Below are 51,101 nucleotides of genomic sequence, written 5' to 3' on the forward strand. Positions count from 1 at the left end.
AACAGGCAAGATGCCTGTTCCACAAAAGATAAATTTTCTTGTGGAACAGGCATCTTGCCTGTTCCTAAAAAGCTAATGGAGAATGGTGCAATATCTCAGGTTAAATAAAAAAAAATCCCACCAAAAAACCGCAATCTACATATTATCCCATGCCCAATCCCCAATCCAACCTGCTCATCAACCTCTCCTTCCTAATTTCCAAACCAACCGGCTTAGCCATCTACGCCAAAAACCTATTTCCCCACCTAAAATCCCTCAACCCAACCTTACTAACAGCCGAAAAATTTGCCAATAACAACTGCTACCAAATCCCCGGCAACCTAACACCAGAACAAGGAACCAAAGGACACATCAACCGATTGGTGTGGACACAAACCCAACTCCCAAAAATTTACAAACAGCTAAAATCTAACCTATTATTTTCCCCAATTCCAGAAGCTCCTCTATTTGCAGGTTGCCGCTATATTATTACAGTACATGACTTGATAGCGCTGCGATTCCCCCGCCGCTTCGATCCTCTGACACCTTACCACCGCTATTACATTCCCCAAGTGCTGCGGCAGGCTCAACACGTCATCTGCGACTCAGAATCCACTGCCAAAGATATCGCTAATTTTTGCAAGATTCCTACTAATTTAATTACGCCAATTTTCCCCGGATACGACACCAGTTTTTTCCGTTTTTTAGACTTACCAACAAGCAATTATTTTCTTTATATCGGCCGCCACAATCCTTATAAAAACGTGCAGCGAGTTGTAGCAGCCTTTGCTGCTTTGCATCATAATTCCGAATACGAATTGTGGATAGCAGGTTCGGAAGACAAACGCTATACACCGCTGCTGAAGGCGCAGGTTCAAGAATTGGGATTGGTCGATCGAGTAAAATTCCTAGATTACCTCCCCGCAGCCGACTTGCCCAAAGTTATCAACCAAGCGATCGCCCTGGTTTTCCCCAGTCTTTGGGAAGGCTTCGGCCTCCCCGTGCTCGAAGCAATGGGCTGCGGCACTCCTGTCATCACATCTAACCTGTCTTCAATGCCCGAAGTGGCAGGGGGTGCAGCCTTATTAGTCAACCCCTACAGCGTCGAGGAAATTGCCTCTGCTATGCACCAGCTTGCAGTCGATGCCAAAGTTCGATCGCACTTACGGGAGCTCGGTTTGGCTAGGGCAAAACAATTTAGCTGGGAAAAAACAGGCTTGGAAACTGCTGCTATTCTCGATCGATATCTTTAACGAAGGAAGTTCGGCAACGGATTCGGTAACGGATGTAACGGATGTAACGGATGTCGAGAAGAAGGAAGAGGGAAGTTCGGCAACGGATTCGGTAACGGATGTAACGGAAGGAAGAAGGAAGAGGGAAGAGGGAAGAGGGAAGAAGTAAGTAGGCCGATTTAATGACCCATGCCCCATGCCCCATGCCCCATGCCCAATTCCCCATTCCCCCTCCCCCTGACAGGCTGAGTTAGGGACTGTAGACCCCTTTTACTTATTGATACCCAACTGATCGCCGCGCTTGTACTGCTGATAAGCAGCAAAAAACAGCCCCGCCAGAGTAACAAAGATTAGGCCCAGAACAATACCTGAAAGCAGCGGTTCTACCATGAGATCTCCTTAACGTTAAGATTTAACAACCTATTTTTAATATTACCAGCACTTACCCAGATGAATTTTCCAAAAAGCGCCCTTCCTGGAGTATTAGATCTTGCTCTCCCCGCTGCGAACGATTAAGCTATGTTATGAGAAATAAATTTTCTTGTAGATACTATTTTTAATTGAACTCCTTTGAATAACCAACTTGCCAGGAATGAAATTAAAAACCCGATCGAGCGACTTGCTATATTTGCGCTAGCGGTGTTGCTTGCCATCATCTTGGCTACGCTCACAATACGTCAATTTCAAGTCGCCGATCCTTACGTCAAAAGCGTCCTATCCCTCACGGGCAACCCGTTTCAGGGTTCCGCCATCTTTCAAATGAACTGTGCGGGTTGTCACATATCCGTTTCAGACAGTCAAGTCGGGCCCAACTTGCACGGAGTTTCCGATCGCAAATCCGAATTCGATCTGATCCGGCAAGTCACCAGCGGGCAAACCCCACCAATGCCGCAGTTTCAACCGAGTCCGCAAGAAATGGCCGACTTGCTGAAGTATCTCGAACAAATTTGACAAAAGAAGGGGAACGGAATTCATTCCCCTTCTTTGGCAGATCCTCCAAACCCATGCTTAGAGGTTGTGCTTCCCGCTAGTCCCTCTGTGTTGGGACAGCAGGCAAGTGTATGCTCGGTTCTAACTGCCGAGTTTGATCTGCGGGCTAAACCAGCAAGCTAAAACTCTGAGCCGATAACTGGCTCGGCTGCACGCCCCTGAGTATAGCCAAAATCTGGTCGCTGTTGGCGATCGCGATCGCCGTCGAGCCGTTAGTTTCGGTTAATGACAGTTGATTGAAGTCCAAGCCTCCCACCAACTTGATCGAATCAACTCCTGCGGTGAAGTTGAAAATCGTGTCAATTCCTCCCCCCGCTGACAAGACAAAGCCATTGCTGCCAATGCCGCCGACGAGGGTATCGCTGCCACTGCCGCCAAAGAGCAAATCATCGCCGGTGTCAGCAAAGAGCAAATCATCGCCGCTGCCGCCAATTAAGGTATTGTTACCCTGGCCACCGCAGAGAGTGTCATTGCCTTGATCGCCAATTAGCACGTCGTCGCCAGCGCCGCCCAACATTACGTCATCGGCTTTGCCCCCGTACAATACGTCATTGCCTTCGTCGCCAGAAAGAGAGTCGTTGCCACGATTGCCATAAATCGTATCGTTACCGCGATCGCCAAAAATCAGGTCAAACCCTTTGCCACCGAAGAGAGTATCGCTATCGATGCCTCCGTAGAGAGTATCGTTGGCTATATTGCCATTGATGTAGTCGCCGCCCCCTCGACCAAAGATCAAATCGTTGCCGATCAACCCGAAGATAGAGTCACTGCCGGCACTACCCACGATCGTATCGTCGCCGTTAGGGCCATTGATCACATTACCCGCTGAAGGAGTGCCGGCCTCATTGGGAGTAGCGATCCTGGGGAAGTTCTCAGGGCAAACCAAATCTGTCGTTACAGGTGCAGGCGTCGGCGTCGTTACAGGTGCAGGCGTCGGCGTCGTTACAGGTGCAGGTGTCGGCGTCGTTACAGGTGCAGGTGTCGGCGTCGTTACAGGTGCAGGCGTCGGCGTCGTTACAGGTGCAGGCGTCGGCGTCGGTGCAGGCGTCGGCGTCGGTACAGGTGGCAGTGGCACTGGCGGCGGAGTCGGAGTCGGCGTCGGAGTCGGCGTCGGCGCTGGGAAGTTGCCGAAGTTGATGCCGGTGACAATAGCGCCTGAAGTTAGGGCGATGTCGGCGGGTTCGGGGGTGCTTTGGGTAAACCCAGTTTGGTTGACTTCCCTGACGCGGTAGGTTCCCGGCGTTAGGTTGGCGAACAGGTAGTTGCCAGTGTTGTCTGTGGTAGTAGTAACAGGAGCAGGAGCAGTTCCAGCTACGACATTGGTTAACTGAATTTGGAAATTGGGTAAACCCGGTTCTCCAGCATCCTGAGTGCCATTGTTGTTGGTGTCTTGGAACTTCAGACCTCGGATCGCCCCCGGTTGGGGCAGGAAGTTACCGAAGTCAATGCCTGTGATGTTATCTCCACTCTTAACCGCAAAGGGGGCGGGGTTGGGGGTCGTCTGCGTCCAGCCGTTTTGCTGGACTTCCCTTACCTGGAAAGTACCTGCGGGTATGTCCTTAAGAGTGTAGTTGCCCGTGGCATCGGTGATGGTAGTGGGTTCGCCCTGCTGAAACAATCCATCCGGAGTGATACTGTCGAGGAATATTTGCCAGTTAGCTAGCCCCAATTCTCCGGCATCCTTAATGCCGTTGTTGTTGAGGTCATTGAATTTTTGACCGCTGATAGTGGCCGGCTGGAAGTTGCCGAAGTTGATATTAGCGATGTCTTGACCGCTGGTGACAGTGATGTCCGCCGGGTCGGGGGTAGTTTGCGTCCAAGTAGGCTGCAAGACTTCCCGCACCTTGTAGGTACCTGCTGGCAAGTCGAGGAATTTGTAGTTGCCTGCGGGATCGGTGTCAGTGTTCGCTTCTCCCGTGTCGAGAGTGCCGTTGTTGTTTGTATCGAGGAAGAATTTCCAATTGGGAAGTCCTAGTTCCCCGGTATCTTGTACCCCGTTGTTGTTGAGGTCATTGAACTTCAGACCACTAATCGAGTTGGGTCTGAAGTTGCCGAAATTGTTGTTTTGGGAATCTGTGCCGCTGGTGACGGCGATCGTAAACGCGCCGGGAAGAGTAGGCCTAGCTGGATTGACAGGGGGTAGAGTTTGCGTCCAGCCTGTTTGTGGCACTTCCCGCACTGTATAAGTGCCGACTGGCAAGTTGGTGAACTGGTACTTGCCGGCGACATCGGTGACGGTGGCGTTGGTGCCTGTTTCGGCTGGTACTGCATCTTGGCTGCCGCTGTCGTTGGCATCCAGGTAGATTGTCCAGCCTCCTAGGGGTTGTTCTGCTGGCGCATCTTGGATGCCATTTTTGTTGAGGTCGTTAAATTTGATCCCGCTGATTTTGCCTAGTTGGAAGTTGCCGAAGTTGGTGGGAGTGGCTGCGGTGTTGGTGATGTTGACGCCACTGTTGGTAGTGATGCTGCCAGTGGGGGCAAGAGTTGGTTGCCAATCAGGCTTTGGCACTTCCCGCAGGGTGTAGGTGCCGGGTCCAACGTCGGTAAAGGTGTAGTTGCCGGTGGGATCTGTAGTTTTGGTTTGTGCCACTGTACCGGTGGCGGCGTTAACTAACTGAATATCAAAAGGAGTTGGCGGTGCTACCTCTCCCGCGTCTAGGGCACCGTTGCCGTTTTTGTCCTCGAATTTGGTACCGCTAATGGTGATGTTTTTGAAGATACCGAAGTTGGTGGGAGTCGCTGCGGTGTTGATGACCGGAGTACCGCTTAGGGCGGTAACGGGAATTGCGGCAGCGGGAAAAGAGATCCTAGAGCCGGCTGGGGCCGTGGCTTGTATTAAATATTTGCCCGGGCCGATATCGGAGAATGTGTAATCTCCGGCTCCGGCAGTCGGTACCGGCGCACCCACGATCGTATCTGTGGCTGCTTGGAATATGCCGTCGCCGTTGGTGTCTTTGTATAAAGTGACCGTGACCTCGTTTTGTGTGGTGTCATCGGACGTGAAGCCGTCGCCTTTGAGGTCTGTGTAGGTTTTGCCCGCGATCGAGGTTTTTTTGAAATTGCCGAAGTTAGCACCGGTAACATCAGCAGTACCAGTCGTCACCGTTGGTGCCAAAGTCTGCACCCAATCGGTTTGTAACGTTTCTTCGATCGCTGTATTTGCCTTAGTATCCGTGAGAGTGTATTGGCCGAGAGTGGCAGCAACGGCAGATGTTACATTAGTCTTCGTACCTGCGGTAATAGTCCAGCCGCCTAGACCTGGTTCAGTTGCCGCGGCACCTTGCAGGCTATCCCCGTTAAGGTCGTTGAATTTCTGACCCACGACCACGGGCCCGTACTCGTAAGCACCGATGTCAATATTCGGTTTGCTGACAAGAGTATTGTCAATTTTTCGAGGAAAGCCAGTACCTCGTTGGTCAAAAGCTGTAGCGCCCACTGCCGTTATTGTCGGGTCGCCCCCACCAATTGCAGGGTTGCTGCTGGTAGTGACGGGGCTGTTGTCAACTAGGGCCAGGGTGAACGGGCCGGTAGTTGCACCGTTGAGTCCGGCAGAGGCTGCTGGAGCTAATACATTTGCCAAAGGAACCGCTAATGCCTGAGCTGTGAAACCCGTGCTAGTGCCGAGAACCCCAATCAGGTTGTTATTTCCTGTGAATGCCCCTGTAACATCTGTGTCGGTAGTAGCAACGTTGCCAGCAACGATCGTGTTTTTGACTGTAACTGTACCGCCGTTGTTGTAAATTCCTCCGGCACTAGCAATCAGACTAGCCGGTATGCCAACTGTGGCTGCTGTGGAAGTGTTATAGGCGATCGTATTATTGGTCAGAGTAGCGGTAGCACCTAAGTTGACAAAAATTGCGCCACCTGCTGCTGTACCCGCACCTGCGGCCACATTACCAGCATTGCCACCAGTAACTGTGTTGCTATATAAGGTGCTGTTGGTCATGGTCAAAGTGCCACCGCCAACAAAAATCGCGCCGCCTAAACCTGCACCGCCGCCACCAAAGCCAATAGCACCTGCACCGCCAAAAGTGCCTCCAGCGCTTGCACCATTGCCACTACCGCCACCGCCGCCGAAGCCGCCAATACCGCCAGCGCCGATAGTGCCATTGATGTTGCCAGTGCCGAGTAGACCGCCAGCACCACCGCCGCCACCAAAGGCGCCAGCACCGCCAGCACCGCCATTGCCACCATTACCCTGGGTCCCACTACCAGCAGGACCGCCAAGGCCACCGGCACCTCCACCACCGCCGCCACTACCGACAACGCTACCAGCACCACCAGTGCCGCCAATGCCACCAGCCCCACCGTTTGTCCCGCCAGCAGTAGCACCAGTACCACCAGTACCACCTTTACCGCCTGTACCGCCTGCATTTCCAGAAGTGCCTGCTTCGCCGTTTTCACCTATTCCACCTGCCAGGCCAGTGCTATCTAGACCGGTGCGACCATCTCTGCCATTTGTCCCTGCCGTACCTCCGAATAAAGTACCCAGATCGGCGCTACCACCCTTGCCACCATTCCCAGCCACACCTGCACCGCCAACGGCAGAGTTATTAGAAAAAGTAACTCTGTCAACTGTGACTGTACCGTTGTTGATAAAAAGTGCGCCACCTAAGCCCGCAGCGCCACCACCACCGGTGGTTCCCGCGTTGCCTACTGCTTTTGCGGCATCAATGGTGAGGTTTGAGATGTTAAATGTTGTGTTATCAACTACGAAGGCACGGTTGTTATTGCCGCTGATCTTGAAACCACCGCCAACAATAGTGGTGGTGTCGGTAATTCTCGGCAATTGCCCTGCGAGGGTAATATCGGCAGTGAGAGTAATCGTGTCAGTGCCGCTGTTGATGTTGGCAACATTGATGGCATTTACCAGTCCGTTAAAGTCGCCAGTCGTTTGGTTCAAGTCAGCCAGTACGCCACTGTAAGCTTCCCTCGCCTCTGCTGAAAATGCTAAAGGTGTTTCTATGTTGCCCGTAGTTACTTCTAGTTCCCAGTCTCCACCCAGTGCCGCATTCCCGGTCAAGTTATCGGACGCGGCAATATTTGCCCCGGTGAGCTGGCTCAGCCTTTCCACGAAAGCCACACCTGCTTCTGTGGCGGCGACGTTGCAACCGTAAAGTAGAATTTCGGGTTTAGCTGTAATTGAAGAGTTCGAGTTTGTTTCGGCTGCTGGCAAAGCAAACCATGTTTCTAAATAATTGCGGTAGCTTTCAATGTTGCACAGATTTAGTTCTGTTGCTCCCAGTTGCAAGCTGGCTGCTGCACCGTGAGACAAAATGTGGACGGCTGCAATGTTTTTCCGCTGTTTAAGTGTTTCGGCGATTTGCTCGATGCCGTCGCGATCGGCTTTGAGAATAACAATTTCTGTATCGGGATTGAGCGTTTCTGTTAAACTTTCACAATCTTTAACTTGTGAATCAGCAAAAACTATCTGGTGTTTCCGTTCTTTATAGATTTCCACGTTCAAATTCTCCTGGTACACGCACACATCAAATTCATATCACAAACCAACCGCAGCAACGATCGAGCTTTTTCCAGCGCGGATGAGAGTCGTTGGCGAAGCCCGCCCCTACGGGGGCTACGCCAACGAAGAGGATCGCCCCTAATTTCACCTAACCTAACTTTCACCTAAATGGAATATTGACAAAAACTTTTTTATATGCTCCCCTGCCCTAACTGAGTTAGTTTGATTGTTTAGAAGTCTTAAAGGGGGATATTGTTCCGGCTGGTACAACAATAATGTTGGAGAAGACTTGCGCGCTGTTTATTGATATGTCAGAGATGGAGAAAAAACCAGATTTTATAAAAATTGTCAATCGAATAGTTAACTGATGGCTATCTATAACCTTTCTCAGAAAGATGAGGTACTCATGGGCATAGGGCATAGGGCATAGGGCATAGGGCATAGGGTATAGGGCATACCTCACCACGCTTGAGAACCGCTATATATTTGTTAGTCAAGAGTCATCAGTCACGGTTATTAGCTGTAAGCTGGTGTTATTTGGTAGTTGTTAGCTGCTGAATTATCGGTATGTGCGATCCTCTTCGAGGGCTTCGCTAACGACCAACCGCCCTCAAATTTGTTTGTAGTGAGGAATGCAAGTCCTCTGAGTTTTATGAAGACTTGCATTCCTCACTACAAAAGTTAAAAAAGTTCTTTTACAGGAATAGATAGGACTGATTAATCCTCACCTAAAGCATCTAGGATACAAGCCCCCGGATTCATCCGTCCAGAAATAAAAAACGTGCATCCGATGAAACTTGCCCCCCGAATTTATCCGTGGGGCCAATGCTAAAATCTAAAATCTAAAATCTAAAATCTAAAATCGATTGACTCATGACTAATATTTATGGAGACTATTATACTCAAGAGACCGGGAAGAGGAAAGAAAATTTGGCGTCACCGTCCAGAATATTAACTCCTCTTCCATTTGGGGAATCCAAAACTCACTAATTACCAAGTTTCTTCATCGGGATTATTGGAATTGCTCCAGATTTCTACATCTAAATCATTGAGATACATCAGAGCCGTTTCAATCTGTTTACTTGTACCGTTCAGTTCCAAGTCAAACCAACCGTCATCTAAAGTTTTGACACCCAACAAAGCGGCATTAAAATTCACCGTCAAACCGTATTCAGAAATCAGGTTAGAAATCACAGGTTCCTGATGGTATTCTTTAGGAACACGAATGCGAATGCGGGTTTGAGTTGGTCTGCTGTCACCACTATCAGAGTGGGGAATATCTGATTCTTGGGTTCTGTGAAAATTGTCGATCGCCTCAAATTCAGATTCGCTAGTGTTGTTAGCTAACATTTGGGACTCCTAATTTTTGTTTCAGTTTACACTTTGCACCAATATCTTGTAGGATATGCCGCTGTGAGATTTTCGAGCTTCCAACCAGATTGTCGATAGCGCCGCACCTTACTAATGAATCGTTTGAGGGATGAGGTTCACAGCGCGCACCCTAAATCCCTAATGACTAATGACTAATGACTAATGACTAATGACTATTCTTCAACTTCTTTTATCCTAGTTTTGCGTTCTAAAATCTCCTTAAGCACGAGAGTAACAACTGCTAAAAGACCGAGAACTACCGCCGCCGAAAATGCCGCTTGCGTCGCGTACTGCTTGTAAGCATCCTCTACAAACAAAGGCAAAGTTTGCGTTTTCTTAGCAATATTTCCCGACACCACAGAAACAGCTCCAAATTCTCCCATTGCTCTAGCATTGGTCAAAATTACTCCGTAAAGCAATCCCCAGCGAATACTGGGAAGCGTGACATTCCAGAAAATTTGCCAGTCATTTGCTCCTAAAGTTTTTGCCGCCTCTTCTTGATCTGTTCCCACTTCTTCCAAAACAGGAATTACTTCGCGGGCCACAAAAGGCAAGGTAACAAAAGCAGTAGCTAGCACCATCCCAGGGAAGGCAAAAATAACCTTAATATTGGCCCCCTCCAGCCACGGTCCGAACCATCCCAGCCGACCGTAAAGCAGTACAATCATTAAACCTGCAACTACGGGAGAGATGGCAAAAGGCACATCTAAAAGGCTGATTAATAGCGTCCGACCCGGAAATTTGTTGCGACCAATTACCCAGGCTGCACACAAACCGAATACTGTATTTACAGGTACAACTATCAGAGAAATTACCAGGGTTAGTTGCGCTGCGTGCAGAAAATCTGGGGAGGTTAAGTTAGAAAAAAATGGCTCAAATCCCTTTCGGAAAGCTTGGTAAAAAACGTTGAGAGTAGGGATAAATAAGACAAGAGCGAGATAGCCGATCGCAATTCCGATTAAAGTTGGTTTTACCCAAGCTTTTTCCTGACTCCGACTAGAACCTGCGGGAGGAAATGTGTAACCAGCGGGTGAATTGATATTAGCCGTCATAGCGTCTTCTCCATGCTTGTAAGAGATTAATGGCGAACAGCATTGCCAGGGAAATACCTAACATGACAGTGCCGATAACTGTTGCTCCTGCATAGTCGTACTGTTCCAATCTTTGAAAAATTAATACGGGCGCGATTAAATCTTTGAACGGTATGTTAGAAGCTACAATTACAGTAGATCCGTACTCGCCAACCGCTCGCGAAAAGCCGAGTGCTACTCCGGTTAAAATAGACGGAAATAGCGGTGGCAAAACTACGCGCCAGAAAGTTTCAAATTGAGAAGCACCTAAGCACCAAGCTGCTTCTTCAATCTCTTTTTCCATCTCGTTTAAAACTGGCTGTACGGTTCTAACTATAAATGGCAAGGAAATAAATATCATCGCTATACCTACGCCCAAGCGAGTAAAGGATATCTTGATTCCCAAAGGTGCAAAAAGCGAACCAATCCAGCCGTTATCGCTGTAAACTGTGGCGAGAGTTAAACCGGCGACGGAGGTAGGCAGTGCAAAGGGCAAATCGACGACTGCATCGACAATCCGTTTTAAGGGAAAGTCGTAGCGGACTAATACCCAGGCAATTAATGTGCCGAAGACTCCGTTAATTAAGGCCGCAATTAATGCCGTAAAGAAGGTGACATCGTAGGCGGAAAGGGCGATCGGACTGGTGGCAATTTTCCAAAACTCGACCGGGTTTGCTGTGCTGGCTTTCAGCAGCATAGCTGTAACTGGGAGGAATAGCATTAAGCTGAGGTAGCCTAGGGTGATTCCCCAAGGTAATGTTATTTTGCCCAGCCCCTTTTTGATATTTTCGATCGGAGATTGAGGGTTACTGATTGCAGATGATCCAGCCATAAGTCAATAGTTTTGAGTTGGAAAGAATAATTGCTGTAGGGGCGGGTTTTACCAAAAATAATTGCCTAAAACCAATCATCTGGTAAACCCGCCCCGGCTCATTAGATAGATGTAGGGTGCGTCGCCATCCTACAATCTGCAAGGCGCGATCGCATATCTAGCAGCGAGGCGCCATACCAGATACGGGTTTTACCGATCGTATTTGACTAAAACCAATCAACTCGTAAACCCGCCCCGGCCACTACTGTTTAATTGAACCTTGGATTTTGTCAAAAACAGCTCCGTCATCGAAGAATTTTTTCTGAATATCTCCCCAACCTCCTAAGTCTTGAGCTGTAAATAGGGTTTTGATGGGGGCATATTTTTGGACAAATTCTGGTTCCGCCGCTACTGTCGCATCTACTGGGCGGAAGCCTACTTTGGCAAATTCTCGCTGAGCTTCTGGGGAGTAGAGAAACTTGACAAATGCTTCGGCGACTTCGCGAGTACCGTGTTTATCAACGTTTTTATCGACAATGGCAATGGGATTGTCGATCGAAACATTGACTTCTGGAATAGTATAAGTTGGTTTTTCGCCTTTCTCACCAGCCAGAATAATCTCGTTTTCGTAGTTAATTAAGGCGTCGCCTTGGCCTTGTTTGAAAAATACGTCGGTGGCTTCGCGGGCATCTTTAGTCAGAATCGGGACGTTTTTGTAGACTTTAGTAGTCAAGTCTAATGCTTTGGTTTCGTCTCCTCCGGTTTTAACAACAGAGCCCCAAAGTGCGAGGAAATTCCAACGGGCAACGCCTGATGTTTTGGGATCGGCAGTAATCACTTTTACTCCGTCTTTGCTTAAATCTTCCCAGGTTTTGATGCCTTTGGGATTGCCTTCGCGGGTAACTATTGCTCCTACGGATTTACTGACTATGCCTTCATTGGGAACTTCTTTTTCCCACCCAGGTTGAATTAGTCCGGCTTTTTCGATTTTTGCGGTGTCGAGGGCGAGGGCTAGGTGTACGATGTCTGCTTCTAAACCGTCAATTACGGCGCGAGTTTGGGAACCGGAACCGCCGTAGCTTTGGTTGAAGGTGACGGTTTGGCCTTTTTCTTTTTGCCATTGTTCTACGAATTTGGGAATTATCGCTTCGTGGGCGGCTTTGGTGACGGCGAAGGATACTAGGGTTAATTCTACGTTGCCTTTGTTGGCTGCTGGGCTAGCACCGCCTGGACTGCTGCCGGGACTGGCTGCGGGGTTGTTGGTGGTTCCCTGGCCGCAGGATGCAACGGCTAGACTTAAAGTTATTCCCACTAAAAATAGTGACACAAATCTTTTCAGCCCAGTCAATGATTTATTTGTACCGGCTGGTGGCTGTTGCGGCCAGTGAAGGTGTTGAGTTAGGCGTTGCCACGGGCTCATTATATTTGTTCCTCTAGATAAAGTACGGTTTTTAGGTAGGAATACCGTAATTATGGTTGTGAAGTACGATTATAGACAAGAGCGAGTGAAATGGCAACAAAAAAAACAAATTGGGGGAACTCAGGGTCGATCGCATATCCTGAAGTCTTTTCCGTCGGTGTTTTCTAGTCAGATTCGGGGTAAAATGTAAAGTGTATAAATAAATATTATTATTAAGTTAAGGTGCTAAGCTGGCGCGGCTGCACGATTCGCCTGCACGATACGCCTTACATATAGCATCGGCCGATCGCCCAAATCTAATAGCCCTGCCAAGAGTCCCCGCCCCAGGGGGATATGTCTGACTCGCGCGATCGCCCTTAAGTAAGAAAAAGTTTTAACTGGTATGTCCTTACCCCGCCCAGTCTCAGACACCCTAATTGAACTGTTGAAGCCTGTAGCCTCGGAATTGGGAGAAAGATTGGGAGCAAGCGCTGTCAACGAACGCTATGCAGAAATTGAGCCCTCTGGTTCTTCAGCTTTGAACCAGCAAATCAAAAAAGACCCCCGCTGGATTAAAGCACAAGTGAGATATTTGCAGCGGCAGCAGGCCAGAGAACAAGAATTAATCGCGATCGCCGACGCAGAAGAAAGGGTAAAGGAAGAACGGGCTAATCGAATTAAGGCACAAGAAGTAAGAGATAAGCGGGCAATTAGTCGGCTTTGCCGCGACTTAATGCGGGAGTTTCAATCCGAAGCAATTCGAGTTAAGCTGAACGAAATTCAAACAATTTGGGACAGGGACAACTGGTTTTCTAATTTGAGCAGGCAGGAAACTGAACAGATTTTGCAGCAGCAACAGCACCGATTGCTGCTGTTAGTTGCTCCCGCAAAAATTAGCCAAGATTGCCCCGATTCGTTTCGCCACAATCTGAATATCGAGCTGCCGGCTAAGTTAAGAGCTTTTTTGAACCAGCACTACCCCCCGCACGGAGAGTTGTGCCCGGTTCAGTTTTACGGAGACTATTTCAAAAAATCCATTTCTGATATTGATGTGGAGCGGTTGCAGACTGTGTTGTCTCCCGTACCGACAGCTATACTGTACAGCGATATCAGCGATTATGAAGTTAATTTTCATGTGGGTTTTTGGGGAGTCATCAATCAGAGCGTTTCTCTAGTGGCGATGCAGCCTTGGAATTGGGAAGAGGTTTATCACCAGTTGGAGGCGGAGGGAAAAGATAGAAAGCTGAGCTTGCGGATTATTAGGCAAATAATTGTGACAATTCACAAATTATTGGCGGCTTTTTTAGCGGATTTGTATTATTTAAATATCGATTTTACTCACGAACCTCAGCTATTTACATTAGAGGCGGAATTTGCTCAGGAATGGTTTTCTAAAGATTGGGCAAAACCGTATATTGAAACTCTTAAAGAAATTCAGGAGCAGCAGCGAATAGTCTATAAGGGAGAGATGCGGCGGCTGGCGCTGCGAGAGGCGAAAGCTAGGGCGGAACGCCAGCGTTTGGAGGAGGCTGAACTCAAACGCAGAGAGGAAGCTGAGGCTGCAGCTAAGCGCGTGAAGGAATTAGCTCACAAATTAAAACATCAGAAATGGCGGTGTGTATATACGCTGCCGGGACATTCATCGTTTGTGAATTCTCTGGCGATTAGCCCTGACGGCAAAATTTTGGCTAGCGGTAGTTGGGATAAAACTATTAAGATTTGGGATTTAGAAACCACGGAATTAATTGGCACTCTGACGGGACATTCCGATCGCGTAAATTCAGTTGCTATTAGCTATGACGGAAAAATGTTGGTCAGCGGCAGTTCGGACGAAACAATTAAGTTTTGGAATTTGCACAACGGCGATTTGCTGTGTACTTTTCCGGGACATTCTATGGAGGTGAATTCGGTGGCGATTAACCCGAAGGGCCTGGTAATTGCTAGCTGCGGCGGGGCTGATAATACGATTAAGCTGTGGAATTTGCGGAGTGGTGAGTTGCTGCGGACTTTGAGGGGCCATTCTGACAATGTGAATGCGGTGGTTTTTAGCCCGGACGGTAAAATATTGGCCAGTGGTAGTTCGGATGCGACGAGTAAGGTTTGGGAGGTGGAAAGTGGCAAGTTGCTGCGGACTCTTTCGGGGTTGAATGTTGGGGTGAATTCTGTGGCGATCGCGCCCGATGGTCAGATTCTTGCTAGCGTCAGCAATGATTATACGATTAAGCTGCGAAATTTACACACGGGCAGTTTGTTGCGGATTTTAAATACTAATTCTGGGAGGGGAAACGGTGTAACGAATTTAGGAACGAATGAGGCGCTGCATATTTTGCAGAATTATGTGAGTCGGGGCGAGTCGGTTGCTATCAGTCGGGACGGTTTGACTTTGGCTAGCGGGTGCGATGATAATACGATTAATATTTGGAATTTGCAGACGGGGGAGTTGTTGACCAGTCTTAAGGGACATTCGGGTACGGTGTACTCGGTGGCGATCGCACCTTCGGGCAATTTGCTCGCCAGTGGCAGTGCGGATCAGACGATTAAGATTTGGCGCTGCGATTAGTTAATTGGCAGTGGGCAGTGGGCAGCGGGCAGACAATTCCGGTTTTGCCCTTACGGGGAGGGGTTTTGAGCGAATTTGAAAAAAAAGTTGGCTGGGGGGGTTGCGCTAATGACTATAAGTTTGCTATATTAAGTTTCACTGCTGGTGTAACTCAGTTGGTAGAGTAGCTGATTTGTAATCAGCCTGTCGCAGGTTCAAATCCTGTCACCAGCTTTACTCTAAATGCTCTAAATGTTTGTATCTTAAATCCCCGACTTCTTGGAGAAGTCGGGGATTTTGGTATTCTGTTTTTTAAGAAATCAGGAGACTGCACGTGCTGTTTCCCTACAATACTACAATATTATTTTGGCGTAGGGACACCGCACTGTGCCCATTGGTGTCAACTTAAGCTGTCAGCCAGCCCAGCCCGTTAGTCAGCCCGCGAGTCCGCCAGGGAATGAATTCCCTGTCTAATAGCAAAAGTCCTCTTAAGAGGACTAAGCTGTTCTGCATTTAAATTGTCTGTCAAAAAACAATCTAACTCTTGTGGGGTGGGCGTCCCGCCCGCCCTGAATATGCAATTTAAAGGCGCGGCGCGACAGCTTAATGAGTTCTTCAGTCCTCTTAAGAGGACTTTCGCTTTGAGACAGGGGTTTCAACCCCTGTCGGACTTTCGGTTTGACCTTAAGTTGACATCTATGAGCATTGCAGTGTCCTCGGTATCATTCCGGTGCAACCGGAATTGATATCACAAAGGGTGCGGCTGCTTTTTTCAACCATTCAATTGTTGCTGCATCAAGTACGGGTTCCAGTTTCTCGACTACAGCAGCATGATAATTATTCAACCATGCTAGTTGAGTCTTTGACAGCCGATCGACATTTATTAATTTGCGCTCAAACGGAATATACGTCAGCGATTCAAATCCGTACCAAACCGTACCGTTTTTGGATGGCATTTCCCTGACAACATAGAGATTTTCGATGCGAATTCCGCCCCATCCCGGTTCGTAATATCCCGGTTCGATGCTCGTTACCATTCCGGCTTCCAGGGGATACTGCACAGATTTGCTGATGCCGTTTGGCCCTTCGTGGCCTGCTAAAAACGCGCCGACTCCGTGCCCTGTACCGTGTCCGTAGTCTAGCTGTTCTTGCCATAATACCGCACGGGCGATCGCATCTAATTGCGCTCCCGTTGTTCCTTTGGGGAATTGCTGCATTGCACAGTTGATGTGCGCGATTAAGACTGTTGTGTAGTGTTCTATTTGTAGCGCCGTCGGTTCTCCGATACTTACTGTTCTCGTATCGTCGGTTGTACCTGCTAAATATTGCGCTCCTGAGTCCAATAACAGCAGTTCCCCCGGTTTTAACGTTATTTCAGGGCTGGGGGTTCCGTAATGTACGATCGAGCTATTGGCTCCCGCACCGGCGATCGTTCTAAAAGTTAAAGTCTGAAAATCTGTTTCTTGCTGGTAAAAATTTTCGATGCTTTCTTTGACATCAAACTCGGTAACTACCTTACCATTTTCTAGCTGTTCTGTCAACCACTTTAAAGTCAAAGTTTTCGCTCGACTTGCTTTGAAATTGGCTGATTTCATCTGCTCAATTTCTACGGGATTTTTGCGAGCTTTCATCCCTTCTACCGGATGTGCCTTAAAAACTATTTCGATGTTGTAAAACTGCGCTTCTTGATGGTTTAATATTAACTGGTACGTGCCTGCTGTGCTGTGTTTCGGGTCTAAAAGTACCCGAACTTTATGTGGCAAATTTACGCAAGTCTCTAATGTATGCGGATAGTCGGCGTAGGGAAGCAAAGTTACATCCTCCCGCAATTCTTGCTTGATTTCTAGCGAAATTCGTTCGGGATTTGTAAACAAAAACGCTGAATCTGTGGTGACAATGGCATAGGATATGAAAATGGGGATGTGGGGAATATCCGAGCCTCGGAGATTGAACAGCCACGCTATTTGATTCAGGTTGGTAATCGGAAGCACATCGATATTGGCTTTTTGCATCGCTTCCCTGACTCTGGCTAATTTTTCGGCGGCGGTTTCTCCTGTCAGGGATACAGGTAAGCTAAATATGGGATCTGCATCAATCGCGGGTAAAGTCTCTGCTGTTTGCCAAGGAGTTTGCGATCGCACTTTGTCGGTCAAATTCTCCCGGATTGGTATGAGTTCAATCTCCGCAGTTGCAAATTTTTTCACCCAATTTTGATATTGCTCTGTCGCTACGGTAAACGGGTCAAAACCCATGCGAATTTTCCTTGATTTTTCTGCCGATTCTACAGCCAGTTTTTCTAAAGTTTCAATTAAGGTTAAATTTCCTTCTAAGCCGAGTTTCGATATTTGAATAATTCCAGTATCGACTTGCAATTCGGCTTGTTCGTAATAGCGGGAATCCACAAACAACCAAGCGGAATCTTTGCCAACCAACAAATCGCCGGCGGAACCCGTAAAACCGCACATCCAAGCTCGCCGCTGCTTGGCTGCTGGAACTGATAAATTTAAGTGTTCGTCAACCGCTGGGATGTAATAGCAATCTAATTCGTAATCTGCCATCAAATCGCGCAAGTCTGCCAATTTAGCAGCGGAGGTATCTTGAATATTTGTATTGGCTTTTAAGTTCGTGGCAACCATGTTTAATTTTCCTATTTTACTTGTTTAAAATTGTCTTCAAACCTTTAACTAATCTCCTAATACCTGCGGTGGCGGTTGCTTTCTCCAAAGCACCGTAAGCAACCCGCAAATAGCACCCGTTATCCATGCCGAAGGTTGTACCGGGAAGCACTGCTACGTGATATTCGCGAATTAATTGTTCTACTAATTCCATTGTATCGAGTTCAGTATCAACTTTCAAGAAAAAGTAGAAAGCTCCGCAGGCTGGGGAAATCGTACACAAATTTTGGATAGTATTGAGTTCGTCTAATACGAGTTGGCGCACGGATGCGATCGCCCTTACATAATTATCGCAGTAACCTCTACCAACTTGCAAGGCTCCCAGGGCTGCATACTGAGAAATTACGGGCGGACAAATTAAGATGGTATCTTGAATCTTTCTCACTGAAACCAGCAAGTGTTCTGGTATTACCATATACCCGATCCGCCAACTCGCAAAACCGTAGGCTTTGGAGAGGCTAAACAGAGAAATTGTATGTTCGCTGCTGTTGGGAAAAGCGGCGGGCGAACAGTGTTGGACGCCGTTATAAGTAAAATATTCGTAGGCTTCATCGCTGATGTGATAGATGTTGTGCTGGCGACAAATTTCGTTAACTTCCCGGAGTGCTTCGCCAGGATAAACGACGCCAGTTGGGTTGTTGGGTGAAACGGTGACTATGGCTCGCGTTTTGTCAGTAATTGCTTTTTTTATAGCATCGATATTAAGTTGATATTTGGCGTCGGTTTCTACTATCACTGGTCGGCAATTTGCCATGATAGCCGCCATTTCGTGATTGAAGTAATAAGGTGATTGGATAATAACTTCGTCCCCCGCAGAAGTGATGGCGAGAATAGCGTTGGTAAATCCCATGTTGCTGCCTGCGGTAACAACAATGCAGTTTTTGCTATTAATTTCTATGCCGTTATCGGTTTTTAGTTTGGCGGCGATTGCATCCTGTAACAGTGGAATTCCTTCCACGGCTTTGTATTTGTGATTGTCGGGATTTGCGAAGAATTCGGGAATTTTATCAAATGATTCTTGTGGCGGATTATAGTAAACTACGCCTTGTCCTAATGATATCGTTCCCGGATTTTGGCGAATCAGTTCGCCAACTACTGGAATTATGGGCGACTGTACCGATTGCATTCTAGTCGCGTGATTTTTCATCATATATTATAGGGAATTCTAGGGGCAGGTTTACTTATAATGTACGTCCTTAAGCAAGTTTACTATTTCATGCACGCGCCTCTCCACTTCAGGATCTATGTACTTCTATTTTAGAACCTTGGGGGGATTTGGAAACTTTAACTTGTGCGGGCAATCTTTCGCCCAATTCTCGAACGTGGGTAATCACTCCAATCAGCCTGTCTCGCTGGCGCAAAGATTCTAAAATTTGAGTAACGCTTTCGAGAGTTTCGGTATCTAAAGTGCCAAATCCTTCATCGAGAAACAAGCTGCCCAAGTGAGCCCCTTGAGACAGTTTCTCTGACAAAGCTAAAGCCATTGATAAGGAAGTTGCAAAGGTTTCGCCGCCGGAAAGGGTTCGCACTCGTCTAGCTTCCCCGCCGTTCCAATTATCTGCTACCCAGTATTCGCCGTCTTGGTTTTTTAGTTTGTAGCGATTTTCGGTTAATTCTTGCAAAATCAATGTGGCGCTGCCGACTAATTCTGCTTCTAAATGTTCTAAAATGTAGGATTGAAATTCGTTGGATTTGAGATTCTGCGCTAAGGTGTGATAAGTTTGCTCTTGTTCTGTGAAATTTGTGATTTGCTGTGACAGTCTTTCGGCTTGTTCGAGATTTTGCGCTGCTACTTGAATCCAAGCTAAAAGTTCGGCGCGGTTGTTGTTGGCTTGTTTGAGGTTTTCTTGGGCGGTATGTTTTGCCGATCGCACTTGTGCTAAAGTATTTTCATCGGTAGTTCTGCCTGCGATCGCCTCGCTCAAATCTTTCGCCCGCGTCTCTAACTGAATTTTTGATTCGCGGTGAGAGCGAATAGCATTTTCCCATTCTGATTGTTCCTTAACTGTCGCAACCGCTGCTAAAAATGTCTCTTCTGTGAAATCAGCCGCCGTTAATTTTGCTGACCAATCCAGGTTTAGCTGCTGTTTCTGGGCTTGGGCTTGCCCAAAAGCCTCTCCAGCTTGTTGCTCTCTCTCTGCGGCTTGAATAACCTTATTTTGAGCAGTTTGATAGGATTTTTCGGCAACTTTTAGCAGATTTGCCAAGTCTTGCTTGTCTTGTTCTAAGACTTTTGCTAAATTAGCATAAGGTTGATATTCGGTAATTTGATAAAGCGCATTTACACAACTTTGGAACTGCTGCTGGCGGCGGTCTGATTCGGCGATCGCATCTTGATATTCCTGCTGTTTAGCTGCTTGAGTCGCCACCGCCAAATTAAATCTTTCCTGAAAATTATCATATTCCAATGATGCCAGTTGGAACTGCTGTTCGGTTTCGCGGTATTGGCGATCGCTCTCTTTAAGGATTGCCAACTCCTGCTGCAACCCCAAGCTTTCCCACTGAGGATTTTCCAGAACTTGAGTGATTTGCTGCTGCAATTCGGCAACTCTATTCGCAGTTAATTCGAGCATTTGAGCAATTTCCGACTCTTTTTGCTGGCAAGCTGAAGCTGTACTTTTCGCCTCAGCCGCCAACCTTTGAGCATCTTGAAAAAGCTGATTTGCCGCCGCCAATTTACGCCGCAAATCAGCGACATCGACAATATTAGAATCTGGCAAAGGAGGCAGGCTCTCGCTCTCAGGATGCACCCCCCCGCACACCGGGCAAGTATCGCCAGAATTCAGTGACATTCTGATAGCAGCAACACTCTCTAAACGTGCCGCTTCCGCATTAGCGGTTTCCGCCACTTCTAACTCGCGGGCGCACTCTTTTAGCCTGAGTTCAACGGCTTCTAAATTAGTGGTAGCCTTCACATAATTTTGTTGAGCTTTTTCCTTATCTGCCAGAGATTTATCCAACTGTTCTTGCTGAGTCTTTTGCTGCTTGGTAATTAGCTGAAGTTCCATCAATAAGGGTGAAATTTGCTGCAATTGCTCTAAACGCTTTCCTCCCCGCGCATACTGTTCGAGCTGTGCCGCTGCTTGAGTAACTCGAAAACCCGCACCTTGAATTTTAGTGTTAGCAGCTTGCAGGTCTTTATCTGCTGCCATAAAAAAGCGGAGTTTTTCCTGTTGAATTTTTTGGGCAAGCGCCACTTCTTTTTCTAATTGAGCGCGCTGTTCTTCATATACTTTAGCAGCCGCCAGAGCATCTTCGCGAGCCTTAATTTGTGGCGCTAGCACCTCTTCTTTCGCTTTTGCCGCGTCAAGTTGCTGCTGCTCTACTGCCAGCTCAGAGCGAGCTTTAATTAACTGCTTTCTCGCTGCCACCGAGGCACTTTCGGCAGTTTCATACTGACTGCGAGCCGATCGCACTAAAGCCCAATCTCCCTGTAAATGATTGGCAGCTTGCGCTCTTTCTAAACGCTGTGCTAAAATTTCCATTTCAGCGGAATTAGCATTTAATTGGGCCAATTGTTGTTGTAACTCTTGCCAGCGAGCGATTTGCGAAAATAGCTGTTCCTCTTCATCTAGAGCCTTCTGAGCTTTCATCACAGCGCGATCGAACTGGGGCAACTGCTGCTCTAAAATCAAAAGTTGCGATCGTCTTTGATCCACCTCATCCGCCGTCGGCGCACTCAAATCCCCTAGCTGCCTTTCCACCATTTCCCGTTCCTGTTTCAGCAACTTTGCCAGCTCATTTGTTTCCTTCCGCATCTGCTCAAAAATCTCAAATCCTGCTAGCTGTCGCAAAATTTCCCGGCGTTTTGAAGTATCCCCTTTAATAAACTCATCAAACTTGCCTTGAGGCAGAACAATTGCTCGCGTAAAAGTATCAAAATCCATTCCTAAAATCTGTTCAATGGTATTTTGAACAGCAACAATACTCGTTCCCAAAGTTTCCCATTGGCCATTTTGCCAGTTGTCCAAAATCACCTTATTTTCAGGAGATTTCGGACGGAAACGCCACCTTCGCGTCACCCGGTACTGTGCCGAACCCACAGCAAAACGCAACTGCACTTTTAAATTTTCGCTGCCTTGGCTCGCCAAATCACTTACTTGTTTGCCACTGCGAGTAGTAGTGCCAAAAAGAGCGTAAGTCATGGCATCTAGCAGTGAAGATTTGCCCGCACCTGTAGCACCAGTAATGGCAAACAAATCGAGTTGAGAAAAATCTAAACGCTGTTCGCGGTGGAAGCTGGTAAATCCTTCGAGAATAAGTTCGAGTGGACGCATACTGATTTTAGATTTTAGATGGTGGATTTCTATTACTCTTTACCAGGCTCTGCCTGGTAAAGCAGATCCGGAGGCTCTGCCTCGAATTTTCCTATTTAAGCGCGAGGCAGGGCCTCTGGATATTGGTTCCCAGACGGAGCCTGGGAACCAGTTATTGTATCTTTTCCTATTTAAGCGCGAGGCAGAGCCTCTGGATATTGGTTCCCAGACGGAGCCTGGGAACCAGTTATTGTATCTTTTTACGCATTTAATTATTAACTGTTTCCTTAAACTTCTTGTACAAGTTTTGAAATTCCTCCAATACTGCCGGTTTCGGTGTCGTTCCCAAGCGGTTTTGATAATAGTTACAAAACTCTGCTGCCGGATCGAAATTATTGGGATCGATATTAGTTATTTCTGTTGCTTCTAGCGCTGCATCTGGATAGCGCGGTTCAATTAACAGCGCTTGGGAACAGATTTGGCGCACTCGATCGGCAAGTCCGATTTGCGGACTGTCCAGTTCGACAATTACTTTCAAGAAACCAGGATGATACTGATGAGCTTCTAAAGTTTCATCAAGATTGTCGTTATGACATTTAAGCACTTTTAACGGCTTGTGGCAAGCCACAGGCTTAAATTCCACCTTTGCCTGACTTCCCGGCTCAACTTCTATCAAGCAAAATCCTTTTTCCTGTTCCGCTTCTCCAAAATCTAACTGAATCAAAGAACCGGAATAATAAGCGGGAGAAGTCTCAGAAATTCGCTGGTGAATGTGGATGTGTCCGAGGGCAACATACTGAGCTTCCGGCGGCAGAGTTTCCGATGAGAGCAGGTATTTTTCTCGCGTGTAATAAGCGACTTCGGATTTTGCCAATCGAGCGCCGTCAATGCTCATGTGTCCCATGAGAAAATTGACAGTATTGTCTCTAAACTCCCTGGTTAAATCTTCTAGTAAATATGCTACGATTTCGCGGTAATCTTTTCGGCGATCGGCATCGCCAGACTGCCAGAGAGAATTAGCATCTAACAGTCTTTGTTCGGAAGCAAAAGGCATCGCTCCCACACAAAGTTTACCGCTTTTTGTATTAAGAGTAATTGTGCCACCGTCGGCGGAAAGCCTGGGTTTGCCTAAAGCGCGAACACCGGCGAGGGAAAGCAATTGCGCGATGCTGTCGATGCGGGAGGCCGAATCGTGATTACCGGCGATCGCAATTGCGGGAATTCCTGCCGCTTGGAGTTCGCAGAAAAAGTTATAAGCAATGCGTTCGGCGTAAGCGGGAGGGTTGGGCACGTCGAAAATGTCGCCGGCAACGAGTACAGCATCGACATCCAAGGCTTTTGCTTGCTTCAAAATCTGTTCGAGGGCGATCGCAATTTCAAAAGTGCGATCGATCCCTCGGAAACGCCGCCCTAAATGCCAGTCAGCAGTATGAATTATTCGCATAGTACGAGGAGTATTTTGTTTATTTTAATAGAAACGCGCCACTTTTCAATCTTCCTCATTTTCTTTAATTGCTGTTTCAATCTCATCAGGATATGCCTCAGCATAACTAAAAGCATTCACCAAATCTGCTGCACAGAGATAGGGATGACCTTCTAAAATATGAGCATCGGTGGCATCTTGACGGCGATAACTTATTAACAGCCAAACAGGAATCCGCGTTTTTCGGATACAGGCTTCACCGCCCATGACACCGGGAGTCTTTTGAATTCCATACCAGAGGGATTTTATCACTTCTACTCACTCCGAAGGACGGTTAACTCGAATCAGTAAACTTCTCACTGTTTCTTGATTAGCAATAGCTTCATTAATCCGTAAAGCCAGCCTATCCCTATTTGAATCATCTTTACAAACAATGATACCAGCATGGTCTGGTTGTAATGTATGCAGCCTGATAAAATGACGGCGATTGAGCGTTAAAATAGCGCGGTCAATACTCACTGCAAAAGCTAACACTTCTTCATCAGGAATTTTTTGATTAGCATTTCCTGCTTCCTGTACGGTAAGGACATCGTGACCTAAAGTCCTCAATAATTCCACAACCCGCTTCGGAAATTGTTCATCTGCATAGAAACGCGCCACTTTTTAATCTTCCTCATTGTCTTGAATTGCTATTTCAATCTCATCAGAATATGCCTCAGCATAAGCCCAAGCATTCGCCAAGTCAGCGGCACGCAGAGTCGGATAGTCTTCTAGGAGTTCAGCCTCAGAAATACCTAAACGGCGAGCATTCACAAGTACCCAAACAGGAATTCGCGTTTGTCTGATGCAAGCATCGCCGCCGCACACGCCGGGAGTCTTTTGAATTCCAGACCAAAATTTTCTTAAACTTTGGGCTAGTAATTCTATAGCTTGAGCCTTCTCTTCGGGAGTTAAAGCCAAGAGTTGCGGTTGCAATTCTTTCAGTGTCGTATTTGTAGTTATTGAGTTCATAAATATTAACTTTTTTTCCCATACAGGTATTCTAGCACTGGTGGCTAAATCCAAACTTTCATTCAACAGGCTTCACCTCGTGAAACCGAGTATAATCAACCACCCGCCCTCCCGTCGCCGATTTCAAAAGAATATCTACAAACCGCATATCCCACATAATTTCAGAGGCCACAAAAGAATGTCGCGCATGAATAGTTTGCGAAACAGTTTCGTCAATTCCTGTTAACGTAATTACAATTTCCGCTTGCTGTTCCATCAAGTCTTGGGCAGTAAGTTGGTACAAAGGACTGCTCTCCTCAATTGCGTGCATAACCGTCCAAGTTAATGCAAAAACTGGAGAGTGACTTCGCACCAATTGCAAATCGTAAAAACGCCGCATAAATTCTCCTTCCGGTGTTACCTCGTCACGGATCAAAGTAGCTCGCTGCTGCGCTTCTAAAATTTGGTTAAAACGCTGATTTGCCGTGCGGTACATCAGAGTCGGAACGCCGTTGAAAGGAGCGATCACAGCTACGCGGCTGAAGATAACTCTAGCTGTTGGTCGAGAAAATCTAGCAAAAGCCAGTCCCGTAATCATCGCGACTCCCCACAAACCAAAAAGCGCTTGGATCGCGACTATAGTATTAGCGTAATCCGTGCGCGGATACATAGAGCCGTAGCCGATCGTCGCCATTGTTTGCACGCTGAAATAAAAGGCATCTGGGAAAGAACCCGGCCGCGCGTTAGCAATGCAATCTCCTCCCGCCAAGTAAGCTAAGGCAAATAAAGAATTTGTGACTATATAGGAGAGACAAATGAGGATGAAAAATCGCGGCCAAGAAAGAGTTAGCAGCCTGTGGTAGAGGTCGGCAAAATGCAGGCGAGGTACTCCCAACTTGACAATATTTAAGGGCAATTGTCCTTTGCGACTGACTAAACGAGCCTGTGGCTGGTGGTTGCGGTTGATTTTCATTGCGATTTGTAACTGCGGCTGTTTCAATTTGTAACTATTGCTTTGACCGGGAAAACTTATCCTTTAGACTGATGTCTGATTCCAAAAATTCGGATAAAAGCGGAGTTTAGAAATGGTTGAGCTTAACTGGCATGACTATCTCGTTATGGTTTCTTTGGTGGCTTCTATAGCGGGTCTAGTCCTGCTGAGTGATAATCGCAACTCGCAGCCAACGGACGATCGCACTTTGAGCGAAGAAATCCTAATCAAGATGAGCTTTACTTACTGGATAGTGTACTGCATCTCTGTTTTCGGGTTGAAACTTCACCTACCAGAGGATAGCTGGTTATTGCTCAGTTTGAAGCTGACTACGGTTCTTTCTTACTTGTTGACTGCTTCTAGCATACTCAGCCTGCCGCTGCAACGCATGGCTGTCCGACGAGTTGAAGATTAACAAAAGGTGTTTGTAGTGAGGACTTCAGTTCTTTCGATCGCGGTGAAGAAAAACTAAAGTCCTGACTGCAAAGCTATTTGAGTTATATTACCGGGCAATAAGCTCACAGCTAGCTGTGAGCTTGTTTAATGGTTTATTATCCGAGGGATGCAGACTAACGCGCCCAAAATGGCGAGGGTCGATCGCACTCATACTTGAAATTGCCACTCTGTTTCTGCTGTCCGTGGGCTGTGGCCATCTCAACGAGTATCCGTTGGCGAAGAAGCCGGCGCATTAGGGCATAGCAGTATGCCACGAACTTAGCTGGTTAGGATTTAAAGCCTTTAGAGCTTTTCTTTTTCTCCTGCGGCTTGGACTTTGACTTATTAACTTCGCCTAAAGCTTCCTGAAATAAGTTGTGCAGATGCACGGGAACGCTGGCAATTTCCGGGAGTTCGGGTTCTAAGGGTTTTTTAAACTCTTGCAGCAAGGCATCTAAATCGCGATCGAGCTGAAAGTCTTTACGTTGCAATACAGTTTGCAAAATTTGTTCTAATTTCGCTGGATTAACTTTAGCTAACCGTTGCCAAATCCAGACATTAATTGCAGTATCTTCGAGATAGTTACGCACTAGCTTTTCGTAACCGGGAACGGTTGAAAAATCTTCGGCTGCTAGCAGTGCAGTAAATTGAGCGTAAGTAGACAAAAAGGTTTGTCCCCAGCGAGGATGAGAAAGTGCTGTCACCTGTTCGGCTTTCTTGAAGCGATCGGGCAATTCGACTTTCGGCATTACCATTTTTGAACTAGCATTGCTGTCGAGCATTACCTCAACTGCTTTAGCATCAGCACCTGCAGCCGCGATTGCTGCTGCTTTGACTTCTTCTCGATCGACTCCGGCATCTTCCACGATATCCGCCAGAGATTTACTTCCATCAACGCCCATATCAGCTAGGCGTTTTTTAGTGATAAATTCCTGAAATTGGGCCAACTGTTTATTCAGGTGATATCCCGATAGCGTCAATTCCTCACTGCCAAAAAATTCGGTAAAATCTTCGTGGTAGTGTTCTACCGACTGCCAAGCTTGCTCTAACAATTCCGGCGCATCGCTGTACAGGTTATTTTTCTGATTTTGCTTGAAATTGCCGATCGCCACCGCCAACTTCGGCTTACCCAATTTCCCCATGAGGATGGGAGAGCTCGAAAGTATCCACCAGTCATCGGTGAGGGGAGAAATCCGAGCTCGCAAGATTTCTCCTAACTTAAAGCGAGACATTTCTGCAAGAAAATTAGGACTGTTGGGCTTGACAACGTAGTGCTTTGCCGTCAGCCAGTTCATCAGTTCAAACCTGTCGGGGAAAAGTTGAGTGATTTCAAATAAGCCAGCGAAGCTTCTGTGCTCCCAACTTTCCAGCAAGCTACGATCGCTCTCGGTTAAATCCGGCTGACTTTCGACAAATAGGTCGATCGGCGTTTTGTCTCCGACTTTACCTTCGACTGTAAAACTGTCAATCACTTGATTTTGCTGAGCAATATCGTAGCGCTCGCCGGTCGATCGAGCTGCAGCATAAGCTTCCAAAGCTACCGCCAACTCTCCCTCAGCATCTAGAACAAAGTCAATTAAATTTTGCTTGAGTGTCCAAGCTCTTTCCAACATTTCATCCACAAGTAATACCGATTTTGAATGAGAGGATTTAGATTTTTAACAATTATCGGACTTGAAGCCACCGACGCTTTACGATCCGGCTGCGATTGAAGAAAGCGCATCGCGAACAATGACAAAAATATGCGATGATGCCTCAGTCCTGAATTAGTTTAATTTTAAGGCTAATAGTCAAAAAAAAATGTTAATCTCAAACGGAAGCATCCCAATTTGGTAAAAAGCGTTTATTACGAGTGCGATCGTCCCGCACAGCAAAGCCTATACGTCTGGCTTAGGATCCCGAATTAAATAACTTACAATTTTAATTGTTATGGTGGGATGGGCGTCCCGCCCGTCCAAAAATGGCGGGCGGGACGCCCAACCCCTACTCCCCACTTTCAAGAGTGTAAGTTATTTAATTCTCATTCCTTCGTGATCTCACAGCCAACACTCCTGTGAAATAAAAATCTTGCTGAAAAAGGCGATTTCAACTTAACCTAAAAATACCCCTCTCCGATGTAGAGAGAGGCTCAAAATCCCCAAAAACTTCGCTAATCTCGCGTTGAAAACTGTGCAACTTATCAACAACAGTCCAAGACGCAGCAACCGGGTTTTTTTATCAAAACACTTCCCTGCATTCCGGTACCCGGCTAAAAATAACCGCAACGCTTTAGTTTGTGTGCGTCCAAGACTGAAAAATACTTGCGATCGCTCTTAGCGGCCGTCTTTGTCAATGTCACCAGGAACAGCCCGTTCCACCCGATCCCAAGCGTCGCGCGTGGCGTGCTTAGCTTTTTCCCAACTCACTTTAGACTTACCGCGATTTGTTTCGTAGTCGCGCTGCAAATCCGGTTCGATCTCGTGGTATTTCTTACCAGTAGCGCCATAGCGGCTGTATCCCTCATAACCAGTGCGGTATGCAGGCTGATAGTCTTCGTAAGTTGTACTCGTGTCGGCGTAAGGACGGGAACTGTAGTTGCTTTGCCAGTAAGCATCTTCTACCGTCGGGTCGATCGCCTCGCCCACACCTTTGCCCACCAAACCGCCGCTAAACGAACCCACAACAGCGCCCACAACAGCTCCTACAGGCCCGCCGATGGCACCGCCGATCGCAGCACCCGCAGCACCCGCACCCGCCGCACCAATACCCGTTGCGACTGGATGAGCTCCCTTTTCCCCGGAAATCGGGTCTAGGTTAGCATCAGGTTCATGTACCGTTTTTTTGTCATCGCTCATGATATTTTTTTCCTTTTATCTAAATGTAACTATTATTAAATTTACCTTTTAAATTCATATCTATTCATCTGCCTTAAGGATGAACCTGCTAGCTGAAAAACGAGGGAAATGAGAAAATACTTCTCGACTCAAAAACGATTTTTACACGCTACTCTCAAGCAATAAGGTGCGCCGAGGCGCACCCTAGATAATTATGTTCAACTGAGTTCTGAGATCGGCTCAATTGTGTACTCAGTGAAGCTGTGTATTTACCAGCAACTTGAGTTATATCTAAATCTCTTGATTTATTAGTTGCCCGTGACCTTTTCGATCAACTCTTCAGCTTTTTGAACTATGCCTTCTTGCGGGTGTTCTCCCTTGTACTCTTTTAAGCTTTCGTCGTAAGCTTTCTCTGCATTTGCAGGATTTTGAGAGGTTTTGACTATTTCATCGTAATCTGCTGCTTGGGGATTGAGATCCTCGAAACTTACTGCGGGGTCAGTAATTGTAGCTTCTTGCGGCGCGTGGCTCTTGTCTTGACCTGCGTAAGCAGCCTGACTGGGTACTACCGCTAGACTTAGCAGACCAATGAAAGCCAGCGTACATACCAGCAAAATGCTTTGGCTCAATGTTTGTCCGAGAGCTTTTAAAACCCGCTTCATATCAACTTCTCCTCGTATTTTTCCGCAAAAATTATGGTGTTTGTCGCCCCTTCACTGCGATCGCACATTTACAATTTTGGTTCAAGCGCAATCTTTGTCGCAGCTACCGCATCTAGAGCGAGCCAAAAGGGATGTTTCCCGTGACATCCCATATCTTAAGCGCCTGCTTGTTACTATTCCTTCTACCAAAAGATAGATTAGTTAGACAAGCGGAACTCCTCTCCTATCAGGGGCGATCGCAATTCTTGCGAAGAACCCTATCTAGGGGTTTTCCCATCTATTACGAAGCCCCTGACTCTTCTTTTTTCGCGCGTGTTTCGCGTCTTCGCCGAGCGGGAAAACATCCCATTTTCCAACATTTTAAATTGCTATAAATAACCTAATGAACTACAAAACAACCTGCTCTATGTCTAGGTTTCTGTTCTGCATAGCTCCTTCAAATAGCTTAGTAGAAAGAGCTTGCTCTACCGACCAAACTCCCGGTTTTTCCAGTTTTCCTTCTAACATTAACTGAGCTATGCTGCCAGTACCAAGGCCCGTAGCGACGGCAGCACTGGGGTGTATCGCTGTCGAGCAAACTTTAGCGGGTTGACCGTTTTTGAGACCGGTCACTTGCGATCGCACTGCCACACCAACCCCACTAAAACTATTAGTAACACTGGTCATCCCATAACTGACGTAGGAGAGAAATTCAATCACGGAGTTATTTTTGAGCCAGCTAGCCGGCCAATACTTAGCAACAAACCAGGTAAGGTGATTGTAAAGGTCGGGAGATGTACCGAATTTAGTCACAACTGATTTGACGGGGAAAGTTTCGGGCAAAGTGATTGCTTCCGGCATATCAAACCAGTAAACCCCTGTTTTGCCGTAGGGTGCGGGAAATTCAATTGTTTCGCGATCGCTGTAGGGATTTACTTGCTGCCACTTGCGATCGGCCAAAACCTCAAAAGGCGTTTGCAAGCCTAAAAAAGTAGTTCTCATGACGGTAACGCCAGCACCGCCAGAACCTCCGACAACATAACTCAAATGGATGTGTTCTGCTTCATCTAATTGCTCCACATCTCGGCGCACCATGCTATTAGACACACCGGGGAAAATGCCCGTGTTAATAATAGCAGTAACCCCAGCATTTTTAGCAACTTCGCGCAATTCTAAAGCTCTGCGAGTAAAACTGCGGCTGTCGCTGACATCAGTATAATTAACACCTGCTTCGATGCAAGTTTTCAGCACGCCCGCGTCTCGGTAGTGAAAAGGCCCCGCACAGTGAACAACAAGATTAGACTGTGAAACTGCTTTTTGCAGGGCTGCACTGTCCGCTAAATCAAAAGTTTGGTACTGCACCCGATCGGGCGGCAATCCCGGCCCAATAGAGGCTTCAGAGTTGCGTCCGGTAACAGTAATTTCCGCGTCGGTATGGGTAACAAGGTCTTGGGCAACGCTGCTGCCAATTCGTCCCCGCCCACCGACAATCAAAACTCGGTTTGCCATCGCTAAAAAAAGGGTAACGCCATCTTTCAGTCTCTCAACTTGGGGCCGGTCTTTTCATCCACATAAAGTATGAATTTATTAGAGCTGAGGAGAATGTGGCGATCGACCTCAGCGATTATCCCCTGCCGCCAGCCGAACAAATCCAGGGATTTCTGATGTGGATGGTTCAACAAGGTTAGCGGAGTGAGTTTTCAAAGAGTAGGAACTTGCCTGTTGTGCTACAGTGGAAGTTAGTTGATTGTGTTAAGCTTGAGCAGGTCTATATCACCAATCAGCATTTTTTGGAACCTTCTTTACATAAATTTAACATACATTATGGAAGAACATTATGGAAGAAAAGTAACATGACTTCCGAAGGCAACGTCGCCGACACCGGCATTTTAAAAGAAGCTCAGCAACTTATGCAAGATGGGTCAGCCACCTCAATGGGTGAAGCACTGAAAATACTTATGGAGAATGCTGAGCGCAATAATGACAATGTTAAAATTCAGAAAATAAAAGCTACTCAAAAAGCTAAAAGAAAGCGTCGCAGTCGTCACAGATAAAAAATTAAATAACAGCAGGTAAGAATCATGAACAAGCAAAGTATTCAACTGCTTCTGGATCGTTGCGATTCAGATGAACCGACTAAACAAGCTGGGGCAATTCTCGATTTAGTTGATGCAGAAGTTTATGAGGCTGTACCGAAAATAGTAAGGTTACTGAAATCACCAGATGCAGCTATTCGATTCACCGCCGCAGAAGCATTGGGTTATCTGGGAAGTGAGGAAATAGAGACGGTGGGGCCTGCATTAATGAACTTGCTGGACGATGAAGAAGAACTGGTTAGGTCTGAAGCCGTGGAGGCCCTTGGAGAACTTGATTATACTCCTGCGGTTGTACCTATAGAATATATTCTCAGAAATGACCCTTCAGCACTGGTTCGCGCATCAGCAGCAGAAACTCTTGGATATTTAGAAGAAGCATCAGCTATAGAAACTCTGGAGCTTTCACTGCTCGATCCTAATGAGGATGAAGCTGTGAGATGTTATGCTGCTAACTCGATCGGGCTTTTAGGTACGCCCCAGCTATTGCCAAAACTTGAAAACTATCTAAACTCGGAATTCCCTTTATCAGTAAAAGCTGAGTTAATGGGTGCAAGGTACTGGTTGGGTGCGAAAGAAGATATGGCGAAGCTAGTGGATTTGTTGGATAAGGCTGATGAAGATTTTGCTCAGCACATTTTGACTATTTTAACAGATTTGACGGAACGCGAACCGCAGCCAAATCTTGCAAAAGATGCTCCCGATTTAGAAAGGGTGTTAAGTGCGATCGCCCTTCGTTTTCCTTTGATGCGACATCAAGCAGAAGCAATACTGACGCAATAAGATCGACAAAGAGAATCTGTTTTTAATTTAGTTACCCGTACTAGCTTGACGAATCTGGAGGAATAATCAACCTCCAAGAAGTAACTCTGACTTGCTCTAGCCCTATGCTTTTAGCAATCTGAAGCACTCGCTCGTATTCTTTCGCTTGAATAAAGCTTTTAGCTAAATGCTTCAATGCTGCATATTTGACCGATTCGTCTGTTACCCATCGAGCAAATTTGATAAGTTTGTCCGAATTGTTTTCGGTATTTGCATATTGATAAACAATAGACCTTAACATCGCTTTTTGGTCAGATTCGTTTTCTAAGGTTTTAGTAATTTCTATAATTCGATCGACTTCTAATTCTTGTTTTACCATCAATTCTGCGATCGCCCCTAACGGATCGCCACCTGACTCCATAAAAGGCGGAGCGATTTTAATAATTAACTCAAATTGTCCGATTTCAGCGTAGCAGTAGGCAATTGCCCACAACGCATCTTCTTTGTGATATTCGTTCTCTAAGCTTTCAGCAAATTCAATTGCTTTGTCAAATTGCCCCGCTTTAGCATAACCGTAAGCTATATCCCTCATTGCCTCCAATTTCCAATCATCATCATCCTCATCATCTGGGTCTTTTATCATTCCTGCAATTTGCTTGGCAAGTTCAACTTCCCCGGCTGCCGCATAATTTTTTACAACTTTAATCAACACGCTGTTTTTACGATCGTTATCTATTTTTTCAACTATTTGAAGCGCGCGATCGGATTTTCCTGCTTCAGCATATTTATAAGCGATATCAGCCAAAAGCAAATCTTTGCCTTCTTTCTCGGTTATCATTTCGGCAACCTGCATGGCTGTTTCTAGTTGCCCTGCTTTTAGATATTCTCTAGCCAGAAGGATTGACATGACCGCTTAAATTTTGAGATTTTATAAATTTCCTAAGAAGATATCGAGACGCTAGTTTAGATGCCGATCGCTTCTATTCACCAGAGTCGGTCAAGTCAGAAGGTCTGAGTTGCCTCGCTGAATGGAAAACCGTTAAAATGCTTACCTCATCGCTGTTTAACAAATATACAATGCGGTAACTGCCAAAGATAATCTCCCTAAGATTTTCTTCACCGATCTCGGGCACTGCACGCCCCGATCGCGGAAAAGCTCCTAAACGCTCTACAGCCCCAAATATCCGAGCCACAAATACCTCAGCGAAACTGGGCGCATCTCGCGCAATAAAATCGCCGATCGCTTCAATATCGGCTAGGGCCTGAGAAGTCCACCTTATTTGTGCCACGTTTTGATCTGCTTTTTAGCTTGTTCGTGGGACATAGTATCACCAGCCTCGACTTGCTTCAAGCCTCTGTCAATCTTGTAGAGGAAGTAAAGGCGCTCCATCACGTCTGAAAAAGTAACGTCTTGGGGCATTTCTTCGATCGCCTTTAGGACTTTATGTTTTACTGTGGTATTTGTCATAACAGGCGTTCTCCTATTGAATCATCTACAGAATATAGCACAAGCAGAGATTGGAGTTGGGCGATCGCCAAAGTCAAGCCAAAAGCAAAAACCGCAGACTCCACAAACAAACGCAGATGTAATTCATCTGCGTCGATCTGCCCTCATCTGCGGTTGCTAAAAATCTTACTTCTCATTACTCCGAAATATCGACTTACCCTTCGCTTTCAGAGTATTAGCTGCATCTGCGAAAGTCTGCGCGAAAGGCTGCTGCGAGTGCATGAAAACGCGAGCAGTATTGCGTCCCGGCATCCCCGAAATCGAGCCGCCCGGATGCGTTCCCGCCCCCGTCAGGAACAAACCGTCGATCGGCGTTTTGTAATTCGCCAACTCCGGCAAAGGACGGAAAAATATCATCTGATCCAGCGTCATGTCAACGTGGTAATAATTCCCCTTCAAAGCACCCAAACGCTCTCCCAATTCTGCCGGACTTTCCACCCGGCGGCCGATAATGGAATTCTTGATATTAGGTGCGTATTCTGCTAATTTATCAATGCAGCGATCGGCAACTTTGTTTTTCAGCTCATCCGTCCAACCCGTACCGTGCTGGCCGGTTCCTTCAGCATTTTCGATCATGTAAGGAGCAAAAAATTCAATCCAAGCTGTATGGTGTCCGGGAGGAGCCATTGACGGGTCTCGTACAGTCGGAAACACCACATACATCGACGGATCGGAGTCAGGAATTCTGCCGATTGAAGGCTCGCTGTGAGAAATTTCAACGTGTCTCACGGAGTCGGCAATTAAAACCGACCCCATTAAATACTCGTCTCGATGGTTCCAGCGATCGAACTTGGGCATTTCATTGAGAGCTAAGTCTATTTTGAGAATAGTCTCGTTGTTGTTAACAATTTTGCGCTCCAATCTTTCCCGCAAATCCGGGTCAGCACTGTCAACATCGCTGGAGTCCATTAAGTGCAGAAACAAGCGCTTAGCATCAATATTAGAAATGACACCTTTTGTAGCGCGGTATTCCGTGCCGTTGGCAACTCGAACTCCCACAGCGCGACCGTCATCAACTAATATTTTTTCGACGTGCTGGTCGGTAAGTACCACACCGGAATAGCTTTTCACTAAATTGAGCAGCGCTTGCACTAATGCACCCGTCCCGCCGCGCGGTCTTGCCATGCCGGGATTGTGCCTCATCGCTAGCATAATTGCGCCTACCGCCAGGGTTTTTTGCGAAGGAGGCGCGCCGAGTTCTGCGGCTAATCTTGCTAGGGGTGCTTTGATAAATTCCTCGTCAAACCACTCGTTGAGAAGGTCTTCCGCGCTGGTGAGCATCGTGCGAATAAAGTCCAGCGTTTTGTCGGGGGAACCAATGACTGACAATAAATCTTTTATCTTTGAAATATCGTAGTTGCCCAAAATATCTATGATGGATTTTGGTGGCGCATTAAACATCGGAACCATTGCACCTAAAGCCCGCTGCCAAAAGTCGGTATATTCGGCATATTTTTTAGCATCGCGCTCGTTGTAGCGGGCAATTTCTGCACAAGTTTTTTCTACGGACTTGTGCGCTAAGAAATATTTGCCATCGGGATGCGGACAAAAGGCCACTGGATCGCAGAAAAGATATTCTAAACCGTATTTTTCCAGCTCTAATTCTTCTACAACTGGCCCTAAATGGATAAATTCGTGGTCGATCGCGCACAAATTGAATTTAAAATCCGGCAATTCGGGAATCGCAGCTTCAGTAGTGGCCGCGCCTCCGGGAACCGAACGTTTTTCTAACAACAGGACGGTATATCCAGCTTTCAGCAGATAAGAGGCGCAGACCAGTCCGTTGTGACCTGCTCCTATGATAATCACGTCATACGTTTGCATAGATGAAGCTCTGGGGATAGGATATTTTGCTCATTTTACAAATCTTAACAACTTTGTCGGCTCTACCAATAGAAATAGATTCATCTTAAGAGAGTAGTTTGAGCATCTTACAAAAGAGATAGCGTGTAGCAAATTTTTAACTGCGATCGCCCTGATTTTCTCTCTGATTTTAAGAGCGATCGCCGGAGTCAAAACTGGCCCCAGTATCATACCCCATTTAGTCGCGTTTCTCTGCGATTAACACAAAACTTAAGCATCAGCAATATCTGCCATATCGAGCCGAGTTTTTTAAATGAAGGAAGAGGCAAGAGGCAAGAGGTAAGAGGAAATAAAAAAAGTTTTGAGATTGTTTCCTTCCTGGCTACCCTGGGATTGGAAGGGTTAAGCCCTACAAAAATTACTTACTCAAAACTCAAAACTAATTACCAATTACCAATTAGTACCTTGAGAAATATTACTTCAGTTCCCGCAATGCCGCCTCAGCTTTTGTTGCACCATCATTGTTTCCTTGCTGGCGGTAAGTGTCGAGGGCTTTTTGAAAAGCTTCAATTGCTTCGGATTTGCGATCGCGCGCTTTGAGTGCCGTACCCATATTGTAATAAGCTTCTGCCCGGTTTGGATCGAGCTTAATCACTCGACGAAAAGTGGTAATCGCTCCTAAAAAATCTTGTTTTTTCAGTTGAATTTCCCCAATTCCTGCGTGTGCTTCCACTAAATTAGGTCGCACCGCAATAGCCCGCTGATAAGCTACCAGCGCTCCGTCTAAGTCGTTTTGACCCTTGAGAAGTTCGCCAATTTCTAGCTGCACTTCTGGATTCCGGGGCTCCAATTTGGCAGCTTCTTCAAAAGCTGCTAGCCCTTCGGAAGTATAGCCGGCCCGCAGCAAAGCAGTGCCTAATTTTAACTGGACACCTGCTTGTTTGGGAGCGAGTTCGGCTGCTTGTTGGAGTACGGTGACAGCACTGGCAAAATTTCTCTGCTGGATCAATACTAAACCCATTGAAGAATAAGCTTGCCAACTTTTCGGATCGAGGGCGATCGCCTCTTGGTATGCTTTAAAAGAACCGCTGTAATCTTTTTGCTGAAAGAGTACCACTCCGAGACCGATCCGGGCATTGACATTTTTGCGATCGAGCGCAGCGGCGCGGCGGTAAGCTGTGGCTGCTGCGGGATAGTTTTGCAAATTCGCCATAGCATACCCTAATGCGTATTGGAAGTCAGCATTGTTGGGTTCGAGACCGATCGCTTGTTGGTAAAATTCTACTGAGGCTTGATAATTGCCCTGACGCGCTTCTAAATAGCCAATACCCGAAAAAATGCGGGGGTTTTCCGTATCTAAACGCGCCGCTTCCTGATAAATGGCGATCGCCTTACTGTAGTCTCCTACATCTACCAACTCGCGCCCTTGTCGCAGCAGAGCATCTAAATTTGAATCATTTTGAGGGTTGACTTGAACGACTGTTTCTGCTGAGAGCGCTATCTGCGGCGCTGCGACAGCCAATCCTGCTACTAGCAACGTACTGAATACCAAGAGACTTTGTTTGTACACGGCCATTTGTTTCAAAGAGTGTGTGGAATGGAAGAGCGAGTGGCTGTCACCTTGTTAAGCTGACAGCTTAGGGTTTACCAGGAATGTTTGAGCGGCTAGATGTAGTAAATCTACAGAACAAGACACACTCAAAATTTTCGCGATTGAGGCCAACTGATGATTGTAACAACAACTGATATCATCCAAGGAGCAGAAATTCAATCTTACCTGGGAATTGTAACTGCTGAGGTGGTCTACGGCACCAATGCCCTGCGAGACTTCTTCGCGGGCATTCGCGACATCATCGGCGGGCGCACCGGCAGTTACGAGGAAGTGTTTCTCAAAGGACAGCGAGATGCCCTCGCGGAACTGGAAAAACGGGCCCAGCGCCTCGGCGCCAATGCCGTAATCGGGGTGGAAGTTGACACCGGCACGATTAATGTAGACTCCAGCGGGGCTTTGCTGCTGATTACTGCCGTGGGAACGGCTGTAAGATTGCGTTAAGCTGTATTTTCTGTATACGTCCGCATTTCCTGTATACATCCGGGAACTTTTCTAACGGGATAAAATAGTTATCAGTCATCAGTCATCAGTCATCAGTCATTAGCTAATAGCGGCTGGCTGAGGGCTGATGACTTTTTCGTTTATTTCTTCAGACATAGATACTGGTTATTTCCCCAGGCAGATATAGTTTCTATCAATCTCAGCCACAATCAATGCTTAGGTGAAAGATTGTTAAAAATTAAAGCAACTCTAAGAGGAAAAAAAAACCTATGTCATACGTAAATAGACCTGTAGATAACGTTGGTACCGAACCCGTGGTCGTAAATTCAGTGATGGAATACCACGATCGAGTACGTTGGGGCCCGATTTTTTCAGGTTTGGTAATTGCGATCGGCACACAACTGGTGTTAAGTGCATTGGGCGCTGCGATCGGCTTGAGCAACATTGCTAATTCAGGAGCTCCGCGCAGTATTTCAGGAGACGTGGGTACCGGCGTCGGAATTTGGTCAATTATCAGTTTGTTAATTAGCTTGGCCGTTGGCGGTTGGGTAACTGCTCGCGCTTGTGGCCCAATGAATCGCAACACAGCGCTTTTGAACGGAGCAATTTTGTGGGCAACCACCTTAACAATTGGCTCTTGGCTGTTAGCAAATGGCGTGGCCGGTACTTTTGGCGTCATAGCTGCCAATGCGGGAGAAGCAATTAATCAAGCGCAGCAAGGTGGGGTCGATTTGCCGAACCGAGCACCTAACGTATCTGCTCAGGATACTCGCAATATTGCTGGTAATGCCGCGAAAGCTGGTTGGTCATTTTTGTTCGGCTCACTATTGGGTTTAGTTGCTTCGATGGTAGGAGCATCTGCCGGCGCCCGCACTCCCCGGAATTACTCATAAATGTTTCGTCAGATACGGAAATTTCATATTTAGGAAAGCACTTTTTTTAAGGTGCTTTTTTGTTGGTTTCTCGTTCCCAGGTTCTACCTGGGAACGCATTTCTTGAGGCTCTGCCTCCAGGTTTTTAAATGGAGGCAGAGCCTCCGGCTCTTTGTTCCCAGGCAGAGCCTGGGAACGAGGAGAAGGAACGAGAAAAACGAGAGAAAGGTGCTTATAGCGCACCCTAGAAATTAAGCGGTGAAGTATTTGGCGGCTGGGTGATAGGTGATAATTGCGGTTGTTGATTGTTCGGGATAAAGTTGTTCGCTTTCATCCATGTAGAGGTTGATACGATCGCACTTTAACAATTCCAGTTGCTTGTACTGATCCGCCATGTTGGGACAAGCGGGATAGCCGAAACTGTACCGTGAACCGCGATATCTTTGCGCTAGCATATCGCGAATGTTGTCCGGTTCTTCGCTACCAAATCCCAATTCGCGCCGAATTCGCGCGTGAGTCCATTCTGCAATTGCTTCCGCTGTCTGTACCGCTAATCCGTGAAAGTAGAGATAGTCGGTATATTGATTGTTAGCAAATAACTTTTGCGCGTACTCTGTAGCAATTTCTCCCACTGTCGCTACTTGCATCGGAAATACATCGATTTTACCGGATTCTTTGGGCGCGAAAAAGTCGGCAATGCACAGCCTGCGCCCCGATTTTTGGCGGGGAAATGTCAATGTTGCAGCCACAGGCAAGATGCCTGTGCCACTTTCTGTTCCAGCCACAGGCAAGATGCCTGTGCCACTTTCTGTTCCAGCCACAGGCAAGATGCCTGTGCCACTTTCTGTTGCAGCCACAGGCAAGATGCCTGTGCCACTTTCTGTTGTGGGGCGGGCATCTTGCCCGCCACTGATTATTGTTTGCCCGCCACTGATTATTGTTTGCCCGCCATTGATTATTGTTTCCCCGCCATCCATGATTTCTGGGTCGTACAAATACAAAGAATTGCCTTCAGCTTGACAGGGAAAATACCCGTAAATTGCTTGCGGATGCAGTAACTTTTCGGTGATAATTTTGTGTTTCCATTCTTCCAAGATGGGATAAACTTTTTCCGCTAAGAAAGCATCGTATTCTTCCCGCGATTGGTCTTTGGGCTTGCGGAACTGCCACTGACCGGCAACTAAGGCTTGCAAATCTAAGTGCCAGAAAATCTCCTCAAAGGGGATGTCTTCTCCCTGCAACAGTTTCGTTCCCCAGAAAGGAGGAGTCGGGCGATCGATATCTGGTGCCACTGCTTCGGATCGCCTGGTATCTATCACCACAGGAGTGTCTGCTTTCTTGGCATCTTCTACAGAAGTTTCGGGCGCCGCTTTAGCTTCTTTAACCGCCCCATTATCCTGCCCGATTTCATCTAAAAATCCTTGCAAATCTTCCCATTTACCAGCAGATTTGGCTGGCATGAGTTTGTCCATAAAGTGCAAGTCTGAAAACGCATCTTTGCCGTAAATGACTTTACCTTTATAAGTATTTTGGCAGTCTTCATGTACAAACTTGGGAGTCAAAGCCGCACCGCCCAAAATTACCGGAACCGTGATTCCTTTCTGGTTGAATACTTCCAGATTTTCTTTCATGAAGGCGGTGGATTTTACCAGCAAGCCACTCATCGCGATACAGTCGGCTTTGTGCTTTTCGTAAGCTTCGATGATATTGTCAACCGACTGTTTAATACCCAAGTTAATCACTCGGTAGCCGTTGTTTGATAGGATAATATCAACCAAGTTTTTGCCGATGTCGTGAACGTCGCCTTTGACAGTAGCGATGATAAATGTTCCTTTGGCGTTGTCCCCGGATTCGGACTTTTCCATGTGCGGTTCTAAATAGGCAACTGCCGCTTTCATGGTTTCTGCTGACTGCAATACAAATGGCAGTTGCATTTGTCCCGAACCGAACAATTCTCCGACTACTTTCATGCCGTCTAGCAAGAAGGTATTGATAATGTGGAGGGGTGGATAGGTTTCTAATGCTTTGGCGAGTTGGATGTCGAGCCCAATGCGTTCGCCGTCGATGATGTGCTGCTTGAGACGTTCTTCTACCGGGAGGCTTGCGTCTTCTGTACGATCGCGCTTGGTAGTTTTGCCCGCAAACACCGTTGTCAGGTCGCCCAAGGGGTCATAAACGCAAATTTCGCCGTCAAACTCCCGTTCGTCGTAAATCAGTTTACGGCAGATTTCTTGGTGTTTGGGGTCGATTTTCGCCAGGGGCAAAATCTTATTGGCGCTGACAATTGCCGAGTCCATCCCCGCTTGCATTGCTTCGTGCAAAAACATGGAATTCAAAACTTGCCGCGCCGCCGGATTCAAGCCGAAGGAGATGTTAGAAACTCCTAAAATTACGTGACATCCTGGTAATTCTTGGCGGATGCGGCGGATGGATTCGATGGTAGCTTTGCCGTTTTTTCTGTCTTCTTCAATCCCGGTGGAAATGGGCAATGCTAGGGTGTCAAAAAAGATTTCCTCGGCGGGAATTCCGTAGGCGACGGCCGCGTTATAGGCGCGTTGGGCGATCGCAAATTTTTGGTCAGCAGTTCTGGCCATCCCGTCTTCGTCAATTGTACCGATAACTATGCCCGCGCCGTATTTTTTCGCCAACTCCAAAACTTGATAAAAACGCGGTTCTCCGTCTTCGTAGTTAGTGGAATTCAGCAAGCATTTGCCGCCCGCAACTTTTAAGCCGGCTTCCATCTTTTCCCATTCTGTGGAATCCAGCATTAAAGGGAGAGTGGCATTAGTCACAACGCGGGAAACTAATTCTTTCATGTCTCGCACGCCGTCGCGGCCGACATAATCAACGTTAACATCGAGAATGTGCGCGCCTTCTCGCACTTGTTCCCTGGCCATTGCTACTAAACCATCCCAGTCTTCGGCGTTTAGCAAATCGCGGCATTTTTTGGAACCGCTGGCGTTGAGTCTTTCGCCGACAATTAAGAAGGAATTCTCTTGTTCGTAGGGTTGGGCGGTGTAAATTGAAGCGGCGGAAGGTTCCCAAGTAATTTCGCGAATTTTTGGTTTAAGAGTTTTGCCAATTTCTGATAGTTCGCGGATGTGATCGTAGCGTGTGCCGCAGCAGCCACCGATGACTTGCACGCCTAAGTCTTCGACAAAGCGCATCAAGGCCATTTTTAATTCTATTGGCGTGAGTTTGTAGTGCGCGTGGCCGCCGATGTTTTCGGGTAAACCGGCGTTGGGAACGCAGGAAACGACGAAGGGCGAATGTTCGGAAAGGTATTTGACGTGTTCGGCCATGCGATCGGGCCCGGTGGCGCAGTTGAGGCCTAAAATGTCGATCGGGTACGGCTGCAAAATCGCGAGGGCGGCGCTGATGTCGGAACCGACTAACATTGTGCCGGTGGCTTCCATTGTGACTGATACCATTAACGGAATTCGCGCACCTTTTTTCTTAAATACTTCTTCAATGGCATTTAATGCTGATTTAATTTGCAGCACATCTTGACAAGTTTCGACAATAAATAAGTCAACGCCGCCGTCATAAAGTCCTTCTGCTTGTTCGGCAAAAGCGGCGGTGAGAGTGTCAAAATCAATGTGTCCTAATGTTGGCAATTTGGTGCCTGGCCCGATCGATCCTGCGACAAATCGAGGTTTTTCTGGCGTGGAAAATTCGGCGGCGATACCCTTGGCGAGTTCGGCGGCAGTTTTGTTGAGATAATATGCTTTGTCTGCCAAATCGTACTCAGCGAGTACGATGGAAGCCCCGCCGAAGGTGTCTGTTTCGATGACATCGGCCCCTGCTTCCAGGAATCCCCGGTGCACGTTGGCGACGGCTTCGGGTTTGGTGTGGACGAGATATTCGTTGCAGCCTTCGTATTCTTTGCCGCCAAAGTCTTCTGCGGTGAGGTTTTGGACTTGCAGGTTGGTTCCCATCGCGCCGTCGAAGACGATGACGGGGCGTGAGGGGTGGTGGAGGCGATCGAGGAATCTGCTATTCATAAGCGGTCAAAAAAAACGCAGGTGCTATATATTTACAATTTTATCTATTGTGCAATATTGTCAACAATTGTGTAAATTTTGGGAACTAATGACTGAAGGATTTAATGCTGCTGACAATAATTCGATCGTACCTGTAATTTTACCGATCGCCCTGGACAATTGTCAAAATTCTGTTGTGGGTGAGGCTGCGGGGGCAAAACGGGCGATTAAGAGCCCGATAGCTGCGCTTCACGGCTGCGAGGGGTTTTTCCGGTTAACTGCTGACGAATTTTGCGAAAATGCGATCGCCACAATTAAACGAGTGATGTTAAAGGGCGATCGGATTCTCTTGCAGCAAGCCGGGGAAGATGTAGCGGCGATCGTTCCTGAAGCAGAATTTCACAAGCTAGGCTATCTGATTGCCGAACTCAAACCGTCGCAATTCTTGCCTCACGAAGAAGAATATTATGAAGATGAAGGAGGAATCCACTGCATTTACCCGGACGAACTTTTAGAGGATTTTGATAATATCTTAGCCTACGTTAACCAAGATGATGAATTGTTTGGCTTGCTGCCCACGGAAGAGATGGGAGACGATGTTGATATTTTTATGCCTGTAGCTATTCTGATGTCTGTAGATAGATTTTGGGTGCCGGATTATGTCATAGCTGAACGAAAGGCGATCCTGATGTGAATAAGTATAGTTTTGGACGCAGCAACCTGGTTTTTTCCGAAAATCTTGCATCCCAGCCTTAAAAATTGGTAAAAAACCCGGTTTCTTTCGTCGGAGTGCGTAATATCATTTCCGTTTGATTCGTCCTAGTATTATATAAATTTTTGTAGGGGCGGGTTCGCCGAGATATTTAATAAGTATCGACAAATTATATAAACCCGCCCTGCCCATACCAGGACGATGCAACCGGATTTGATATAATTCATGATATTCCTGGACGCAGAAACCGGGTTTTTTAGAAAAATCTTGCATCCCAGTCTTCAAAACTGGTAAAAAACCCGGTTTCTTTGGTATTTATGCGTAAGTCCTAATCTGGATTTGAGGCTGTTTAAAAATGGGAAAGCCATCAGGACTTTTCACTATTTTCCCCTGTTTGTCCAGTTCAACATCACAAAATACATAATTACCAGTCGCATCTCGCATTAGACCAGGTTTTCCATCAATAATTTGGTAAGCAGGACGATAAAATTGAACAATGTCTTGATTCTCGACAATTTGTCCATTTTCATCCCGCAAAATCGGACAAGCCACTAATTTGTCTTCCCCATCAATAACCCAAGAATTAGTTGCGGGGTCTAGCAACAATTCGGGGTAAATAGTTTGACCGCTAGATGACTTCAGCAATTCACCTTTGTCATCAGCTAAGGGCATCAAAAAAACAGGTTCTCCTTGAGAATTGCGAAGGAGTTCGTTAGTTTGGGGATGGCGTAGCGGAATTGCTCTCGGTGTCGGCAATTTTACATCGGGCAATTCGGGATGGGGCGGGTGTAAACTCGGTAATTCAGCATCCATTGCCATATCGTAATGGCGGGTATATTGTACGGCAGCTTTGGTAAATCCAGCGCGTTGCAACATGGCTTGAATGCCCGGTTGATCGGCTGCAATTAGCAAGTCTATATCGCTGACTTTCATGGTTTTAGCATGGGCTATCGCTGCTTTTGCTAGCATTTGAATTGCTTCGGATTTCCGATGTTCTGGCTGGACGTACATCCCCAAAACGGAACCGACGCGGCGGGATTGAAACGGATTTTCAATGTTGTGTTGTTGAATCAAGTATTCGGGGAGACTGGCGGGCGGGGCTTCGTCGTAATAGTAGATAAATAGACAGCCGATAATGCTGTCGCTATGTTCTAATAACCAGCAGAAAGAAAGTGGTTTTTCGAGTTGGTTGGTGACGTATTTTTCAAAGTCGAAGTTAGGTTTGACCAGCATTGAGGGGTCGATGGATTCGCGTTCTGCGGCGAATGCTTGCCAGAGGGGGGCGAGATCCTTTGCGTCTTCTGCGGTGGCTAGACGGTGGCTGTAAGGGGCGATGGGGGCGATCGGCATAGTTGCGGCTGTCATAGTTTTTGGGGGTGAATTTGCATCAAAGGTGAAAGCCTTCTATTGTGTATTGGGATTTCGCGGGGTATTTTTACGCAAAAGCCGAGTTTTTGTAACAAAAGTTAATATATAGGAATTATAGGGACCCAGAAACCGGGTTTTTTACGAAAATACTGAATCACAGCCTTGAATCTGATGAAAAACCCGGTTTCTTTAATTTAAATAATGATAAATATCGCTACAAAATCGTCAAATAAGTTTCTGTAGAACTGATGGGTAAAGCCTTCAAAGTTTGATTTTGTAAGTCGATTTCTAACCCCAAAGCTTCTAAAGGGATGACTCCCAAAAGAGCATCTTTACCTCCTGGTAACTCCAAGCACTCGAAGGTTCCTTCGCGATCGAACATGGATATTTTGGCATCTTGGAAAATTCGGGCTTTGCCAATGCCCATTGCAGTGGCTACGTCTACTTCTTTCAGGAGTTTCAGTCCCAGTTTGGCGATCGTATCTTGTGGCAAACACAAGGTAGTTGCACCCGTATCTACCAATACATTTTTGAGAGTTATTGAGCGAATTTGATCTTCTGATTTTACTCCGGCCTCTGCTAGAATTTGGTCGGCTCGATTAATGATTGTCAGAGTGGCGAAAACTTTTCCCATTACGTTGTTGCTTTGAGTTTGCATATTTGTCTCCTACTGAATGGTCGGAGTGATTACTTCCTTTAATTGTATCTTGTGTTGAGGGCGATCGGAGCGATGCTTTTATATTTACTCTTGAATATAAGATACACTGCATGGGAAGGTTTTTTTGTGGGTGACAAATAGTAGGAATTAGGTGCGAGCGCTCGCCCTCATATCATCGACGCGATCGCTCCGGCAATATAGTACAATAGAATTATCGAGCGAGTTAAAATACAACCAATGACAAGTACAACCAATAAAGAACCAACCCTGGCAGATGTCATCGAAAAGTTAGACAAGCTATCGGCTGAAGTTGACAAGCTATCTAGGGATTCGGAGAAGTTTAACGATCGCTTTTCTAATTACCAGCAAGCAACTCAGTGGGTGGTGCAACTTGCTTTTACTTTAATTGCTAGTGCTACTATTACAGTCATTATCACTTCAGTGCTGCGGAAATAATCGAAAATGCGGCGTCTCGCGTGGATCGAGAAACCGGGTTTCTTCCTAAATATTTCGGTAGGATGCAAAAGTTATTGGAGAAACCCGGTTTCTGGGAGAGGGGCGATCGCGCGTGAAGAAGAAACCGGGTTTCTAAGGGATTAGGTGCGATCGCCCCAACAATGGCATTGAGAAATATTGGCCGGATCGTTGGCAGGCATACCAATCAGCAGAGTGAGGAATAATACCAAGGTATTGGCTGCTGCGCTACCAATTTATCTGTTGAGATAGTTGGTTGGCGATCGCACAGGTTTCTGTTTGTTGAGATTTTTGCTAAGGGCGATCGTGTAGGTATCGGAGGCGATCGCGACTCGCTGGTAAAAGGGAGTGGGAGTTTTTGATTTGTTGCAGGATGTTTTGAGAAGACATAATTACCTCTGAGTTTTTGATGAGATTTGGGGTGGGGTTGGGGAAGGGCGAGCGCTCTTTGGGTAGGTTGGAGAAAGAGATGGGTTTGTGAGGAGCGATCGCGCGATTTTTTATCAACTGCCAGTGGAAGCCAGGGTTTTTTGTTGCCGTTTGCGTTTCATCCGCATTTTGGCAATAAAAGCACTAAACGCCAATCCACCTAATACAGTAGAAGGTTCGGGTACGGATTCGGAAACGGCTGGGGGTGTCGTTGAAATAGTAGCATCCAGACCCGTCGAGTCGAACAAGTAAGTCTGGTTGCTGCCATAACCAACAGCAAAATCAATCGTGTCACCAGCTTGAACCGTCCCAGCCGTCGCAAATGACTTGGTACTAGAAGCACCAAAGCCGTTAATCAAGTTACTGAAAAGTACAATATTGTTATGAAGAACGTGAACATCTGTTGTAGTCGGCCCAACATGATCGAGGCCGGTAAACATTGTAGCAAGTGAGTAGGTTGCCGCTTCAGGCGCAATCCAGCGGACAATGCTATATTCTCCGTAATAACCGGGGTGAAAGCTTAATTGACTGGGTTGGTACGTTATTGTCGGATGAGAATTGTCTTCAGTTGCAGTTGAGTTGTGGACGACAAAAGGCGGCCAAGCTTTTGTAGGATAGTACCACGAGTCGATGGTAGGAGTGAACTTTCCTGAGTTGCTATACAGGTTGAAGTTAGATCCAAGGCTTGATGACCAGCCGTAGCGCCAAGCGCCATTGGGGTTATTAGTTACAGAAAAGTCAGATGCAACGTTGAAAATGGCAGAGAAACTGGGTTTAGCCGCCATACCCAAGATGAAAGCCGCTATCAACATAATTTTGGTTTTTTTGAGAAGAGACATATAAATTCCTTCAAATTTGGGTAGATTGTAGGTTGTGGTTTGTTACCTCAACCTACAAATTTGCGACTCAGACGGGCGATCGCCTTTAACAATCACGGTGCAGCAATTGCGGGCTGCGGCTGATTTTGCAATGTTTGTTGCTGTTGTACAAGCGATTGCAATTGTTGCTGTTGCCCCGATACTTGCTGTTGCAGCGCTGTGATTTGTGGCTGCAAAGCAGCAGTTAACTCTTGGGCTTTTTGTGCAGCTATATCTCGGTATTGAGCCGCCATATTAGCAGCCGCTTGTGCCTCATTTCGATAAGCTACCGCCTGCGGATTGTAAATCCTGCCGTAGATGGGATTTTGGCGTCCTGAACGACCTCTTTGCCAGCCGACAATTCCCCAAGTATAAATCTGGCTATTCCAGTAATTAGCAGCATTTTGAGCCTCCTGTCGCTGCTGTTCGAGTTGATTAACCAAAGCATTAGCTTCGTTGATTTGAGCTTGGTAGGTTTGCAGGGCTGACTGAGTGCCTTGAATCTGCGATTGCTGGGATGCAATTAGATTTTGGAAATCAGCCAGCCCTAGGGAAAATTTGGCTGGTACTGACTGGGAATTCCCCCTGGTAAGAAAGTCAAAACAGTGCTTTGAGCATTGGGTGATATTCCACCTAAACCATTTAATAGTGGCAAAATACCATCAGGATCGGTGCCATTAAACAGGGGCTGATATAGCGGCGGAATTCCACCTTGCATAAACTTCAAAAGTTCTTGTTTCTGCTGTGAATTCAGAACACTCCAAGCATTAGCAACGTCCTGTGGCAGTGCCGGAGTTGTTGCAGTACCCTGCAAAACTGGTAGAAACTGAGCTGGCGTGCCATATAACAGCCAAGAATAAAGTTGTGGCGATGTCGAATTCAGTCCTGGATTGATACTGGTTAAAGTCTGGATAAGTGGCAAAATACCAGCCGGATCTCCCTGAAAAAGCGGTCGTCCATAAGGACTATTAATCCCATTTTTTAGAGCAGTTTTCAGTACAGTTGGCAATCCTCCCCAGATTCCTTGGAGCTCGATAATTTCCTGCGGAGTGGTATTTTGAACAGGTGGTTGTGCAGGGGGCTGTTGCTTCTTCTTAAACCATGCCACTAAACCTGCGATCGCACCTCCAACCAGAGCAATCCCTCCTAAAACTATCCCAACTTTCCCCAAGATAGGCAGGGCCAAGAATTTGGTACTAATCCAGCTAAATACCTTACCAACTGTCGAGAAGATACCGCTAACTTTAGAGAAAAAGTCTTTAACCTTGCCAATGAAACCCGCTACTTTGTTAACAAAACCTACCACTTTGCCAACAAATCCGCTCACCTTGCTAAAGACTTTCTTCACTCCGTTCCATAATTTTTTGAAGAAAGCCTCGCGTTCCACAGATGTACCTTCCCCACTCGAAACATCAAAATCAGAGGATAAAATACTATCTGCAACATCAAGTCCAGATGGCGAAGATTTAGCCATTGCTACAGCATCAGCCAAATTCAACAAACCCGCACCTGTTTGAATATCCCACCCAGGAGTACCCAAATCCACCGCAGTTGCTTTGAGAATAGCTTTCACCTGTGCAAAGCTCAAATTCGGATTAGCCGCCCAAACTTGGGAAGCAGCACCTGTCACCTTAGCAGCAGCAATCGAAGTACCAACAATTTCGGGGATTGATGCGGCTGAATTGCTATCAGGATTCTTAATATCTCCTAACGCCTTTCCTAATTTTTTAGTCGCTTCTAAGACAAGTTGTTCCTCAGCTTCTGTTAGTTTGTCATCTTCAGTTGGTGCTTCGTTAAATTTAATCGCTTTTTCCACAGCTTGGCGTTCAAGCGGAGTTAAATCTTTGAGCAAATCCTCATTTGAATTAGCATTAGAACTTGCTTGGCTGTCAGGGGTACTGCCAAAAGCAACTAAATCTATCCCCGCACCATAGCTGGAATAATCAGCAAGATTGCCATTCCAATCCGCCGCACCAACTGTGATGATATTGGGGAATTCCCGCGAAGCTTTCCCCAAAGCAGATAAACCTTCAACACCTTGATTTCCGGCCGCTGCTACAATCAGGACTTTGTGTTCGCGAGCGTATTCAATGGCTGCTCGTTCTTCTGCTGTAAATTTAGTGCGGGTGTTGCCATCTTTGTCAATTAAATCAAAGCTGAGGTTGACAATAGCATTGGGCTGTTTAGATACTTTGACAGCATCCACAAATTCCCGCAAAGATTGAGCCCATTTCCCAGAACCAACAGCACGTCCAACCCACAGCGGTGCATCATCATTTACGCCATTGATGCCGATGTCGTTGTTCTGTTTTGCCCCGATCACTTCTAATACTTTAGTGCCGTGTTCAGCCTTTGGATCGCTAGCAGGAAGTAAGGGGTTGTCGTCGCTGTCATTGAAATCGCGACCTTTGATAATCCGGCTGTAGTCAATATCGGGATTGTTTTCGGCAAAACCAGTATCGATAATACCGATTAAAGGTTGGTCTTTCGCATCAAACTGATATTCGCTAGCAATGCCGTCTACATCAGCAAACCGATCGTTTTGCAAGTCATCAATGTCTTTTTGCAAATCTGCAATTAAAGCATCAAGTTCTTGCGCCGCTTGTTTCTCATCTTCAGGTTTTGGCTCGATTAAAGCACTGTCGGGATTGGTAGAAATTTGCTGAACCTGATTGTTAAACTGCTCTAAAACATTGTCTAGTTCCGGAGCTAAGTTATTGATTTGGCTGACAACATCTTGAACAGTCGCTTCTGGTGGTAGCGGTTTAGCTTCAGTCGCTTTTGCTAGAGGTACTGCTGCTGCCAAATTCAGCAATCCTGCACCTGTTTTGGCATCCCAATTGGGCAAAGCGATATCAGTTGCGGTGCGTTTGATTATATCAATAACTTGCTGATAATTCAGTTTGGGATTTGCTGCCCACACCTGAGAAATTGCACCCGTGACTTGGGCTGCGGCTACAGAAGTTCCTGCCATCAATCCTGTACCTTCTGCGACAGTCGATCGCACGGGATTGTTTAGCGTTCCTCCTTCTGTTAAAATATCTAAACCCTTGCCAGTGCCGGAATAGTCTGTGACTTGACCGCCGGAAGATGCACCGACGGTGATGATATTGTCAAACTGAAGAGATGCTTTCCCTAAAGCCGATATTTCTTGGGGATTGTTGCCCGCAGGAACGACAACAACAACTTGATTTTTGCGAGCATATTCTAGGGCATTTTTTTCTGCTTCGGTCAGTTCGTAGCGGGAAACTATCTTGCCGCTAGCATCAACTTGAGTTAGTTCAAAACTGATGTTAACAACTGCATTGGGTTGACCGGATTTTTTGGCAGTATCCACAAATTCAATTAAGGATTCTGCCCAACTGTTGTTGCCGCTAGCCCGACCCAACCAAATCGGTGCTTCGGTGTTAATGCCATCGATGCCTTTGCTGTTATTTTGAGTGGCAGCAATTAAGCCTAAAACGTGAGTTCCTTGTTCGCTGCCTTCACCGGATTTAATTAAGGGATTGTCGTCGTTAGCAATGCGGTCTTTTCCCAGACTAATGCGACTGTAGTCTATGTCAAAATTGTTGGCATTAAATCCTGTGCTAATAATACCGACTAAGGGCTGAGATGCTTTGGGAGAATGGAATGAGGTAGCCGTTGCGACCGGATTTAATCCGACATTTTGTGCCGGATTTATGGGTTCTGCATTGGTTTTATCTTGACTATTTGTTGCTATTGTGATAATTGCATTTGGTGCGACAGGTTGAGTTACAGGAGCCACTTGTTGAATAAAAATTGCTGGCTGGCTATTAGTAGCAATTGCTGGCTTAGCGACTTCTGGGGTAGAATTTACTGGCTTGCTGTCGGTGGCAATTGATTGACTAATAGCAGAAAGTTCTTGAGGATGAATCGCTGGCTTACTATCATGGGCAATGGGCTGAAAAACATGAGCAACTTCTTGAGTAGGAATTGCTGGTTTGCCATCAGTCTGGGGACTAGAAGTAACAGTAGGTTGCGGTTGATTTTTATTGGTTTCTGTCTCAAGTGTCGAAAGGTTTTTAGGTGCAGGTTGAGGTGCAACTGTTTTCGTTTCAGTTTCTATTACTGTCGTTACAGTTTTATCTGAAGCCTGCACATCTTTGTTTGAGGGAGAAACAGGAGTTACGATCGCCTTTTTCTCCTCCTCAGCTTTCACCTCAGAAACCACAGCCTTATCGGAAGCCACCGCATCGTTAGTAAAAGTAGAAACAGGAGTTACGATCGCCTTTTTCTCCTCCTCAGCTTTCACCTCAGAAACCACAGCCTTATCGGAAGCCACCGCATCGTTAGTAAAAGTAGAAACAGGAGTTACGATCGCCTTTTTGTCCTCCTCAACCTTCACCTCAGAAGCCACAGCCTTATCGGAAGCCACCGCATCGTTAGTAAAAGTAGAAACAGGAGTTACGATCGCCTTTTTGTCCTCCTCA

39 protein-coding genes and 1 tRNA gene are annotated in these 51,101 nt (G+C 46.6%); 11 read left to right on the forward strand and 29 right to left on the reverse strand.

The features are described 5' to 3' along the window. Window positions 1–149 precede the first annotated feature (149 nt). Window positions 150–1,232, forward strand: coding sequence for a glycosyltransferase family 1 protein (locus QUB35_RS23885; RefSeq protein WP_333144176.1), 1,083 nt, complete (start codon window positions 150–152; stop codon window positions 1,230–1,232). 249 nt (window positions 1,233–1,481) lie between these two features. Here the strand turns inward: QUB35_RS23885 and petG are convergent, their stop codons facing one another. Next, entirely contained in the window at window positions 1,482–1,601 is a 120-nt protein-coding gene (gene petG / locus QUB35_RS23890; protein WP_006632329.1) for a cytochrome b6-f complex subunit V, read from the reverse strand. A gap of 180 nt (window positions 1,602–1,781) precedes the next feature. Here petG and QUB35_RS23895 point away from each other — a divergent pair, with 180 nt between their 5' ends. Further along, window positions 1,782–2,162: a c-type cytochrome gene (locus tag QUB35_RS23895; protein ID WP_333144177.1), complete on the forward strand. Its 381-nt coding sequence runs from the start codon at window positions 1,782–1,784 to the stop codon at window positions 2,160–2,162. Between the two features lie 145 nt (window positions 2,163–2,307). Here the strand turns inward: QUB35_RS23895 and QUB35_RS23900 are convergent, their stop codons facing one another. The 5 genes from QUB35_RS23900 to QUB35_RS23920 all read right to left on the reverse strand — a co-directional run bounded on the left by QUB35_RS23900 (window position 2,308) and on the right by QUB35_RS23920 (window position 12,337). After that, a complete protein-coding gene (locus QUB35_RS23900) occupies window positions 2,308–7,662 on the reverse strand; it encodes an SdrD B-like domain-containing protein (protein ID WP_333144178.1) in 5,355 nt (1,784 codons plus the stop codon). A gap of 993 nt (window positions 7,663–8,655) precedes the next feature. Next, window positions 8,656–9,015, reverse strand: a complete 360-nt coding sequence (locus QUB35_RS23905) for an NIL domain-containing protein (protein WP_333144179.1) — start codon at window positions 9,013–9,015, stop codon at window positions 8,656–8,658. Between the two features lie 194 nt (window positions 9,016–9,209). After that, window positions 9,210–10,088, reverse strand: coding sequence for a sulfate ABC transporter permease subunit CysW (gene cysW / locus QUB35_RS23910; protein WP_333144180.1), 879 nt, complete (start codon window positions 10,086–10,088; stop codon window positions 9,210–9,212). Then, a complete protein-coding gene (gene cysT / locus QUB35_RS23915) occupies window positions 10,078–10,938 on the reverse strand; it encodes a sulfate ABC transporter permease subunit CysT (protein WP_333144181.1) in 861 nt (286 codons plus the stop codon). Before cysT ends, cysW begins: the two co-directional genes overlap by 11 nt. A 241-nt stretch (window positions 10,939–11,179) precedes the next feature. After that, window positions 11,180–12,337: a sulfate ABC transporter substrate-binding protein gene (locus QUB35_RS23920; RefSeq protein WP_333144182.1), complete on the reverse strand. Its 1,158-nt coding sequence runs from the start codon at window positions 12,335–12,337 to the stop codon at window positions 11,180–11,182. Window positions 12,338–12,719: 382 nt separating this feature from the next. On the opposite strand from QUB35_RS23920, the gene QUB35_RS23925 reads away from it, so the two are divergent. Beyond that, window positions 12,720–14,876, forward strand: coding sequence for a WD40 domain-containing protein (locus QUB35_RS23925; RefSeq protein WP_333144183.1), 2,157 nt, complete (start codon window positions 12,720–12,722; stop codon window positions 14,874–14,876). Between the two features lie 140 nt (window positions 14,877–15,016). Next, a tRNA-Thr gene (locus QUB35_RS23930) sits at window positions 15,017–15,089 on the forward strand. A gap of 488 nt (window positions 15,090–15,577) precedes the next feature. On the opposite strand, the gene QUB35_RS23935 is transcribed toward QUB35_RS23930, so the two are convergent. The 8 genes from QUB35_RS23935 to QUB35_RS23970 all read right to left on the reverse strand — a co-directional run bounded on the left by QUB35_RS23935 (window position 15,578) and on the right by QUB35_RS23970 (window position 25,172). Then, entirely contained in the window at window positions 15,578–17,491 is a 1,914-nt protein-coding gene (locus tag QUB35_RS23935; protein ID WP_333144184.1) for an aminopeptidase P family protein, read from the reverse strand. A 16-nt stretch (window positions 17,492–17,507) separates the two neighbouring features. Then, on the reverse strand, window positions 17,508–18,677 hold the full coding sequence (locus QUB35_RS23940; protein ID WP_333144205.1) for a pyridoxal phosphate-dependent aminotransferase: 1,170 nt from the start codon (window positions 18,675–18,677) through the stop codon (window positions 17,508–17,510). 88 nt (window positions 18,678–18,765) lie between these two features. Next, window positions 18,766–21,807, reverse strand: coding sequence for an SMC family ATPase (locus tag QUB35_RS23945; protein WP_333144185.1), 3,042 nt, complete (start codon window positions 21,805–21,807; stop codon window positions 18,766–18,768). A gap of 247 nt (window positions 21,808–22,054) precedes the next feature. Further along, window positions 22,055–23,230 carry an exonuclease SbcCD subunit D gene (locus QUB35_RS23950; RefSeq protein WP_333144186.1) on the reverse strand — a complete coding sequence of 392 codons (1,176 nt, stop codon included), beginning with the start codon at window positions 23,228–23,230 and terminating at the stop codon, window positions 22,055–22,057. A 45-nt stretch (window positions 23,231–23,275) separates the two neighbouring features. Then, window positions 23,276–23,521 carry a DUF433 domain-containing protein gene (locus tag QUB35_RS23955; RefSeq protein WP_445252013.1) on the reverse strand — a complete coding sequence of 82 codons (246 nt, stop codon included), beginning with the start codon at window positions 23,519–23,521 and terminating at the stop codon, window positions 23,276–23,278. 6 nt (window positions 23,522–23,527) lie between these two features. Then, window positions 23,528–23,869, reverse strand: a complete 342-nt coding sequence (locus QUB35_RS23960) for a DUF5615 family PIN-like protein (protein ID WP_333144187.1) — start codon at window positions 23,867–23,869, stop codon at window positions 23,528–23,530. Between the two features lie 3 nt (window positions 23,870–23,872). Beyond that, complete coding sequence (locus tag QUB35_RS23965; protein WP_333144188.1) at window positions 23,873–24,220, reverse strand: DUF433 domain-containing protein; 348 nt, start codon at window positions 24,218–24,220, stop codon at window positions 23,873–23,875. 58 nt (window positions 24,221–24,278) lie between these two features. After that, complete coding sequence (locus QUB35_RS23970; protein WP_333144189.1) at window positions 24,279–25,172, reverse strand: ion channel; 894 nt, start codon at window positions 25,170–25,172, stop codon at window positions 24,279–24,281. Between the two features lie 112 nt (window positions 25,173–25,284). On the opposite strand from QUB35_RS23970, the gene QUB35_RS23975 reads away from it, so the two are divergent. Next, entirely contained in the window at window positions 25,285–25,605 is a 321-nt protein-coding gene (locus tag QUB35_RS23975) for a hypothetical protein (protein WP_333144190.1), read from the forward strand. Window positions 25,606–25,912: 307 nt separating this feature from the next. On the opposite strand, the gene QUB35_RS23980 is transcribed toward QUB35_RS23975, so the two are convergent. The 4 genes from QUB35_RS23980 to QUB35_RS23995 all read right to left on the reverse strand — a co-directional run bounded on the left by QUB35_RS23980 (window position 25,913) and on the right by QUB35_RS23995 (window position 30,588). Further along, entirely contained in the window at window positions 25,913–27,247 is a 1,335-nt protein-coding gene (locus QUB35_RS23980) for a hypothetical protein (RefSeq protein ID WP_333144191.1), read from the reverse strand. 690 nt (window positions 27,248–27,937) lie between these two features. Further along, the gene (locus QUB35_RS23985) at window positions 27,938–28,459 is read right to left on the reverse strand and encodes a hypothetical protein (protein WP_333144192.1); all 522 of its coding nucleotides are present in this window, start codon (window positions 28,457–28,459) and stop codon (window positions 27,938–27,940) included. 287 nt (window positions 28,460–28,746) lie between these two features. Continuing rightward, window positions 28,747–29,100 carry a hypothetical protein gene (locus tag QUB35_RS23990; RefSeq protein ID WP_333144193.1) on the reverse strand — a complete coding sequence of 118 codons (354 nt, stop codon included), beginning with the start codon at window positions 29,098–29,100 and terminating at the stop codon, window positions 28,747–28,749. A gap of 387 nt (window positions 29,101–29,487) precedes the next feature. Next, window positions 29,488–30,588: a saccharopine dehydrogenase NADP-binding domain-containing protein gene (locus QUB35_RS23995; protein ID WP_333144194.1), complete on the reverse strand. Its 1,101-nt coding sequence runs from the start codon at window positions 30,586–30,588 to the stop codon at window positions 29,488–29,490. Window positions 30,589–30,803: 215 nt separating this feature from the next. On the opposite strand from QUB35_RS23995, the gene QUB35_RS24000 reads away from it, so the two are divergent. Further along, complete coding sequence (locus tag QUB35_RS24000; RefSeq protein WP_333103129.1) at window positions 30,804–31,133, forward strand: polymorphic toxin type 34 domain-containing protein; 330 nt, start codon at window positions 30,804–30,806, stop codon at window positions 31,131–31,133. A gap of 27 nt (window positions 31,134–31,160) precedes the next feature. Then, window positions 31,161–31,955 carry a HEAT repeat domain-containing protein gene (locus QUB35_RS24005; RefSeq protein WP_333103105.1) on the forward strand — a complete coding sequence of 265 codons (795 nt, stop codon included), beginning with the start codon at window positions 31,161–31,163 and terminating at the stop codon, window positions 31,953–31,955. Window positions 31,956–31,995: 40 nt separating this feature from the next. Here QUB35_RS24005 and QUB35_RS24010 read toward each other — a convergent pair whose 3' ends face one another. From QUB35_RS24010 to QUB35_RS24030, 5 genes are all read right to left on the reverse strand, one after another. Then, window positions 31,996–32,841, reverse strand: coding sequence for a hypothetical protein (locus QUB35_RS24010; RefSeq protein ID WP_333103104.1), 846 nt, complete (start codon window positions 32,839–32,841; stop codon window positions 31,996–31,998). Window positions 32,842–32,914: 73 nt separating this feature from the next. Further along, complete coding sequence (locus tag QUB35_RS24015) at window positions 32,915–33,223, reverse strand: type II toxin-antitoxin system RelE/ParE family toxin (protein WP_333103102.1); 309 nt, start codon at window positions 33,221–33,223, stop codon at window positions 32,915–32,917. Further along, complete coding sequence (locus QUB35_RS24020; protein WP_333103100.1) at window positions 33,211–33,402, reverse strand: hypothetical protein; 192 nt, start codon at window positions 33,400–33,402, stop codon at window positions 33,211–33,213. Before QUB35_RS24020 ends, QUB35_RS24015 begins: the two co-directional genes overlap by 13 nt. 165 nt (window positions 33,403–33,567) lie before the next feature. Further along, window positions 33,568–35,265 carry a beta-carotene ketolase CrtO gene (gene crtO / locus QUB35_RS24025; protein ID WP_333103099.1) on the reverse strand — a complete coding sequence of 566 codons (1,698 nt, stop codon included), beginning with the start codon at window positions 35,263–35,265 and terminating at the stop codon, window positions 33,568–33,570. A 454-nt stretch (window positions 35,266–35,719) separates the two neighbouring features. Continuing rightward, window positions 35,720–36,820, reverse strand: a complete 1,101-nt coding sequence (locus tag QUB35_RS24030; protein WP_333144195.1) for a tetratricopeptide repeat protein — start codon at window positions 36,818–36,820, stop codon at window positions 35,720–35,722. Window positions 36,821–36,970: 150 nt separating this feature from the next. Between QUB35_RS24030 and QUB35_RS24035 the strand changes: the two genes are divergently transcribed. Together QUB35_RS24035 and QUB35_RS24040 are read left to right on the forward strand one after the other, a co-directional pair. Continuing rightward, on the forward strand, window positions 36,971–37,297 hold the full coding sequence (locus QUB35_RS24035; protein WP_172184303.1) for a YbjQ family protein: 327 nt from the start codon (window positions 36,971–36,973) through the stop codon (window positions 37,295–37,297). A 269-nt stretch (window positions 37,298–37,566) separates the two neighbouring features. Further along, on the forward strand, window positions 37,567–38,190 hold the full coding sequence (locus tag QUB35_RS24040) for a hypothetical protein (RefSeq protein ID WP_333144196.1): 624 nt from the start codon (window positions 37,567–37,569) through the stop codon (window positions 38,188–38,190). Between the two features lie 230 nt (window positions 38,191–38,420). Here QUB35_RS24040 and metH read toward each other — a convergent pair whose 3' ends face one another. Next, complete coding sequence (gene metH, locus QUB35_RS24045; protein ID WP_333144197.1) at window positions 38,421–42,173, reverse strand: methionine synthase; 3,753 nt, start codon at window positions 42,171–42,173, stop codon at window positions 38,421–38,423. An 88-nt stretch (window positions 42,174–42,261) separates the two neighbouring features. On the opposite strand from metH, the gene QUB35_RS24050 reads away from it, so the two are divergent. After that, window positions 42,262–42,846 carry a type II toxin-antitoxin system Phd/YefM family antitoxin gene (locus QUB35_RS24050; protein ID WP_333144198.1) on the forward strand — a complete coding sequence of 195 codons (585 nt, stop codon included), beginning with the start codon at window positions 42,262–42,264 and terminating at the stop codon, window positions 42,844–42,846. 333 nt (window positions 42,847–43,179) lie between these two features. On the opposite strand, the gene QUB35_RS24055 is transcribed toward QUB35_RS24050, so the two are convergent. Then, window positions 43,180–44,229: a GNAT family N-acetyltransferase gene (locus QUB35_RS24055; RefSeq protein ID WP_333144199.1), complete on the reverse strand. Its 1,050-nt coding sequence runs from the start codon at window positions 44,227–44,229 to the stop codon at window positions 43,180–43,182. A gap of 217 nt (window positions 44,230–44,446) precedes the next feature. Beyond that, a complete protein-coding gene (locus QUB35_RS24060; protein WP_333144200.1) occupies window positions 44,447–44,890 on the reverse strand; it encodes a retroviral-like aspartic protease family protein in 444 nt (147 codons plus the stop codon). 237 nt (window positions 44,891–45,127) lie between these two features. On the opposite strand from QUB35_RS24060, the gene QUB35_RS24065 reads away from it, so the two are divergent. Continuing rightward, window positions 45,128–45,346, forward strand: a complete 219-nt coding sequence (locus QUB35_RS24065; RefSeq protein ID WP_333144201.1) for a hypothetical protein — start codon at window positions 45,128–45,130, stop codon at window positions 45,344–45,346. Window positions 45,347–45,867: 521 nt separating this feature from the next. Here the strand turns inward: QUB35_RS24065 and QUB35_RS24070 are convergent. The 3 genes from QUB35_RS24070 to QUB35_RS24080 form a co-directional block, all read right to left on the reverse strand. Continuing rightward, a complete protein-coding gene (locus tag QUB35_RS24070) occupies window positions 45,868–46,632 on the reverse strand; it encodes a hypothetical protein (RefSeq protein ID WP_333144202.1) in 765 nt (254 codons plus the stop codon). Between the two features lie 92 nt (window positions 46,633–46,724). Next, window positions 46,725–47,093: a hypothetical protein gene (locus tag QUB35_RS24075; RefSeq protein ID WP_333144203.1), complete on the reverse strand. Its 369-nt coding sequence runs from the start codon at window positions 47,091–47,093 to the stop codon at window positions 46,725–46,727. Between the two features lie 104 nt (window positions 47,094–47,197). Further along, window positions 47,198–51,101, reverse strand: a 3,904-nt coding sequence (locus QUB35_RS24080; protein WP_333144204.1) for a S8 family serine peptidase, incomplete at its 5' end; no start/stop codon positions are given.

It is taken from the genome of Microcoleus sp. B13-B6 (assembly GCF_036705405.1).
Classification (GTDB): Bacteria; Cyanobacteriota; Cyanobacteriia; order Cyanobacteriales; family Microcoleaceae; genus Microcoleus.

What these genes read in the sequence shown, in the direction of transcription:
- QUB35_RS23920 (WP_333144182.1), bottom strand. Translation starts at nt 12,337, where the DNA reads ATGAGCCCGTGGCAACGCCTAACTCAACACCTTCACTGGCCGCAACAG.
- QUB35_RS23925 (WP_333144183.1), top strand. Translation starts at nt 12,720, where the DNA reads ATGTCCTTACCCCGCCCAGTCTCAGACACCCTAATTGAACTGTTGAAG.
- QUB35_RS23985 (WP_333144192.1), bottom strand. Translation starts at nt 28,459, where the DNA reads ATGAGCGATGACAAAAAAACGGTACATGAACCTGATGCTAACCTAGAC.
- QUB35_RS23945 (WP_333144185.1), bottom strand. Translation starts at nt 21,807, where the DNA reads ATGCGTCCACTCGAACTTATTCTCGAAGGATTTACCAGCTTCCACCGC.
- QUB35_RS24035 (WP_172184303.1), top strand. Translation starts at nt 36,971, where the DNA reads ATGATTGTAACAACAACTGATATCATCCAAGGAGCAGAAATTCAATCT.
- cysT (WP_333144181.1), bottom strand. Translation starts at nt 10,938, where the DNA reads ATGGCTGGATCATCTGCAATCAGTAACCCTCAATCTCCGATCGAAAAT.
- petG (WP_006632329.1), bottom strand. Translation starts at nt 1,601, where the DNA reads ATGGTAGAACCGCTGCTTTCAGGTATTGTTCTGGGCCTAATCTTTGTT.
- QUB35_RS23975 (WP_333144190.1), top strand. Translation starts at nt 25,285, where the DNA reads ATGGTTGAGCTTAACTGGCATGACTATCTCGTTATGGTTTCTTTGGTG.
- QUB35_RS24055 (WP_333144199.1), bottom strand. Translation starts at nt 44,229, where the DNA reads ATGACAGCCGCAACTATGCCGATCGCCCCCATCGCCCCTTACAGCCAC.
- QUB35_RS24005 (WP_333103105.1), top strand. Translation starts at nt 31,161, where the DNA reads ATGAACAAGCAAAGTATTCAACTGCTTCTGGATCGTTGCGATTCAGAT.
- QUB35_RS23950 (WP_333144186.1), bottom strand. Translation starts at nt 23,230, where the DNA reads ATGCGAATAATTCATACTGCTGACTGGCATTTAGGGCGGCGTTTCCGA.
- QUB35_RS23940 (WP_333144205.1), bottom strand. Translation starts at nt 18,677, where the DNA reads ATGAAAAATCACGCGACTAGAATGCAATCGGTACAGTCGCCCATAATT.
- QUB35_RS23970 (WP_333144189.1), bottom strand. Translation starts at nt 25,172, where the DNA reads ATGAAAATCAACCGCAACCACCAGCCACAGGCTCGTTTAGTCAGTCGC.
- QUB35_RS24020 (WP_333103100.1), bottom strand. Translation starts at nt 33,402, where the DNA reads ATGACAAATACCACAGTAAAACATAAAGTCCTAAAGGCGATCGAAGAA.
- QUB35_RS24010 (WP_333103104.1), bottom strand. Translation starts at nt 32,841, where the DNA reads ATGTCAATCCTTCTGGCTAGAGAATATCTAAAAGCAGGGCAACTAGAA.
- QUB35_RS24065 (WP_333144201.1), top strand. Translation starts at nt 45,128, where the DNA reads ATGACAAGTACAACCAATAAAGAACCAACCCTGGCAGATGTCATCGAA.
- QUB35_RS23935 (WP_333144184.1), bottom strand. Translation starts at nt 17,491, where the DNA reads ATGGTTGCCACGAACTTAAAAGCCAATACAAATATTCAAGATACCTCC.
- QUB35_RS24060 (WP_333144200.1), bottom strand. Translation starts at nt 44,890, where the DNA reads ATGCAAACTCAAAGCAACAACGTAATGGGAAAAGTTTTCGCCACTCTG.
- QUB35_RS23885 (WP_333144176.1), top strand. Translation starts at nt 150, where the DNA reads ATGCCCAATCCCCAATCCAACCTGCTCATCAACCTCTCCTTCCTAATT.
- cysW (WP_333144180.1), bottom strand. Translation starts at nt 10,088, where the DNA reads ATGACGGCTAATATCAATTCACCCGCTGGTTACACATTTCCTCCCGCA.
- QUB35_RS23990 (WP_333144193.1), bottom strand. Translation starts at nt 29,100, where the DNA reads ATGAAGCGGGTTTTAAAAGCTCTCGGACAAACATTGAGCCAAAGCATT.
- QUB35_RS24070 (WP_333144202.1), bottom strand. Translation starts at nt 46,632, where the DNA reads ATGTCTCTTCTCAAAAAAACCAAAATTATGTTGATAGCGGCTTTCATC.
- metH (WP_333144197.1), bottom strand. Translation starts at nt 42,173, where the DNA reads ATGAATAGCAGATTCCTCGATCGCCTCCACCACCCCTCACGCCCCGTC.
- QUB35_RS23905 (WP_333144179.1), bottom strand. Translation starts at nt 9,015, where the DNA reads ATGTTAGCTAACAACACTAGCGAATCTGAATTTGAGGCGATCGACAAT.
- crtO (WP_333103099.1), bottom strand. Translation starts at nt 35,265, where the DNA reads ATGCAAACGTATGACGTGATTATCATAGGAGCAGGTCACAACGGACTG.
- QUB35_RS23965 (WP_333144188.1), bottom strand. Translation starts at nt 24,220, where the DNA reads ATGAACTCAATAACTACAAATACGACACTGAAAGAATTGCAACCGCAA.
- QUB35_RS24030 (WP_333144195.1), bottom strand. Translation starts at nt 36,820, where the DNA reads ATGGCCGTGTACAAACAAAGTCTCTTGGTATTCAGTACGTTGCTAGTA.
- QUB35_RS23995 (WP_333144194.1), bottom strand. Translation starts at nt 30,588, where the DNA reads ATGGCAAACCGAGTTTTGATTGTCGGTGGGCGGGGACGAATTGGCAGC.
- QUB35_RS24040 (WP_333144196.1), top strand. Translation starts at nt 37,567, where the DNA reads ATGTCATACGTAAATAGACCTGTAGATAACGTTGGTACCGAACCCGTG.
- QUB35_RS24050 (WP_333144198.1), top strand. Translation starts at nt 42,262, where the DNA reads ATGACTGAAGGATTTAATGCTGCTGACAATAATTCGATCGTACCTGTA.